The organism is Actinomadura sp. NPDC048021, assembly GCF_040653135.1.
Taxonomy (GTDB): domain Bacteria; phylum Actinomycetota; class Actinomycetes; order Streptosporangiales; family Streptosporangiaceae; genus Spirillospora; species Spirillospora verrucosospora.
Map to the genome: position 1 here is coordinate 496,295 of NZ_JBEZJQ010000002.1, position 51,385 is coordinate 547,679.

The 51,385-nt window shown below is 72.0% G+C and carries 54 protein-coding genes, 1 tRNA gene, 1 other RNA gene and 1 pseudogene (1 of these 57 only partly in view); 28 read left to right on the forward strand and 29 right to left on the reverse strand.

The genetic code is table 11. The features are described 5' to 3' along the window. From AB0C87_RS05675 to AB0C87_RS05690, 4 genes and pseudogenes are all read left to right on the forward strand, one after another. A pseudogene (locus tag AB0C87_RS05675) lies at window positions 1-285 on the forward strand (PH domain-containing protein) (its annotated part extends 225 nt beyond the left edge of the window); the annotation flags it as partial. Between the two features lie 656 nt (window positions 286-941). Beyond that, the gene (locus AB0C87_RS05680) at window positions 942-2,384 is read left to right on the forward strand and encodes a helix-turn-helix transcriptional regulator (protein ID WP_345178807.1); all 1,443 of its coding nucleotides are present in this window, start codon (window positions 942-944) and stop codon (window positions 2,382-2,384) included. A gap of 222 nt (window positions 2,385-2,606) precedes the next feature. Further along, complete coding sequence (locus AB0C87_RS05685; RefSeq protein ID WP_353834655.1) at window positions 2,607-3,305, forward strand: FCD domain-containing protein; 699 nt, start codon at window positions 2,607-2,609, stop codon at window positions 3,303-3,305. Between the two features lie 162 nt (window positions 3,306-3,467). Next, a complete protein-coding gene (locus tag AB0C87_RS05690) occupies window positions 3,468-4,721 on the forward strand; it encodes an MFS transporter (RefSeq protein ID WP_360576650.1) in 1,254 nt (417 codons plus the stop codon). Here AB0C87_RS05690 and AB0C87_RS05695 read toward each other — a convergent pair whose 3' ends face one another. From AB0C87_RS05695 to AB0C87_RS05705, 3 genes are all read right to left on the reverse strand, one after another. Further along, complete coding sequence (locus AB0C87_RS05695) at window positions 4,722-5,030, reverse strand: type II toxin-antitoxin system VapB family antitoxin (protein WP_345178813.1); 309 nt, start codon at window positions 5,028-5,030, stop codon at window positions 4,722-4,724. Window positions 5,031-5,170: 140 nt separating this feature from the next. Next, a complete protein-coding gene (locus AB0C87_RS05700) occupies window positions 5,171-5,560 on the reverse strand; it encodes a hypothetical protein (RefSeq protein WP_345178814.1) in 390 nt (129 codons plus the stop codon). Between the two features lie 221 nt (window positions 5,561-5,781). After that, window positions 5,782-6,726, reverse strand: a complete 945-nt coding sequence (locus AB0C87_RS05705) for a zinc-binding dehydrogenase (RefSeq protein ID WP_353834657.1) — start codon at window positions 6,724-6,726, stop codon at window positions 5,782-5,784. Window positions 6,727-6,843: 117 nt separating this feature from the next. On the opposite strand from AB0C87_RS05705, the gene AB0C87_RS05710 reads away from it, so the two are divergent. Beyond that, on the forward strand, window positions 6,844-7,341 hold the full coding sequence (locus AB0C87_RS05710; RefSeq protein WP_353834658.1) for a MarR family transcriptional regulator: 498 nt from the start codon (window positions 6,844-6,846) through the stop codon (window positions 7,339-7,341). A gap of 20 nt (window positions 7,342-7,361) precedes the next feature. On the opposite strand, the gene AB0C87_RS05715 is transcribed toward AB0C87_RS05710, so the two are convergent. Continuing rightward, window positions 7,362-8,300: an SMP-30/gluconolactonase/LRE family protein gene (locus AB0C87_RS05715; protein ID WP_353834659.1), complete on the reverse strand. Its 939-nt coding sequence runs from the start codon at window positions 8,298-8,300 to the stop codon at window positions 7,362-7,364. 76 nt (window positions 8,301-8,376) lie between these two features. Between AB0C87_RS05715 and AB0C87_RS05720 the strand changes: the two genes are divergently transcribed. Both AB0C87_RS05720 and AB0C87_RS05725 read left to right on the forward strand, forming a co-directional pair. Continuing rightward, a complete protein-coding gene (locus tag AB0C87_RS05720; protein ID WP_345178822.1) occupies window positions 8,377-8,829 on the forward strand; it encodes an Lrp/AsnC family transcriptional regulator in 453 nt (150 codons plus the stop codon). A gap of 60 nt (window positions 8,830-8,889) precedes the next feature. Continuing rightward, the gene (locus tag AB0C87_RS05725; RefSeq protein WP_353834660.1) at window positions 8,890-9,915 is read left to right on the forward strand and encodes a hypothetical protein; all 1,026 of its coding nucleotides are present in this window, start codon (window positions 8,890-8,892) and stop codon (window positions 9,913-9,915) included. A 79-nt stretch (window positions 9,916-9,994) separates the two neighbouring features. Here AB0C87_RS05725 and AB0C87_RS05730 read toward each other — a convergent pair. Together AB0C87_RS05730 and AB0C87_RS05735 are read right to left on the reverse strand one after the other, a co-directional pair. After that, window positions 9,995-10,079, reverse strand: a tRNA-Ser gene (locus AB0C87_RS05730). Between the two features lie 10 nt (window positions 10,080-10,089). After that, entirely contained in the window at window positions 10,090-10,434 is a 345-nt protein-coding gene (locus tag AB0C87_RS05735; protein ID WP_345178828.1) for a DUF952 domain-containing protein, read from the reverse strand. A gap of 59 nt (window positions 10,435-10,493) precedes the next feature. On the opposite strand from AB0C87_RS05735, the gene ffs reads away from it, so the two are divergent. From ffs to AB0C87_RS05760, 5 genes are all read left to right on the forward strand, one after another. Continuing rightward, window positions 10,494-10,589, forward strand: an RNA gene (ffs, locus tag AB0C87_RS05740) — signal recognition particle sRNA small type. A gap of 85 nt (window positions 10,590-10,674) precedes the next feature. Then, window positions 10,675-13,101, forward strand: coding sequence for a DNA polymerase III subunit gamma and tau (locus tag AB0C87_RS05745; protein ID WP_360576651.1), 2,427 nt, complete (start codon window positions 10,675-10,677; stop codon window positions 13,099-13,101). 187 nt (window positions 13,102-13,288) lie between these two features. Beyond that, the gene (locus AB0C87_RS05750) at window positions 13,289-13,657 is read left to right on the forward strand and encodes a YbaB/EbfC family nucleoid-associated protein (protein WP_345178832.1); all 369 of its coding nucleotides are present in this window, start codon (window positions 13,289-13,291) and stop codon (window positions 13,655-13,657) included. 42 nt (window positions 13,658-13,699) lie between these two features. Beyond that, window positions 13,700-14,299 carry a recombination mediator RecR gene (recR, locus tag AB0C87_RS05755; RefSeq protein WP_345178833.1) on the forward strand — a complete coding sequence of 200 codons (600 nt, stop codon included), beginning with the start codon at window positions 13,700-13,702 and terminating at the stop codon, window positions 14,297-14,299. Continuing rightward, complete coding sequence (locus AB0C87_RS05760) at window positions 14,292-14,849, forward strand: DUF5063 domain-containing protein (RefSeq protein ID WP_345178836.1); 558 nt, start codon at window positions 14,292-14,294, stop codon at window positions 14,847-14,849. Before recR ends, AB0C87_RS05760 begins: the two co-directional genes overlap by 8 nt. Before the next feature lie 34 nt (window positions 14,850-14,883). Here the strand turns inward: AB0C87_RS05760 and AB0C87_RS05765 are convergent, their stop codons facing one another. The 3 genes from AB0C87_RS05765 to AB0C87_RS05775 form a co-directional block, all read right to left on the reverse strand. After that, window positions 14,884-15,240: a hypothetical protein gene (locus AB0C87_RS05765; RefSeq protein WP_353833835.1), complete on the reverse strand. Its 357-nt coding sequence runs from the start codon at window positions 15,238-15,240 to the stop codon at window positions 14,884-14,886. Window positions 15,241-15,490: 250 nt separating this feature from the next. Continuing rightward, window positions 15,491-16,924 carry a glycosyltransferase gene (locus AB0C87_RS05770; protein ID WP_353833836.1) on the reverse strand — a complete coding sequence of 478 codons (1,434 nt, stop codon included), beginning with the start codon at window positions 16,922-16,924 and terminating at the stop codon, window positions 15,491-15,493. Next, window positions 16,914-17,090: a hypothetical protein gene (locus tag AB0C87_RS05775; RefSeq protein WP_345178842.1), complete on the reverse strand. Its 177-nt coding sequence runs from the start codon at window positions 17,088-17,090 to the stop codon at window positions 16,914-16,916. Before AB0C87_RS05775 ends, AB0C87_RS05770 begins: the two co-directional genes overlap by 11 nt. 105 nt (window positions 17,091-17,195) lie before the next feature. Here AB0C87_RS05775 and AB0C87_RS05780 point away from each other — a divergent pair, with 105 nt between their 5' ends. Together AB0C87_RS05780 and AB0C87_RS05785 are read left to right on the forward strand one after the other, a co-directional pair. After that, complete coding sequence (locus tag AB0C87_RS05780; protein WP_360576652.1) at window positions 17,196-17,753, forward strand: FAD-dependent monooxygenase; 558 nt, start codon at window positions 17,196-17,198, stop codon at window positions 17,751-17,753. A gap of 41 nt (window positions 17,754-17,794) precedes the next feature. Then, the gene (locus AB0C87_RS05785) at window positions 17,795-18,643 is read left to right on the forward strand and encodes an LLM class flavin-dependent oxidoreductase (RefSeq protein ID WP_360576653.1); all 849 of its coding nucleotides are present in this window, start codon (window positions 17,795-17,797) and stop codon (window positions 18,641-18,643) included. Window positions 18,644-18,707: 64 nt separating this feature from the next. Here AB0C87_RS05785 and AB0C87_RS05790 read toward each other — a convergent pair whose 3' ends face one another. Further along, entirely contained in the window at window positions 18,708-19,202 is a 495-nt protein-coding gene (locus tag AB0C87_RS05790; protein ID WP_345178851.1) for a helix-turn-helix domain-containing protein, read from the reverse strand. Window positions 19,203-19,294: 92 nt separating this feature from the next. Here AB0C87_RS05790 and AB0C87_RS05795 point away from each other — a divergent pair, with 92 nt between their 5' ends. After that, window positions 19,295-20,737 (forward strand): MFS transporter, encoded by a 1,443-nt coding sequence (locus AB0C87_RS05795; RefSeq protein WP_360576654.1) that lies wholly within the window; start codon window positions 19,295-19,297, stop codon window positions 20,735-20,737. Between the two features lie 70 nt (window positions 20,738-20,807). On the opposite strand, the gene AB0C87_RS05800 is transcribed toward AB0C87_RS05795, so the two are convergent. The 3 genes from AB0C87_RS05800 to AB0C87_RS05810 all read right to left on the reverse strand — a co-directional run bounded on the left by AB0C87_RS05800 (window position 20,808) and on the right by AB0C87_RS05810 (window position 23,585). Next, a complete protein-coding gene (locus AB0C87_RS05800) occupies window positions 20,808-21,068 on the reverse strand; it encodes a peptidoglycan-binding domain-containing protein (protein WP_345178855.1) in 261 nt (86 codons plus the stop codon). Window positions 21,069-21,101: 33 nt separating this feature from the next. Then, on the reverse strand, window positions 21,102-22,319 hold the full coding sequence (locus AB0C87_RS05805) for a hypothetical protein (RefSeq protein WP_345178856.1): 1,218 nt from the start codon (window positions 22,317-22,319) through the stop codon (window positions 21,102-21,104). Window positions 22,320-22,565: 246 nt separating this feature from the next. Further along, complete coding sequence (locus tag AB0C87_RS05810; protein ID WP_360576655.1) at window positions 22,566-23,585, reverse strand: hypothetical protein; 1,020 nt, start codon at window positions 23,583-23,585, stop codon at window positions 22,566-22,568. A gap of 301 nt (window positions 23,586-23,886) precedes the next feature. Between AB0C87_RS05810 and AB0C87_RS05815 the strand changes: the two genes are divergently transcribed. Beyond that, entirely contained in the window at window positions 23,887-25,161 is a 1,275-nt protein-coding gene (locus tag AB0C87_RS05815; protein ID WP_345178859.1) for an aspartate kinase, read from the forward strand. A 176-nt stretch (window positions 25,162-25,337) separates the two neighbouring features. Beyond that, window positions 25,338-26,432, forward strand: a complete 1,095-nt coding sequence (locus tag AB0C87_RS05820) for an aspartate-semialdehyde dehydrogenase (protein ID WP_353833840.1) — start codon at window positions 25,338-25,340, stop codon at window positions 26,430-26,432. Here AB0C87_RS05820 and AB0C87_RS05825 read toward each other — a convergent pair. Next, a complete protein-coding gene (locus tag AB0C87_RS05825; RefSeq protein WP_345178863.1) occupies window positions 26,422-26,841 on the reverse strand; it encodes a nuclear transport factor 2 family protein in 420 nt (139 codons plus the stop codon). The genes AB0C87_RS05820 and AB0C87_RS05825 overlap by 11 nt on opposite strands. A 93-nt stretch (window positions 26,842-26,934) precedes the next feature. Here AB0C87_RS05825 and AB0C87_RS05830 point away from each other — a divergent pair, with 93 nt between their 5' ends. After that, a complete protein-coding gene (locus AB0C87_RS05830; RefSeq protein WP_345178866.1) occupies window positions 26,935-27,603 on the forward strand; it encodes a TetR family transcriptional regulator in 669 nt (222 codons plus the stop codon). On the opposite strand, the gene AB0C87_RS05835 is transcribed toward AB0C87_RS05830, so the two are convergent. The 3 genes from AB0C87_RS05835 to AB0C87_RS05845 form a co-directional block, all read right to left on the reverse strand. Continuing rightward, window positions 27,581-28,279: a hypothetical protein gene (locus AB0C87_RS05835; RefSeq protein ID WP_360576656.1), complete on the reverse strand. Its 699-nt coding sequence runs from the start codon at window positions 28,277-28,279 to the stop codon at window positions 27,581-27,583. The two genes, AB0C87_RS05830 and AB0C87_RS05835, sit on opposite strands and share 23 nt — an antisense overlap. A 177-nt stretch (window positions 28,280-28,456) precedes the next feature. After that, window positions 28,457-30,220 (reverse strand): prolyl oligopeptidase family serine peptidase, encoded by a 1,764-nt coding sequence (locus AB0C87_RS05840; protein ID WP_360576657.1) that lies wholly within the window; start codon window positions 30,218-30,220, stop codon window positions 28,457-28,459. A gap of 44 nt (window positions 30,221-30,264) precedes the next feature. Then, window positions 30,265-30,639 (reverse strand): hypothetical protein, encoded by a 375-nt coding sequence (locus AB0C87_RS05845; protein ID WP_360576658.1) that lies wholly within the window; start codon window positions 30,637-30,639, stop codon window positions 30,265-30,267. A gap of 63 nt (window positions 30,640-30,702) precedes the next feature. Between AB0C87_RS05845 and AB0C87_RS05850 the strand changes: the two genes are divergently transcribed. Continuing rightward, window positions 30,703-31,191: a helix-turn-helix domain-containing protein gene (locus AB0C87_RS05850; RefSeq protein ID WP_345178873.1), complete on the forward strand. Its 489-nt coding sequence runs from the start codon at window positions 30,703-30,705 to the stop codon at window positions 31,189-31,191. A 28-nt stretch (window positions 31,192-31,219) separates the two neighbouring features. On the opposite strand, the gene AB0C87_RS05855 is transcribed toward AB0C87_RS05850, so the two are convergent. Next, window positions 31,220-32,083 (reverse strand): serine hydrolase, encoded by an 864-nt coding sequence (locus AB0C87_RS05855; protein WP_360576659.1) that lies wholly within the window; start codon window positions 32,081-32,083, stop codon window positions 31,220-31,222. A gap of 68 nt (window positions 32,084-32,151) precedes the next feature. After that, window positions 32,152-32,925, reverse strand: coding sequence for a MerR family transcriptional regulator (locus AB0C87_RS05860; protein ID WP_345178878.1), 774 nt, complete (start codon window positions 32,923-32,925; stop codon window positions 32,152-32,154). A gap of 128 nt (window positions 32,926-33,053) precedes the next feature. Here AB0C87_RS05860 and AB0C87_RS05865 point away from each other — a divergent pair, with 128 nt between their 5' ends. Further along, window positions 33,054-33,284: a hypothetical protein gene (locus AB0C87_RS05865; protein ID WP_089310719.1), complete on the forward strand. Its 231-nt coding sequence runs from the start codon at window positions 33,054-33,056 to the stop codon at window positions 33,282-33,284. Window positions 33,285-33,354: 70 nt separating this feature from the next. Here AB0C87_RS05865 and AB0C87_RS05870 read toward each other — a convergent pair whose 3' ends face one another. From AB0C87_RS05870 to AB0C87_RS05885, 4 genes are all read right to left on the reverse strand, one after another. Next, a complete protein-coding gene (locus AB0C87_RS05870; protein ID WP_360576660.1) occupies window positions 33,355-33,834 on the reverse strand; it encodes a hypothetical protein in 480 nt (159 codons plus the stop codon). Between the two features lie 238 nt (window positions 33,835-34,072). After that, a complete protein-coding gene (locus tag AB0C87_RS05875; RefSeq protein ID WP_345178886.1) occupies window positions 34,073-34,216 on the reverse strand; it encodes a hypothetical protein in 144 nt (47 codons plus the stop codon). A gap of 13 nt (window positions 34,217-34,229) precedes the next feature. Then, window positions 34,230-34,502, reverse strand: coding sequence for a hypothetical protein (locus tag AB0C87_RS05880; protein ID WP_345178889.1), 273 nt, complete (start codon window positions 34,500-34,502; stop codon window positions 34,230-34,232). A 139-nt stretch (window positions 34,503-34,641) separates the two neighbouring features. After that, window positions 34,642-35,532: a LysR family transcriptional regulator gene (locus AB0C87_RS05885; RefSeq protein ID WP_360576661.1), complete on the reverse strand. Its 891-nt coding sequence runs from the start codon at window positions 35,530-35,532 to the stop codon at window positions 34,642-34,644. 88 nt (window positions 35,533-35,620) lie between these two features. Here AB0C87_RS05885 and AB0C87_RS05890 point away from each other — a divergent pair, with 88 nt between their 5' ends. After that, window positions 35,621-36,739: a pyridoxal-phosphate dependent enzyme gene (locus AB0C87_RS05890; RefSeq protein ID WP_360576662.1), complete on the forward strand. Its 1,119-nt coding sequence runs from the start codon at window positions 35,621-35,623 to the stop codon at window positions 36,737-36,739. 136 nt (window positions 36,740-36,875) lie between these two features. After that, complete coding sequence (locus tag AB0C87_RS05895) at window positions 36,876-37,328, forward strand: hypothetical protein (RefSeq protein ID WP_345178896.1); 453 nt, start codon at window positions 36,876-36,878, stop codon at window positions 37,326-37,328. Here the strand turns inward: AB0C87_RS05895 and AB0C87_RS05900 are convergent. Beyond that, entirely contained in the window at window positions 37,325-38,983 is a 1,659-nt protein-coding gene (locus AB0C87_RS05900; protein ID WP_360576663.1) for a catalase, read from the reverse strand. The two genes, AB0C87_RS05895 and AB0C87_RS05900, sit on opposite strands and share 4 nt — an antisense overlap. 138 nt (window positions 38,984-39,121) lie before the next feature. Beyond that, a complete protein-coding gene (locus tag AB0C87_RS05905) occupies window positions 39,122-41,098 on the reverse strand; it encodes a BTAD domain-containing putative transcriptional regulator (RefSeq protein ID WP_360576664.1) in 1,977 nt (658 codons plus the stop codon). Window positions 41,099-41,132: 34 nt separating this feature from the next. On the opposite strand from AB0C87_RS05905, the gene AB0C87_RS05910 reads away from it, so the two are divergent. Further along, window positions 41,133-41,996, forward strand: coding sequence for an alpha/beta hydrolase (locus tag AB0C87_RS05910; RefSeq protein WP_360576665.1), 864 nt, complete (start codon window positions 41,133-41,135; stop codon window positions 41,994-41,996). A 258-nt stretch (window positions 41,997-42,254) separates the two neighbouring features. On the opposite strand, the gene AB0C87_RS05915 is transcribed toward AB0C87_RS05910, so the two are convergent. From AB0C87_RS05915 to AB0C87_RS05930, 4 genes are all read right to left on the reverse strand, one after another. Then, window positions 42,255-43,040: an N-acetylmuramoyl-L-alanine amidase gene (locus tag AB0C87_RS05915; RefSeq protein WP_360576666.1), complete on the reverse strand. Its 786-nt coding sequence runs from the start codon at window positions 43,038-43,040 to the stop codon at window positions 42,255-42,257. 108 nt (window positions 43,041-43,148) lie between these two features. Continuing rightward, window positions 43,149-43,820, reverse strand: coding sequence for an alpha/beta fold hydrolase (locus tag AB0C87_RS05920; protein WP_360576667.1), 672 nt, complete (start codon window positions 43,818-43,820; stop codon window positions 43,149-43,151). A 294-nt stretch (window positions 43,821-44,114) separates the two neighbouring features. After that, on the reverse strand, window positions 44,115-44,357 hold the full coding sequence (locus AB0C87_RS05925) for a DUF6411 family protein (RefSeq protein ID WP_353831900.1): 243 nt from the start codon (window positions 44,355-44,357) through the stop codon (window positions 44,115-44,117). Between the two features lie 151 nt (window positions 44,358-44,508). Further along, window positions 44,509-45,390 (reverse strand): phosphorothioated DNA-binding restriction endonuclease, encoded by an 882-nt coding sequence (locus tag AB0C87_RS05930; protein WP_360576668.1) that lies wholly within the window; start codon window positions 45,388-45,390, stop codon window positions 44,509-44,511. Between the two features lie 171 nt (window positions 45,391-45,561). Here AB0C87_RS05930 and AB0C87_RS05935 point away from each other — a divergent pair, with 171 nt between their 5' ends. From AB0C87_RS05935 to AB0C87_RS05955, 5 genes are all read left to right on the forward strand, one after another. After that, window positions 45,562-46,467: a LysR family transcriptional regulator gene (locus tag AB0C87_RS05935; RefSeq protein ID WP_345178911.1), complete on the forward strand. Its 906-nt coding sequence runs from the start codon at window positions 45,562-45,564 to the stop codon at window positions 46,465-46,467. 66 nt (window positions 46,468-46,533) lie between these two features. Continuing rightward, the gene (locus AB0C87_RS05940) at window positions 46,534-48,753 is read left to right on the forward strand and encodes a hypothetical protein (RefSeq protein ID WP_360576669.1); all 2,220 of its coding nucleotides are present in this window, start codon (window positions 46,534-46,536) and stop codon (window positions 48,751-48,753) included. Between the two features lie 11 nt (window positions 48,754-48,764). Next, complete coding sequence (locus AB0C87_RS05945) at window positions 48,765-49,118, forward strand: hypothetical protein (protein ID WP_360576670.1); 354 nt, start codon at window positions 48,765-48,767, stop codon at window positions 49,116-49,118. 178 nt (window positions 49,119-49,296) lie between these two features. Beyond that, the gene (locus AB0C87_RS05950) at window positions 49,297-49,875 is read left to right on the forward strand and encodes a dienelactone hydrolase family protein (protein WP_360576671.1); all 579 of its coding nucleotides are present in this window, start codon (window positions 49,297-49,299) and stop codon (window positions 49,873-49,875) included. A gap of 155 nt (window positions 49,876-50,030) precedes the next feature. Next, the coding region (locus AB0C87_RS05955) for a DNA translocase FtsK (protein ID WP_360576672.1) at window positions 50,031-51,385 on the forward strand (1,355 nt) is incomplete at its 3' end.

Genomic DNA, 51,385 nt, shown 5'->3' on the forward strand with positions numbered 1-51,385 from the left:
GCCTGGTTCGTCTGGCGGGTGGCGGAGTGGTCCGTCGACTACTTCGTCATCACCAACCAGCGGATGCTGCTCACCACCGGCCTCATCACCCGCAAGGTCGCGATGATGCCGCTGGCCAAGGTCACCGACATGAGCTTCAAGCGGACGATCGCGGGCCGCATGCTCGGCTACGGGGAGTTCGTGCTGGAGTCCGCCGGCCAGGACCAGGCCCTCACGAACGTGGACTTCCTCCCGTACCCCGAGCAGCTCTACCTCGAGGTCTGCGAGATGATCTTCCCGAACAAGAACCCGGCGCCGGAGGAGGCGCTCCCTCCGCCCCCGCCGCCGCGCCGTCCCCGCGTGCCGGATGACGCGCCCGACCCCGACGCGCAGGACGCGCCCACCGCCACGCTGCCGAAGGGCGACGACCCCGACGGGGAGATCTAGCCCCGCGACGCGGTCGATGCGAGAAGCCGGGCACGGTCGTGCCCGGCTTTTCCGTTGCCGCAGGGGGCCCTGCGAGGTCCTCGCGGCGATCTGAGACGATGCAGGTCGGCCCGGCCCCCCTCACCGGCCGCACCGCCGGACGCAGGACGCGGCGGTCCGCGGAACGCGCGGTCCGGCACCGCCCTTACCGGCCGATCCCGCTGGGAGCGGTCCCAACCGCGCGGAAACGCGGGCAGGTCGTCCGGTACTGGCCGGAATGCGCGAGAGGCTGATCAATATCGGCGGTCTCTGCGATCTTCCCGGGACGGTCGGATACCGTCGGCGAATGACAGACGTCGCGATCGACGGGAGGGCCCGCCGGCGCGAACCGGCGAATCTCGCCGAGGCGCCGTGCGCGCGGGCCTTCCGGCCGGTCTCTTCTCCTGTCGCTTCCTTGCTCTCGATGTGTGATAACCCGCAATGTGCAATCATGTCGGCACCCCAGCCGCCTGTTTACTTCCGCTAAGTGAGTCCACATGCCGGGTCCAGGCAACGTCGGCGAACGTGTCCGCAACCTGCGGCTGACCAGACGCTTGTCGCAGGCACAGCTCGCCGGTCACGACCTTTCCGACAGTTACATCTCTTTGATCGAGTCGGGCAAGCGCACGCCGACGCCGACCGTCCTGCGCATGCTGGCCGAGCGCCTCGGCTGCACCCCCGAGTACCTCGCCGAGGGCGTCGAGCCGGAGCAGCGCGCCCATCTCGAGGTGCGGGAGCGGCACGCTCATCTGGCGCTGCTGCGCGGCGACCCCGCGACGGCCGAGGCCGGGTTCGACGAGGTGATCGCCCGCAGCGACGACCCGGACCTCACGGGCCGCGCCCGGCTGGGCCGCGCCCGCGCCCTGGAGGAGCTGGGCCGCACGGACCGCGCGATCGAGCTGTTCGAGGAGCTGCGCGAGCAGGCCGAACGCGACCCGGGCCGGGCGAGCTGGCTGCCCCCGGTGATCGCGCTGGCCCGGTCGTACCACACCGTCGGCGACCTGGGGCAGGCCGTGGCGCTGGGCGAGCGGGCCCTCGAACGGCTGGAGCGGCTCGGTCTCCACGCCGGCCACGAGTACACCGAGGCCGGACGCATCCTGCTGCTCGCCTATGTGGATCGCTCCGATCCCGTCCGCGCCCACGAGCTCGGGCGGCGCCTCCTGCACCCCGACGGGTCCGGGGACGCCGAGCCGCTGAGCGTCCACTACCAGCGGGCCAGCATGCGCGCGCTGGACGAGGGGGCGGTGGGCGACTCCCTGTACTTCGCCGACCAGGCCCTCGCCGCGCGCACGGACGCGACTCCGACGCAGGCGCACGCGCGCCTCGCCCTCGCCGGGGCCAAGGCGCTGCTCAGAGGGGTCAGGCCGTTCTCCGCCGCGGCCCCGCCCGCCCCGGAGCCCTCCGCTGAGTACGGGTTCGAGCGCCCGCGTCAGGAAGGAACCTGCGAAGCGGCCCGGGAGGCGCTCGCCCTCCTCCAGCACGCGACCGGCCTGGACGACGCCGAAAGCACCGAGAGCACCATCGCCAAGGCCCGTGCGCTCGTCCTCGTCGGCGACCTGGACGAGGCGATCGCCGCGCTCGAACAGTTCCTCGACACCGGCATGGCCCTCTCCGCCCCCACGAGCGGACGCACCATGGCGCCTCAACCCGCCGACGACCTGGGAGTTCGCACCCAGAAGACCGTCCTGGCCCGGCTGGTCCTGGCCCGCGCGCGGGTGGCCCAGGGAAACACGACGGCCGCCCAGGTCGTCCTTCGCGCCGCCTCAGAACAACTGGCGACCCTTCCCGAGGGGCGTCCGGCGGCGCACCTCTACAGGGAACTCGGCGAACTCTACGAACTCATCGAGTCTCCCGAGAACGCCGCCACCGCCTACCGCCAGGCCCTTGAGGCGGCCGGCCTGTCGGTCTTCAACCGCGTCCCCCTGAGCGCTCCCCACTAGAGCGCTCGCCCACAGGAAGGCGAGGCGGCCGCGACAGCGCGTGCCGCCTCGCCTTCCTGCCGGTGTGCGTCATCACATTCGTTCGCACAACTGCGTGTTGACCTGCGGATTCGAGTCTTCCCGCCGGGCAGCGCGACCCGTACGGCGGTGAAGCGGAATAGATCAGGGGGCGCGGGTGTCGTATTCTTCAGACATGGGATGACTGGTTGACTGGAGGTTCGGGTGACTCTGCGGACGGCACGGCGGTCCTCGCTGGTCGACCAGGTGATCGACCAGCTCAGGGGCGAGATCACCGAGGGCGGCTGGCCGGTGGGCGCCAAGATCCCGCCGGAGCCGGTGCTGTCGGAGACGCTCGGGGTCGGGCGCAACACCGTCCGTGAGGCGGTGCGGGCGCTGACCCACGCGGGGCTCCTGGAGAGCCGCCAGGGCGACGGGACGTACGTGCGCGCCACGAGCGAGCTGTCCGGGGCCGTCCGGCGGCGCCTGGAGACCGCGGAACTCGTCGAGATCCTCGAGGTCCGGCGGGGGTTCGAGGTGGAGGCGGCCAGGCTCGCCGCCACCCGGCGCACCGACGCCGACATCGCCGCCATCGCGGTCGCGCTCGCGCGCCGGGACGCGGCCTGGGCGGCGGGCGAGCACTCGGCGTTCGTCGAGGCGGACCTCGAATTCCACACCGCCGTCGTCGAGGCCACCCACAACCGCGTCCTGACGGACCTGTACCGCGACTTCAGCGCGGCGCTCCGGGCCAGCATCGGCGCGGCCGGGAGCCTGCTCGAACACGCCGACGTCCCGCACGGCCCCATCGCGGCCGCCATCGAGGCGGGAGACGCCGACGCCGCCACTCGGGCGACCCACGCGTGTCTCGACCAGATCCTCGCCTCGACCGTCCCGCCGTCCGGGACGGCTCCGCAGGAGACCTAGCGCGGGAGCGCAGGCCCGCACCATGACCGGGAGCGAGACCCGCTCCCCATGGGCGGCCGTCGTGGTGCCCGGCAAGTGGCAGGACACGGGCACCGGAACGCAGCAGAACCGAGCTCGACGCAGCAGACCCTGCGATCGAAGCGACCGAACAACGAAGGTGACATGAACAGCTCCACGACTCCAGGTTCCCGGGTCGCGGCCGTCTGGTCGCTCGTCGGCTTGGTCCTGCTGACGATCAACCTGCGCGCCGCGATCACGGGGATCTCCCCGGTGCTCGGCGACCTCCGGGACGCGTTCGGGCTGTCGGGCGCGGAGACCGGCGTCCTCACCACGCTGCCGGTGCTGTGCCTGGGCGTGTTCGCGGCCGTCGCGCCGGTCGTCGCGCGCCGGTTCGGCACCGAGACCGCGATCGCCGGCTCCCTCGTCATGATCACGGCGGGGATCGTGCTGCGGGTGGTGCAGTCCCCGGTCTCGCTCTACGTTGGAACGGTCCTGGCCGGGGCGGGGATCGCGATGGGCAACGTCCTCATGCCAGCCGTGATCAAGCGCGCGTTCCCGTCCCGCCTGGGCTCGCTGACCGGCCTCGCGATGATGCTGATGGCGGCCAGCGGCGCGGTCGCCGCCGGTCTCGCGGTGCCGCTGGAGGCGGCGGGCGGCTGGCGGCTCGCGCTCGCCGTCTGGGCCGTCCCGTCGCTGGTCGCCGCGCTCGTGTGGGGGCCGCTCGCCCTGCGCGGCCGCCGCGCCCCGACGCCTCCGGTCACCGCCCCGCGCGCCGGAGGATCGTTGCTGCGCTCCCCGACCGCCTGGGCCGTCGCCGCGTTCATGGGCCTGGCGTCGCTGATGTTCTACGTGCTGCTGTCGTGGCTGCCGGAGATCATGCGCGACGCCGGCCACCCGGCCGCCACCGCCGGGATGATGGTCTCCACCATGATGATCGTCGGGATCCCGCTGGGCTTCCTGGTGCCGGTGTTCGCCGCCCGCCTGCGCGACCAGCGCCCCCTCGTCGTCGCCGTCGCGGCCACGATGGTCGTCGGCCTGGTCGGGCTGCTGCTCGCCCCGTCCGCCGGGTGGACGTGGGTCGTGATCCTCGGCATCGGCACCGGCAGCGCGTTCCCGCTGGCCTTCACGCTGCTCAGCCTCCGCTCGCCGAACCCGTCGACCGCCGCGGGCCTGTCGGGGATGGCGCAGACGGGCGGCTACCTGCTCGCCGCGGCCGGACCGCTCGCGGTCGGCGTCCTGCACGACGCCACGGGCGGCTGGAACGTGCCAGTGGCCCTGCTGCTCGTCCTGGTGGTCCCGGAGGTCGTGGTGGGTCTGCTGGCCGCGCGGCCCGGGTTCGTCCACCCGGCACGGCCGGCGGCGCCGCTGGTCGAGCCGAAGGCCCTCCCGGCGCCGGAGCCCGCCCGCAGCCGCTGATCAGGACATGTCGACGGCGTCGAGGTCGAGGACGCGCGCGTGCAGGACGAGCCGCTGGTGCAGCGCCGCCCGGAGCGCGCGGTGCAGGCCGTCCTCCAGGTAGAGCTCGCCGTGCCACTGGACCACGTGGGGGAACAGGTCGCCGTAGAAGGTGGAGTCCTTCGACAGCAGCGACTGGAGATCCATCTCCCGCTTGGTGCTGACGAGCTGGTCGAGGCGGACCTGGCGAGGAGGGATCTTGGCCCAGTCCCGGGACGAGAGACCGTGCTCTGGATAGGGCCTTCCTTCACCCACCGCCTTGAAGATCACCCTTCGAGTCTAAGGGCTCGCCCGTGCGCGGAGAAGGCGCGCAACAACTTGCGTCACTCCGCTTTCCAGATTCGGTAAACCAGTTACCGCCCAGCTCAGCCCGCCCGTGACTTAGCACCGGGCGGGCGGGCCGGAGCCGATCACGCCTGGTGCTCCGACCAGATGTAGGCGCCGGGAAGCAGATCCGCCACGGGAACGGCGCGCAGATCGCCGTCCCTGCCGACGATGACGCGGATGGACGGGAAGTAGTCGAGAAGGACCTGCCGGCACCGCCCGCAGGGAGACATCACCCCGCGGTCGCCGCTCCCCACGGCGACGACCGTGTCCAGGTGGTGGGCGCCCTGGGCGGCGGCCGCACCGATCACGGCCAGCTCCGCGCACGGCCCGCCCGTGAAGTGGTGGACGTTCATCGCCGTGACGATCCGCCCGTCCCCCGCGCGAGCGGCGGCCGCCACCGTGTGCTCGTCCCCCTTGCTGTTGTCGGCGGCAACGCGCCCGGCCACCTCGACGAGTTCGTAGTCGACCGTCATGTCCTTCTCCCAGCGTCCAGAGATCTTCGAGTACCGCGCGCCGCTCAGTCGTCCACGCGGGCGAGCGGTTCGCGGGTCCAGCCGCCGAAGCCCAGGCGTTCGTACAGCCGTACCGGCGAGTCGACGTCGTCCGCGGTCGCCGCCGTGATGCCGATGTCCATGATCACAGTTTATTCACCGCGATCTTCGCGAGCCGGACGCGCGGCCGCCTTCCGGGCGGGTCAGGCGCCGGCCGGCACGACGACGACCTTGCCGGGGAGGGTCCCCGCGGCGGCCCGGGCGTGGACCGACGCCAGGTCCGCCAGCGGGACGCGCTCGGCGACGTCGACGGTCAGCGCGCCGCGGTCCACCCGCGCCACGAGTTCCGCCAGTTGCCCGGCGTCGCTGCGGACGTAGACGTCGACGGCCCGCACGCCGCGCCGCTCGTCGGCCGGGGCGGGCATCCACACGGTGGTGCCGACCACCACGCCGCCGTCGCGGACCAGGCCGGCCAGCGCCGCGAACTCCTCGGGGTCGATCGGCGCGAGGTTGAGCAGGACGTCGACCGGCTCGGTCACCGCGGCGCTCACCCGGGTGGCGGTGTGGTCGACGACCTCGTCGGCGCCCGCCGCCCTGACGTGCTCGGCGCTGCGGGGGCTGGCGGTGGCGATCACGTGGGCGCCGGCCGCCTTGGCCAGCTGCACCGCGTAGCCGCCCACGGCTCCGCCGGCGCCGCTGACCAGGATCCGCTGCCCGGCCTTCAGCCCGGCGTGGTCGAAGAGCGCCTGCCACGCGGTGAGACCGACCAGCGGCAGCGCGGCCGCGTCGGCGAGCGGGATGCTCGCCGGAGCCGGCGCGAGGACCTCGGCGGGCGCGAGGACGTACTCCGCCGAGGCGCCGTCGTCGACGAACGGCAGGAAGCCGACGACCCGGTCGCCGATCTCCAGGCCGTTCACGCCCTCACCGAGCGCGTCGACCGTTCCGGCGACGTCCAGCCCGGGGATGTGCGGCAGGGTCAGGGGCATCGGGCCCTGCATGAACCCCGCGCGGATGTTGCCGTCGACGCCGTTGAACGTCGTCGCGGCGACGCGGACCCGCACCTGCCCGGCGCCCGGCACCGGCTGGTCGACGTCCTCGTAGCGCAGGACGTCGGGCTCTCCGTACTCGTGGAATCGCACTGCCTTCATCGTGGTGCCTCACTTCCGCCAAGAGTGCTTCGAATCCGAAGCACTTGCCCACACGGTAGCAGTGCTTCGAATCTGAAGCAAGTGCTTTGAAATTGAAGCAGATGGTAGGGTTTCGGCATGTCTGAGACACCGCCGTCCCTGGACGCCGTCCAGCTGGGTGCGTACTTCGCCCTCATGGAGGTGGCGGGCCTGCTCCGGCACGCGGTCGAGCAGCAGCTGCGGGAGGCCGGCGACCTCAGCTACGTGCAGTTCCAGCTCCTGGCGCGCCTCGGGCTCGACTCGCCGAGCGGCAGTGAGCGCATGACCGACCTGGCCGACGGCGTCGTCTACAGCCGCAGCGGACTGACCTATCAGGCCGGCCTGCTCGAGAAGGCGGGGCTGGTCAGGCGCACGCGCTCCGCGGACGACGACCGGGGCGTCACGGTCACGATCACCGACGCGGGGCGGGAGCTGCTCGCCAAGGTGCTCCCCGGCCACGTCGAGGTCCTGAGCCGGCAGCTCTTCCAGCCGCTGTCGCGCGAGGACGCCCAGGCTCTGGCCGACCTGCTGTCGCCGGTGCGCGACCACATGCGCGCCGCGCCGCCCCGTTCGGCGGCGCCCCGCCGCCGGCGGTAGCACGCCGGCGGCCGAGCGGATCAGTTCTCGATCACCTGGGGCGTTCTCGGCAGGCCCGTCACCGAGGTCACCACCGAGTACAGGCCGGTCGTCGCGGTGATGAACAGGCGGTTGTTCTTGGGGCCGCCGAAAGTGATGTTGGAGACGGGCTCGGGGACGCGGATGCGCCCGATGAGCGTGGCGTCCGGTGCGTAACAGTGCACGCCGTCCTCCAGGGCCGCCGCCCACAGCCGCCCGTCCCGGTCGAAACGGATGTTGTCGAACCTGGCGGCGCCGTCGCGGGCCTCGGCGAAGACATCGCCATCCGAGAGCGTGCCGTCGTCGCGGACGTCGAAGACGCGGATGTGCGCGGCCCGGGTGTCGGACACGAAAAGGCGGCGCTCGTCCAGGGAGAACACAAGGCCGTTCGGCCCGCCGAAGCCGTCGGCGACCAGGCGGACCTCGCCGGTCGCCGGATCGGCCCGGTAGACGTTGCAGGCCCCGATCTCGCTCTCGGCGCGGTGCCCCTCGTAGTCGCTGGCGATGCCGAAGTCGGGGTCGGAGAACCAGACCGACCCGTCGGAGCGCACGACCGCGTCGTTCGGGCTGTTGAGGCGCCTGCCCTCGTAGCGGTCGGCGATGACGGTGACGGCGCCGTCCGGCTCGGTCCTGGTGACCCTGCGCCCGCCCTGCTCGCAGGTGATCAACCGGCCCTGCCCGTCGAGGGTGTTGCCGTTGCTGTGGCCGGCCGGCGCGCGGAACGTCGAGACCGCGCCGGTGGCCTCGTCCCAGCGGAGCATGCGGTCGTTGGGGATGTCGCTCCAGATGAGCTGCCGCCACGCGGGCAGGTAGAGGGGGCCCTCCGCCCAGCGGCCGTCGGAGTGCAGGCGTTCGAGGTGCTGGTCGCCGTGGCAGCAACGTCCGGTGCGGAAGCGCTCGTCCAGAATCTCATATACCCCGTCGGCCGCTTCCCTGGGCATGGTTTCCCCTCATAGTGTTCTGACTGAATATCGTTCAGAGCAACTTCGGGATGATCGTACGCGATACAGTCATCCTGTGAGGAACGTGGATGACATCGATCGTCAGCTGCTGGAACTCCTCCAGCAGGACGCCACCCGGTCCTACACGGCGCTCGGCACGGCGGTCGGCCTGTCGGCCGGGGCCGTCCACGAGCGGGTCCGGAAGATGCGCGAGCGGGGCGTCATCCGGCGGACCAGCGTGGACGTGGAGCCGGCCGCGCTCGGGCAGGGCGTGCTGGCCTTCGCCCTGATCGACTCCTCGGTCTGGATGGGCGACCGCGCCGCCGAGTTCGCCGCCATCCCGGAGGTGCAGGAGGCCCACGTCGTCGCGGGCAGCGCGTCCGTGCTCGTCAAGGTGCGGACGTCGACGACCGCGCGGCTCCAGGACGTCCTGCGGCGGCTGTACGACATCCAGGGCGTCAGCGGGACGAAGGCGACGGTCGTCCTGGAGACGTTCTTCGAACGCCCGATCTCCCCGATGGGCCAGTGACCCCGCCCCGCCGGGGGCAAGGCCCGGAACCGTCGTGATCGTCTTTTCGTCCGAACCGGCATGACCGAAATCGAACCGTCGGCCGTTCCGGATTCGCCCGACGCCTGGCGTGCCCTCGCCACCGACTGGGCCGAGACCTCAGGCGTCCGCACGCGGCGGTACACGGACCTCATGCAAGGAGCGGCGGCTCATGTGGGTGCCGCCCCTCAGGGGCCGCACACCCTGGCGTGGACGCTGGGCGTCCTCACGCTGGCCGCCCGCCTGGATGGAATGGCTCTGCTCGATGCGTCGCCGGTCGTGGCCGCCATGACCACGGCGGCCGAACGGCTGGACGGCGCGCCCTGCGACCACGCCGACCACCCGTATCTGACGGACTTCGACGCCGAGAATCTCACCTGGAGGTTCCGGCCGGAGGAGACGGCGCTGCGGGTGGTGGGCGCCGGACCGCCCCTGGACGACCCCGGCCGGTGGAACTGCCCGCGCAATGTCGCCGGGTTCGCGCGGGCTGCGGCCGAGGCCGTCTTCCCCGGAGCATTCGACGACGTCCCCGTCCAGGCACCCGCGAGTGTCGGGCGGGGGCTGGAGTACCTCTCCGACGTGATCTATGACCACCCCTACGGCGACCCCTACGAGACTCTCGTCGACGAGGCCCGCGCCCTGCTGGAGGCCGCGCGCGAGGACACGCCCGAACTGCCTGGCCTGGTGGTCGCCAACTGCGCGCTGCTTCCCTACGCCGTCTCCGAGCGGGTCGAGTCCGTCGAGGTCCTGGACGAGATCATCACCGCCCTCGAAGCGGCGGCGCGACGCTGCGACGACGCCCCGGCGTGCGACCACGCCGCCCATCCGGACCTCGACGACTTCGAGGACTACCGCAGAGACGCCGAACTGATGCTCACCCCCGGAGGCCGGCGCGCCTACCGATGGCGGCAGCGATCGCTGGGCGGTCTCCCGCTGGAGGCCTGGACCTGCCGCCACCACTTCGGGATCGAGGCCGAGGTCGCGCTGGACGAGTTGCGCGAAGCCCGTGCGGAGGCGGCCGCCGAAGCCGGGCAGGCCGACGAAGAGGCTGAGGAGCCTCGGCCGTAGCGAGGCGACTGCGGCCTAGAAGCACCGAAGGGCGGCACCTGTAGGTGCCGCCCTTCGTCATGTTCTGCCGCTAAGCGAGCGGAGGATACGAGATTCGAACTCGTGAGGGCGTGAACCCAACACGCTTTCCAAGCGTGCGCCCTAGGCCACTAGGCGAATCCTCCACGCGGAAGCCTACCGGTTCTCGGGCAGTGACCTGACATCAATAACGGCGTCGACCGGGATCGGTCCGTAGACGTGGGGGAACAGCTCGTCCCCGGCGGGCTCGTGGCGGACGGGCGCGTCGAGGCGGGAGACGTCGATGACCAGCAGAACCAGGGCGTCGCGAGGGACGTCGCCGTAGAAGCGGCCCAGCACGCCGTCCACCTGGGCGAGGTCGGACGAGCAGTGGATGAAGCCCTCCTCGTCCAGGGTCCGGCCCAGGGTGGACATGGTGTACGCCACGCCGGTGCTCCGGGCGGATTCCCAGTGGGTTCGTTCGGCGATGTGCAGGAGCGTGTCCTGGGAAGAGGCGGGCATGGGCGGAGACTACGCTGGAATGCGTGGCCATCCGGGGCCGGGGATGCCATAGACTTTGGGCAGACCCCTCGCACGGCGTCACCCTGTGAACCTCCCCAGGGCCGGAAGGCAGCAAGGATAAGCAGGCTCTGGCGGGTGTGCGGGGGGTCCCTTGGTTTGACGGCGACCGGCCCGCGACGGCCGGTCCACGGCGACACGGCGCTTCTGACGCTCTGCTTCTCGAGGGAGGGCGGACCCCCGATGAGTCTGGCTCTGTACCGCAAGTACCGGCCAGCGACGTTCGCCGAGCTGAAGGGGCAGGAACACGTCGCGGATCCCCTCCAGCAGGCGCTGCGCAACGGCCGGATCAACCACGCGTACCTGTTCAGCGGTCCGCGCGGCTGCGGCAAGACGTCCAGCGCCCGGATCCTCGCCCGCTCGCTGAACTGCGAGGAGGGGCCGACCCCCGACCCGTGCGGCAAGTGCGACTCGTGCGTCGCGCTCGGACCGTCCGGGACCGGGCACATCGACGTGATCGAGATCGACGCCGCCTCCCACGGCGGAGTCGACGATGCCCGCGACCTGCGGGAACGGGCCTTCTTCGCCCCGGTCGCGGCGCGCTTCAAGGTGTACATCATCGACGAGGCGCACATGGTCACCCGCGAGGGCTTCAACGCGCTGCTGAAGCTCGTCGAGGAGCCGCCGCCGCACCTGAAGTTCGTGTTCGCGACGACCGAGCCGGAGAAGGTCATCGGGACGATCCGGTCCCGGACCCACCACTACCCGTTCCGGCTGATCCCGCCGGGCGTCCTCCAGGACCTCGTCGAGGAGATCCTCAAGAGCGAGGACGTCCCGTACGAGGCGTCCGCGCTGCCGCTGGCCGTCCGGGCCGGCGCCGGCTCCGCGCGCGACACGCTGTCGATCCTCGACCAGCTCCTCGCCGGATCGGACGAGAAGGGCATCACGTACGCGCGGGCCGTGTCGCTGCTCGGCTACACCGACTCCGCGCTGCTGGACGAGGTCGTCGCGGCCTTCGCCTCCCGGGACGGCGCCGCCGTGTTCGCCGCGATCGACCGCGTGATCGAGAGCGGCCAGGACCCGCGCCGCTTCACCGCCGACCTGCTGGAGCGCCTCCGCGACCTGGTGATCCTGTCGAACGTCCCGGAGGCCGCGGGCTCCGGGCTGCTGAACTTCCCGCCGGACGAGCTGGAGCGCATGCGGCGCCAGGCGTCCTCGATGGGGCCCGGGGAGCTGACGCGTGCCGCCGATCTGCTGCACACCGGGCTCACGGAGATGCGGGGCGCCACGTCCCCGCGGCTGCTGCTGGAACTGATCTGCGCCCGGATCCTGCTGCCGGCCGCGTACGAGGACGAGGCGTCCATGTTCGCGCGCCTCGACCGTCTGGAACGCCAGGCCGGCCAGGGCGGCTTCGGCGGTGGCCAGGGCGGCTTCGGCGGTGGCCAGGGCGGCTTCGGCGGCGGGCAGGGCGGTGACCCTCTGGCGCAGGCCTTCGCGTCCGCGGCGCCGTCGGCGGCCCCCGCCCCGGGCGGCGCGGGGCAGGGTGGTGCCGCGCAGGGTGGTCCCGCGCAGGGTGGTCCCGCGCAGGGTGGTCCCGCGCAGGGTGGTCCCGCGCAGGGTGGTTCCGCGCAGGAAACGCCGGGCCAGCCAGGTCAGTCAGGTCAGTCTGGGCCGCAAGGACACTCGGGGCCGCAAGGACAGCAAGGACAGCCGGGGGGGACGTCTTCTCGCGACGGGGGTTCTCAAACTCCCGGAACCCAGTCCCCTCCCTCCCGGGGGGCCGACCCCACTTCCAGTGTCAACCCCGCCCCCGGTACGGCACACGCAGAATCCGGTTCTGTGGATAACCGTGGAGCCGTCCCGGCCACGACCGCTCCGAACACAGCCGCTCCAGCCACGGCAGCCGCAGCCACCCCGGTCCCAGGCACCCCGCCCGCGGCCGCCTCGGCTACGACTAGCCCGGCTGCGGCGGCTCAGTCCTCGGCCGCGCCGACCGCCGCGCGGCCCGCGTCCAGCGCACCGCCCGCACCCTGCAGCGCACCACCGGCGCCCGCCGCGTCGAGCGCAGGTGGCGGAGGGGCGGACTTCTCCACCATCCAGCGGCTCTGGCCGGACGTCGTCGAGGCCGTCAAGCAGAAGAGCCGCGCCACCTGGATGGTCATCATGTCCGGGGTGCAGCCGATCTCGCTCGAGGGCAGGATCCTCACCCTCGGCTTCGACGCGGAGGGACGCCGCCTCGGCTTCGTCAACGGCGGCCGCGACGCCGTCCTGCGCGAGGTCTTCAAGGAGCGGATGGGCGTCGACTGGCGGATCGAGACGGTCGTGGGCGGATCGCCCGGCGGCGGGTCCCCACCGGGGGGAAGGCCGGGCCCTAGCTCGGGGTTCGGTGGGGCGGCCACACCGAACCCGGCACCGCAGCCGCGGCCGCCCGCCCAGCCGTCCGCGCGCCCGTCCGCGCCGAGCGCCGACCGGCGCCCGGAGCCGCCGCCTCCGCCGCCGGACAAGCCCCCGCCGCCGCCCGAACCCTCTCCCGTGGACGAGAGCGACGAGGTCGACCCGGAGGGCGACGCCGACGCCGACGGCACCGAGGCGGAGATGAGCGGGATGGCCCTCATCCAGCGCGAACTCGGCGGCCAGATCATCCGCGAGATCGACAACTCGGCTTCCTGAGCCCAGCGTGCCGAGCCCGGCGGCAGGGCCGGGAGGCGGCCGAATCCCGGATCTGCTTCCGAAATGGCGCGCTGGGGTCCTCGCGTACCGAAACGGCCTGGGAACCCGTAGTCTCGTGGGACGGACGTCCGGTGGCTGGCGGAGCGCCAGAGAGAAGGCCCTCGGGGGCCGGAAGAGGGAGTGCACCGTGGAACCCGGTGGTCAGCTGAACATGCAGGAACTCCTGCAGCAGGCGCAGGCCATGCAGGAGCAGCTCTTCAACGCCCAGCGCGAACTCGCGGAGACCGAGGTGACGGGGACCGCCGGCGGCGGGCTCGTGACCGCGACGGTCAACGGGCAGGGCGAGGTCACGGGCCTGGCGATCGACCCGAAGGCGATCGACGTCGACGACCCGGCCGACACGGCGGAGACGGTCGCCGACCTGGTGCTGGCCGCGATCCGCGACGCCGCCCGCGAGGCGCAGGAGCTCCAGCAGGAGAAGATGGGCCCGCTCGCCCAGGGGCTCGGCGGCGGCGGGGGCATCCCCGGCGGCTTCCCCGGCCTCGGCGGCGCCTGAACCGGGGCGCGGGCAGAAGACGACCAGTAAAGGAGGGGTCCGTTGTACGAAGGGGTGGTCCAGAACCTCATCGACGAGCTGGGCAGGCTGCCCGGCGTCGGCCCCAAGAGCGCGCAGCGGATCGCCTTCCACCTCCTCGCAGCCGATCCGGCCGACGTCGAGCGCCTCGGCAAGGCGCTCAAGGAGGTCAAGGACAAGGTCCGCTTCTGTAAAACCTGTGGGAACGTCGCGGAGGAAGAGGAATGCCGGATCTGCCGTGACGCGCGCCGCGACCCCCACGTCATCTGCGTGGTGGAGGAGTCCAAGGACGTCGTCGCGATCGAGAAGACCCGCGAGTTCCGGGGCCGCTACCACGTGCTCGGCGGCGCGATCAGCCCGATCGAGGGGGTCGGGCCGGACGACCTGCGCATCCGCGAGCTGATGCAGCGGCTCGCGGACGGGACGGTGACCGAGCTGATCCTCGCGACCGACCCCAACCTGGAGGGCGAGGCGACCGCGACCTACCTCGCCCGGCTGGTCAAGCCCATGGACATCACCGTCACCCGACTGGCCAGCGGCCTTCCGGTGGGTGGCGACCTCGAGTACGCCGACGAGGTCACGCTGGGCCGCGCATTCGAAGGACGGAGGCTGCTCGATGTCTGACACCAACAGCCCGCAGGACTGGAACGCCCTCGCCGAACGCGTCGCGTGCCACGTCGACAACTACCTGGACGGCCTGGAGGCGGTGGCCCGCGGCGACGGCGGGACGCACACCATCCCGCTGCTCCTGCTGGAGGTGTCGCAGGTCATCCTGGCGGGCGCGCAGCTCGGTGCCAGCGCCGACGTGATCCTCCCGGACAACTGGGAGCCCGAGGTGGGCGACGACCCCGACCTCGACTCGATCCGGCAGGGCCTGGCCGAGCGCCTCCAGGCGATGGACGAGTACGTCGAGGTCTTCGACCCCTACAAGGACACCGAGCCGACCTCCTACCGGCTGTCGGACGACCTTGTGGACGTCGCCAGCGACCTCGTCCACGGGCTCCGCCACTACAACCAGGACCGTCCCCTGGAGGCCCTCTGGTGGTGGCAGTACTCGTACTTCAACCACTGGGGCAACCACGCCGGCGCCGCCCTGCGAGCCCTGCACGCCTTCGTCGCCAACGCCCGCCTGAGCGTCGCCACGGAAGCGGCCACGGAAGCCGCCCCCGCCTGATCTGACCGGGTCCCGCCCGACCCGACCGGCTCGCCTAGCCGGACGCGGCGGGGCCGGTTCGCGCGCCGAGCGCCCACGCGATCAGCTCGGCCGCCTTCTCGACGTCCGAGCCGATCTGGCCGCTGCCTCCGGACCGCCAGGCGAACTGTTCGAGGTCGTCGTCCCAGGCGACCCGGGCCTCCTGCCCCCGGTAGGAGACGTGCAGCAGTCCGCCGCCGCCGTCCGGCCGCGCCGCCGCCACCTGCGGGGCCTTCCGGCGCAGCGCGGCGTAGAGGGACGGCAGGGGTCCCCGGCGAACCTTCGGCAACTCGTCCAATCCGCCCATCAGCTCTCCCATCGACTCCTTCACCGCCGCCCCGCACAGCACCGCCCCGAGCCGCTGTACGAGCACGACGGCTCCCTGGTGGACGAGATGGCCCCGGCACCCCGCCAACGTCTGCCTTTACATAGACGCTTGACCCCACGTCCGGGTGGTCCTCAGAAATGATCTGGACGGGGCCGAGGAGGCCTCATAGCGCTTACGGCACGGCAACCCTCGTGTCACCAGCGCCCCAGGAACCCCATCGACCCAGCACTTGGCCCCTTAACGCCCCAGCCCCCAGCCCCAGCCCCAGTCCGCCGGCCTCGGCCGGGTCGACCGGTCAACCCTTCTTGAGAGAGCCGGCGGGAGCAGGCGACGTCGCGGGCAGGCTCGCCGGCTCGGCAAGCGAGACCTCGACGGCCTTGCGCGTCCCCCAGTCGCCGACCCGGCGGCACGTGCACATCGCGTACAGGTAGAGCGGGCGCAGCACCAGCAGCCGCCACAGCGCGATCAACGGCGTGCATGCGAACAGCGCCGCGCGCGACCACGGCGATTCGTCGCTGCGCCGCACCGTGAAGATGCGCAGGCCCGACAGGTAGCACAGGACGATCCCCACCTGCGTCCCGGAAGCCGCGACCGCGCCGAGGTTCGCCCGTGAGGAGGGGTCGAGCAGCAGTACCGACGGCAGCAGCACTGCGAGCACCAGGTGCAGGTACTCGCTCACCGTCATCCAGAACACGGCACCGGTCACCGGCATGTACCGCAGCCACCACAGGTGCCGCACGGTCGTCCCGCGCATCCAGCGCAGCTGCTGCTTCAGGTAGTGGTCCAGCCGTTCTGGAACCAGCGTGAACGCGATCGCGCTCGGCTGATGGACGGTGTCACCCTGGAGCAGCGCGTAGAACGTGAGCATCGAGTCGTCGTTCATCTGCATCGGCCGGCCGGCGAACCGCTCGTGCTCGTACACGCCCGCGGAGCGGCGGACGACGTCGCCGCGGTAGAACGCCAGCGTCCCCGAGTTGATCGTCACCCGCCGCAGCACCGACTGGGCGCTGCGCACGCCGCGCGTGAACGGCAGGTACAGGACGCACGTCATCCGGGTGAGCAGGCTCGCCGTCCGGTTGAGGACCAGGACGTGCCCGGCCACCGACTGCACGCGCGGGTCCGCGAACGGCAGCAGCCCCTCCCGGACGGCGTGCCGGTCGAGGACGGAGTCGCTGTCGAGCGTGACGAAGACGTCGGCGTCGTCGGTGGCGAGGACGTGCATCTGCGCGAACCGCTTGCCCCGGTTCGGGGTGCGCTCCCAGGCGGTCTCGACGCCGAGCGCCGACGCGGCCTCCTCGAACTCGCGGCGCACGTCGTCGAGGGTGGCGGGCCTGCCGCGGGCGTCCACGGATCCGTCGTCGACGACGAGGACGCGGTCGACCCGGCGGCTCTGGGCCAGCACGGAGCGCAGGCATGCCCGCAGCGCCGCCGGATCCTCGTTGTAGACGGGCACCTGGACGGCCACGGTCAAAGCGTCGAGGGCCGCGCGCTGCTCGCCGGACGCCCGGAACGGCCGCTCCATCCAGGACACCGGAACCCACCACAACGTCAGGAACGAGGCCGTCCAGGCGACGCACATCGCCCCGAACGAGGTCGTGAACGTGGTGACGGTCGCGACGAGATGGGTCATGGCCCAGACTGCGAACCCGGCCAGCGGCAGCGCCGCCAGCATGATCCGGGTCCGCGGCGGGACGTAACGGGCGGTCGGTGCCTGGAACTCAGTGCTCAAGCGGCCCGCGCCCGCGCCGGAACCCGAATCTCACGAGCACCGAGCCGAGCAGCACCAGGCCGAGGGCGGCGGCGGCCAACCAGGTGTGGCCCATCGCGAGTCCCGTGTAGGCGAGCGTTCCGCCGGTGGCCGCCGACCCGTAGGACATGGTGAGACCCTTCGCCACAGTTTGATCATCATCCTCGCCGTACCCCGCGGCCCCTCAAGTGATCACCGGCCCGGCGCAAAGGGTCTCCCTCCGGCCGCCGCGGGTTCAGGGCGTGCGCGGGGCGTGGAGGGGGACCCGGTCGTCGCGCCGCTCCCCGGCGGGCGGCACCGCATCGTCGCGACCGTCGACGAGGCGCCCAAGGAGCCGACCGCCGCCGACGTCCAGGCGCTCCTGGACGCGCGCGGCCCCAGGCGCCGTCCCGCGCTGGTCGAGGACGTCGTGTGGAGTTCGCGCTTCCGCGTCCACCACAGGCTGGCGGCGCGCTACCGCGCGGGCCGCGTCTTCCTGGCCGGCGACTCCGCCCACGTCCACAGCCCGGCGGGCGGGCAGGGGATGAACACCGGCATCCAGGACGCCCTCAACCTCGCCGGCAAGCTCGCCGCCGTGCTGGGCGACGGCGCCCCCGACTCCGTACTGGACGAGTACGAGACCGAGCGCCGTCCCGTAGCCGAGCAGGTCGTCGCGTTCACCGACAGGATGACCCACGTCGCGACCGTGGGCAGCCCCGTGCTGCGCGGCGCGCGCAACACCCTGCTGCGCACTCTCGACTGGATCCCCGCCGTCCACCGCACGATGGCGATGAACCTCTCCGAGCTGTCCACCGATCCCGCTCGCCGCTGAGCCTGTTGCCGCGGCCGCGGGGGAGGGCGCAGCATGCGGGGGTGCGATATTCGATCAACATTCCGAACTTCGGGGACTTCGCCGACCCCAGGACCGTCGCGCGCGTCGCCGCGGCGGCGGAGCAGGCCGGGTGGGACGGGTTGTTCGTGTGGGACCACGTCGTCCATGTGAGGAGCGACCGCAAGTCCTTCGGCGATCCGTGGATGCTGCTGACGGCGGCGGCGCTGGCGACCGAGCGGATCAGGCTCGGGACGCTGGTCACGCCGGTCCCGCGGCGGCGTCCGCAGCAGCTGGCCCGCCAGGTCGCCACGCTGGACGTCCTGAGCGGCGGCCGGGTCGTCTTCGGGGCGGGCCTCGGCGGTCCGGTCGCCGACGAGTACGGGGCGTTCGGCGAGCCCACCGACCCCGCTCTTCTGGCCGAGCGCCTGGACGAGGGGCTCGGCCTGCTCGAACGCTACTGGTCCGGCGAACCGGTCACGCATCACGGGCGGCACTACCGGGCCGACGACGTGGCGCTGCTGCCCGCGACGGCGCAGCGGCCGCGGCCGCCGGTGTGGATCGCCGGGCTCTGGCCCAACCGGCGGCCGATGCGGCGGGCCGCCCGCTGGGACGGCGCCGTCCCGCTGTTCGGCCCCGGCTCCCACGGCCGCGCGCCCGCCGTGGAGGACGTCCGCGACCTGGCCGCCTACGTCCGGCGGCACCGGGAGGGCGACGGGCCCTTCGAGATCGTCGTCGGCGGCGCCAGCCCCGCCGACGCCCGCGACCTGGTCGGCCCGCTGGCCGACGCGGGCGCCACCTGGTGGGACGAGCGCCGGATCATCGGCACCGAGGAGAACGAGCGCCTCGAACCCGTCCTGCGCCGCATCGAGCAGGGTCCGCCCGCGCTCTAGCCCCGCGGCACGGCCGAGCGGGGCCTGTCGCGGGACGGGCTGTGATCCTCGCGCGCCGCGGGGCTCAGCGGCGGTAGGCGAGGACGTCGCGCGCCACGGCGTCGCGTTCGGCGGCCTCCCGCTCGGCCTCCCGCCGTTCGGCTTCGACGCGGGCGTCGTAGGCGGTCCGGGCGGCGGCGATCGCGCTCTGGTGCTCCTCCGTCCACACGACGAGCGACCGGATCGTCGCGTGCAGCGTCGCGCCCATCGGCGTGAGCGCGTAGTCGACCCGCGGCGGGACGGTCGGGTGCACGGTGCGGCTGACGAGCCCGTCCCGTTCGAGGTGCCGGAGCGTCCGCGCGAGCATCCGCTGGCTGATGCCGTCGATCCGGCGGCGGAGCTCGGTGAAGCGCAGGGAGCGCTGGTCGAGCAGCGCGATGACGAGCAGCGACCACTTGTCCGCGATGCGGTCGAGGATCTGCCGGACCTCGCAGTCGTTGCGGGTGTCCCACTGCAGAACGGCCTCGTCCGCATCGGTAACCCCGCAGTAACCGGGGGACGCGAATGTTCCGTCTTCCATGCCTCCCGATGGTGTCGGACGATGCTGCCGGTAACAAGAGGGAACCGGCGTCCATCAGGGGAACCGGTGCCTCGACGGAGAGGAGCCGGGTCATGTCCACATCCGCGTCCCGCATGGACCGCCGCGCCTGGGCGTCGCTGCTGGTCCTGTGCGGTGCGGTCTTCCTGGAGGGGATCGACGTGGCGATGCTCAACGTCGCGCTGCCGTCGATCCGGGCGGACCTGGGGTTGTCGACCGGGATGCTGAGCGGCGTCATCAGCGCCTACGTGCTCGGCTACGGCGGGTTCATGCTGCTCGGCGGGCGCACCGCCGACCTGCTGGGCCGGCGCCGGGTCTTCCTGTTCTGGCTGACGGTCTTCCTGGTGTTCTCGGGACTCGGCGGCCTCGCCACCGAGGGCTGGATGCTGCTGGTCGCGCGGTTCGTCACCGGCGTCGCGTCGGCGTTCATGGCCCCGGCGGGGCTCGCGCTGGTGACCGCCGCGTTCCCGGCCGGGCCGGCGCGCACCCGGGCGCTCGGCGTCTACGCCGGGACGGCCGCGGGCGGCTTCTCGCTCGGCCTCGTCGCCGGCGGCCTGCTGACGTCGCTCGGCTGGCGCTGGGTGTTCTTCGCGCCGGTGATCCTGTCGGCGCTGCTGCTGGCGGCGGCCGTCCCGCTGGTCGCCGACCCGGACGCCGCCGGGCCGCGGAGGGGGCTCCGCGACTTCGACCTGCCGGGCGCGTTCGCCGTCACGGGCGCCATGCTCCTCCTCGTCTACGGGGTCGTCCGGCTGGAGCACCCCGGCGAGGGCGCCGCGCTGACCGCCGTCGTCCTCGCCGCGGGCCTGCTCCTCCTCGCCGCCTTCACCGTGATCGAGCGCCGGTCGCCCAGCCCGCTCGTCCGGCTCGGCGTCCTGCGGTCGGCCGCCCTCGTCCGGACGGACGCGAGCGCGCTGCTGTTCATCGGCGCCTTCGCCGGATTCCAGTTCCTGATGACCTTGTACCTGCAGGAACTGCGGGGATGGACGACCTGGCAGACCGGGCTGGCGATGCTCGTCATCGGCGTCGACACCGTGCTCGCGCCGACGCTGACCCCGCGCCTGGTGAACCGCTTCGGCAACCCGCGGGTCCTGCTGGGCGGCCTCGTCCTCGCGGCCGTCTCCTACGGGCTCTTCCTGCCGGTCGGGCTCGACTGGGCCTACGCCGTCATGTTCCCGATCATGGCGCTGCTCGGCCTGGCGTTCTCCCTGGCCTACGGCCCGCTGACGATGGCGGCCACGGACGGCGTCGACGAGAGCGAGCACGGCCTGGCGGGCGGCCTGCTCTACACGGCGATCCAGTTCGGCACGGCCCTCGGCCTTTCCGCCGTGACGGCCGTCCAGGTCGCGGCGCTCGGCGGGGGCGGCTCCCCCGAAGCCCGCCTCGACGCACTGCGAACGGCCCTGGCCGTCCCCTTCGCCGCGGCCGTCGCCGCCGCGCTGATCACGGCGTTCGGCCTCCGAACCCGTCCCGCGAGGGCGACCGAACCGGCACAGGCCCCCATCAAGACCGCCGCCTAGGCCCGAACGAGAGGAATCGACGGGCGGGCGTGCCGTGACCGGCACGCCCGCCCGATGGCGGCGCGGAGCGCTACGTGATCGGCGCCTTCCAGGTCGCCTCCCAGGTCTGCGGCCCGACGATGCCGTCGACGTTCAGCCCCTTCTCCTTCTGGAAGGCCGCGCAGACCTCCTCCGAGTGGGTGCCGTAGATCCCGTCGACCACGAGGCTCGTCCAGCCGCGCTTGAACATCTTGTCCTGCCAGGTGCGGACGTCGTCGCCCTGCATCAGGGCGAGGAACCGGCCCGGCCAGGGCGGAGCCTGCACCGCTTCCTGAACGCTCTGCTGGGTCATGCTGATCGCCTCCTCACGGATTGGCGGGTTGATTCACTTGTTCGCGCTCGCGGGCCGCCGATCGCCGTCGCCGCTCGGCACCGGCACCGCCGTCGGCACGGACGTCGTCGCCGTCGCCTGCGGAACCGTCTCCCGCGGCGTCTTCGGATCGGCGGTCCCGTGAACGCCTTCCAGCACTTCGCGGCCCTGCTTGTCCACGAAGTTGGTGAACAGCTCCTGCGAGTAGCCGAGCAGGACCGCCCAGGCGATGATCTGGCCCGACGAGTCGAGGGCGCTGAGCCCCGGGACGAACTCGCCGCGCAGGAGCAGGAGCCCGAGCACGGCCACGAGCGCCCCGGTGGGAAGTTTCAGGAGTGCCAGGGCCACGGGGATGCCGAAGGAGGTCGTGGATCCCTTGACCTTCCGCAGAGCGGAGGCGGCCGCGATACAGGCCGCCGTGACCCCGGCGATCTCGACGATGGCGTAGTCCCCAGGCGACGCGACCGAGCCTGGGGAAGGCAGGGGCGACGCGCTGGAGGTCCTGCTGGGACAGGCGACCTGGTTCCCCGGCGTGAAGCACAGCGGCACGGCCGACTTCCAGATGGCCCCGGCCACGGCGATGCCGCACGCGAGGCAGAACAGGCCGAGCGCGGTGAGCCAGACGAGGCGCGCGAAGTTCGCCGCGCGCAGCCTCTCCTTGAGAGAGGCCTCCCGCGCGGCGTCGACCGCGTCCAGCACGGCCGACAGCGCCGGGGCCGACGGCGTGGAATCGTCGGTGCCGCGCGTCGCCGTCCACCAGTGTTGCCGGCCTCCCGTGTCCTGGGCGGCGTGGTTCGCCGACCCCGCCTGCTGCAGTTCCCACGCGGCCTTCTCGGCGGCGATGCGGCGGGTGTCGTCCGGGGGGAGATGCTGCTTGATGATGGCGAACAGGTCCGGCAGGTGAGGTGCGAGTTCCTCGGGGGGAAGCGTCCGCAACCACATGGTGCGTGCGGAGTTGACGTACATCTGCGCCGCTGCCACATGCGACGCGCTCCGGCCCCGAGGGTGCTCGTCGATGTCGAGGACCCGGCGGGCATCGTCCAGGGCCAGGAAGGCGTTCGAGACGAGTTGCGCCTGCTCGGTGGAGCGGGGGCGCGCGCTCTTCGAGTTCAGTTGCGCGTCCAGTTCCCGGACGTTCGCGTGCACTCCCTCGCAGAGGACCCAGGACGTCCGCTCACGGTTCCACTCGTGTATCCGCGACGCGATCGGCATCCGCGCCAGCCAACGCCACATCGGCACCCCTCGGTACGGCACTCGCCCGTGCACCGCCCTCGATCCCCACGCTATTCGGGCGTCTCGGCCGCCGGGATCCATGGCGCGTACATTCTGCGCCACGGTCGTCCCTACCGCCCGGCCCGCTGCGCAAGGCCGCGCCACCCGGGGTGACGCCCCGCGAAAGCCACCGAACACCGCCGGCGCCATCCGGTGGATGGGCACCGGCGATCGGCGGTGACGCGTCGGCGGGCCGGACCCGGGCGGTCAGTCCTGGATGGTGATCTCGGTGGTCACCGGGGACGGGCCGAGCACCCAGGTGGCGGTGATCTTCACCTTCGTCCCGATCGGGACGGACCGGTCCACCCCGACGGGGAAGCTTCGCCCGACGTCGGAGGACGACAGCTGCAGCTCGGGCGGCACGGTGACGCCCGGGGTGTCGCTCGTCAGCTTGATCACCGCGCCGAACGGGTGCCAGACGTCGCCGAGTCCCACCACGCCGTAGTTCGGCCAGTAGCCGGGGGTGTTCCGGATCTCCCTGACCTGGCCGACGGAGAACTGCTTGGGCACCCCGATCAGGCTGGAGGTCATCACGTTGTTGCCGAGGTCCGCCGTCATCCCCACGTGGCGCGGGCTCCTGTCGGCGGAGACGCTGATCGGGAACGTGGCGCTGGTGGCGCCCGCGGGCACGACGACGTAGGGCGCGGAGTAGGCAGTCCCGTTCCAGGTCGGGTCGTTGCGGATGTCGACGGCGAGCCCGCCGACGGGCGCCGGTGACTGGATGCGCACGGTGCCGGTGACCGTCGTGCCGGTCACCGCGATCGCCTCCCCGTACTGCTGCTTGACCCAGAAGTTCGTCACCCCTTGCTCGCGCCAGTCCGGCGGCACCACAGTGATGGCCGTTTCCGCCGCGGTGCCGTTGGCGGACGCCTGCAGCCGCGTCGCGGTCGTCTCGCTTCCCGACTCCACCCGGATCGGGAAGGTGACGGTCTGCTTACCCTCCGGCACGGTGACCTTGCGCCCGGTCGACCTGGCGTAGTTCGGATCCCCGAACTCGGTCAGGTCGCGCAGCTCGACGACGGTCCCGCCGGCGGGCGCGGGCTCGGTCAGGGTGACCTTCTGGAGCGCCTCCTGCCCGGCGCTGATGGTGGACGGTGTGACGCTCGTCGACTCGACGGCGACGGCCGCCGCCCGCGCGGTGAGGGGGGTCGCCAGGCCGAGCAGCAGCGGCGCGGCGGCCAGCACGGCGGCGCGGCGGCCCACGGCCGCCTTGGAGAGGTTTGCCATGATCGCTATCCAAAGATCAACGAGGGTCGTTCCGCCAGGCTGGGACGTCGCACGTCAGACACTCGTAATAACCGGTAGGCGATCTGCCCGAGGAGACCCGTGCGTTCGAACGCCCGGTCCGGGCCCCGATCTCCCGGCCTGACGAGCCCCGCTCGCCGGGCCGGGAGGGTGGGCCGAGGAAGGCGACGACGTCCGGGGGCTGCCGGGGACGGGGAGAGTTACCTGGTCGTGATCCATGGGTTCCGCCTCTGTAGACTCGATGACCAGAAACGCCCGACCCCGATCCGAGGAGCGCCCACTCGTGGCTCTTGTCGTGCAGAAGTACGGTGGCTCCTCCGTCGCCGACGCCGAAGGCGTCAAGCGGGTCGCCCAGCGCATCGTCGCAACGAAGAAGGCGGGCAACGACGTGGTCGTCGTGGTCTCCGCCATGGGCGACACGACGGATGACCTCATCGACATGGCCAAGCAGGTCAGCCCCCTGCCGCCCGGCCGTGAGCTGGACATGCTGCTCACCGCCGGCGAGCGGATCTCGATGGCGCTGCTGGCCATGGCCATCGCGAACCTGGGCCACGAGGCCCGCTCGTTCACCGGCTCCCAGGCCGGTGTGATCACCGACGGCTCGCACGGCAAAGCCAAGATCATCGATGTGACGCCGGGACGGATCCGGACCGCGCTGGACGGCGGCTCGATCTGCATCGTGGCCGGATTCCAGGGCGTCTCGCAGGGGACCAAGGACATCACGACGCTCGGCCGCGGCGGGTCCGACACCACGGCCGTCGCGCTCGCGGCGGCGCTCGACGCCGACGTCTGCGAGATCTACTCCGACGTCGACGGCGTCTTCACCGCCGACCCGCGCATCGTGACCGCCGCGCGCAAGATCCCGAAGATCTCCTACGAGGAGATGCTGGAGATGGCGGCCAGCGGGGCGAAGATCCTGCATCTGCGCTGCGTGGAGTACGCGCGCCGCTACAACATCCCGATCCACGTGCGGTCCTCGTTCAGCCAGAAGGTGGGGACGTGGGTCGTCGACAGCAGCGAGATCGAAGGACAGGACATGGAGCAGGCGATCATCTCCGGCGTCGCGCACGACCGGAGCGAGGCCAAGATCACCGTGGTCGGGGTGCCCGACAAGGTCGGTGAGGCCGCCACGATCTTCACGGTGCTGTCCGAGGCCGAGATCAACATCGACATGATCGTGCAGAACGTGTCGGCGGCGTCGACCGGGCGCACCGACATCTCGTTCACGCTGCCGTCCACCGACGGGCAGAGCGCCCTCACCGCGCTGAACAAGCTCAAGGAGAAGATCGGCTTCGAGTCGCTGCGCTACGACGACCGCATCGGCAAGGTGTCGCTGATCGGCGCCGGGATGCGCTCGCACCCGGGCGTCACCGCGTCGCTGTTCGGCGCGATCGCCGAGGCCGGCGTGAACATCGAGATGATCTCCACCTCGGAGATCCGGATCTCGGTCGTCGTCGCCCAGGACGACATCGACACCGCCGTCGCCGCCGCGCACCGCGCCTTCGACCTGGACGCCGAGCAGGTCGAGGCCGTCGTCTACGGGGGCACCGGCCGCTGACCGCACGCCGAAGCGGGCCGCACGGGTCGTCGTGCGGCCCGCTTCGGCATGCCCGGCCTGTGGCGCATGACGCTGATGCCGACCGCCCCCGGTGGCAGGGTCGTATAGGGAACCGCCCGGACGCGGCGGGAGTTGGACGTGCGGACACGACTCGACGGCGAGAGGGTGACGCGACCATGGCCCCGAATGCCCGGACGGCCGGCGCGAGGACCAGCGGGACGGACGGGCCGACGCTCGCCGTCGTCGGAGCCACGGGGGCCGTCGGGGCCGTGATGATCGACCTGCTGACCACCCGCCGCGACGTGTACGGGGAGATCCGGCTGGTCGCCTCGCCCCGGTCGGCGGGACGGGCGCTGCCGCTGCGGGGCGCCCAGGCCCCGGTGGCGGCGCTGGCGCCCGAGGTGTTCGACGGCGTCGACATCGCGGTGTTCGCGGTGCCCGACGCGGTGGCCGCGCGGTGGGCGCCCGTCGCGACGGACCGCGGCGCCGTGGCGGTCGACCACTCTGGGGCGTTCCGGATGGCGCCGGACGTGCCGCTCGTCGTCCCGGAGGTGAACCCGGAGCGGGTGCGCCGGCGTCCCCGCGGGATCGTCGCGAGCCCCGGCTGCACCACGCTCTCGATGATCACGGTGGTCGGCGCGCTGCACCAGCGGTACGGGCTGCGGGAGCTCGTCGTGTCGTCCTACCAGGCCGCGTCGGGGGCGGGGGTGGAGGGCGTCGACACGCTGTACGAGCAGATGGAGAAGGTCGGCGGCGACCGCGCGCTCGGCACCCGCGCGGGCGACCTGCGCCGCGCGGTGGGCGAGCTCGGGCCGTTCCCGGCGCCGCTCGCGATGAACGTCGTGCCGTGGGCGGGCGAGGTGCGCGACGGCGGCTGGAGCTCGGAGGAGCTCGGGATCCGGGAGGAGGCGAGGAAGGTGCTCGGCCTGCGCGACCTGCGGGTGACGGCGACCTGCGTCCGCGTCCCGGTGGTGACGGCGCACTCGCTGTCGGTCCACGCGGTGTTCGAGAACCGGGTTGACCAGCGGGAGGCGCAGGCCGTCCTCGCCGGGTCGCCCGGCGTCGTCCTGTGCGACAACCCGGAGACGCAGGAGTTCCCGACGCCCGCGGACGTCGTCGGCACCGACCCCGCCTGGGTGGGGCGGGTGCGGCGCTCGCTGGACGATCCGAAGGCGCTCGACCTCTTCCTCTGCGGCGACAACCTCCGCAACGGCGCCGCGCTCAACACCGCCCAGATCGCCGAGCTGGTCGCCGCCGAGCTCACCCCCTGAGGGCCGCGAGGACGGCGGCGGTGTCCAGGTAGAAGGGGCGGAACTCGCTGACCAGGCCGTCCCGCACCGTGATCCACTGCAGGACGGACGTGTCGACCTCCCGCCCGGTCGCGCGGGCCCGGAAGACGCAGTCGTTGCGGACCGTCACCGTCTCGCCGTCCACGGCGTAGTGCTGCTCGCGGAACGTCAGCTCCGACCACAGCTCGCTCATCACGGCCATGAACCGCTCCATGCCGTCGTGGCCGCGCCACGTCCCGCCGTAGGGGAGGCTGGGCGCCTGGTGCATGACGACGTCCGGGGTGAGATGGGCGGCCATCACGGAGAAGTCCCCCTTGCCGGGGCCGCCGGCGGCCAGGTAGTCCGCCTCGGCGGCGTAGAAGCGTTCGAGTGCTTTCAGGGCATCGGCCATGCTCGGTGAAACACCGGGCCCGGGCGCCGGGTTGCGCCGCGCGGCGGGCGGCGCCATGAGCGGGAGGCCGTACTCGGGCTTAGGGTGGCATGCGTGACCGAGACGAAGGCCGTGAAGTCCGAGCAGACGCGCGCCCTGATCGTCGAAACGGCGCTGCGCCTGTTCCGGGAGCGGGGATACGAGCAGACGACCATGCGGGCGATCGCCAAGGAGGCGGGTGTCTCGGTCGGCAACGCCTACTACTACTTCGGGTCCAAGGAAGAGCTGATCCAGGCGTACTACGACGAGCTGCAGGACGAGCACGTCGCCGCCTGCAGGGCCGTCCTCGACACCGAGCGCGAGTTCGCGCCCCGGCTGCTGGGCGTCCTCAGGGCCCGGGTCGACACGATGGTCCCGTACCACGAGTTCGCCGGGAAGTTCTTCAAGTTCGCCGCCGAGCCGACCAGCCCGCTCAACCCGTTCAGCGCCGAGTCCGGGCCCGCCCGCGACTCGGCGGTGGCGATCTACCGCGAGGTCGTCGAGGGCTCCGACCTGAAGATCGACAAAGAGTTCCGGGCGGAGCTGCCCGAGCTGCTGTGGATCTACTCGATGGGCATCGTGCTGTACTGGGTGCACGACAGCTCGCCCGGCTGCCGCAAGACCTACCTCCTCGTCGAGCGGACGGTCCCGCTGGTCAACCGCATGGTCGCGATGTCGCGCATCCCCGGCTTCAAGTCGGTGACCCGCGAGCTGGTGGGCATCATCCGCGAGGTCCGCGCCTGATCGTGATGTCCCAGTGGTCCTTCTCGCGGGCGAAGACGACGCCCTCGGGGGACCGGTGGAGCCGCGCGCCGTCCCCGCGCACGCCGGTGAACGGGTAGCGCCGCACCGCCTCGTCGACGCAGGCTCCGGTCGCGATGTCGATCTTGTAGCCGTTGGCGTGGCTGTAGGCGCCGCCCGCGTGCCCGTGCTCGGTGCCGCCGGTGACGACGATCTCGCAGCCGCTCGACTCCGCGAACTCGATCAGGCTCCTGATCGTCCCCCACCGGATGCCCTCGAAGGAGGTGCAGGTCCGCACCGTCCGGTCGGAGCAGCCGCCGGTGGAGCGCCAGCCGATGCCGCTCGCCCGCAGCGCGTACTCGGCGAACTGCTGGTCCAGGCGCTGCGAGCTCGGCAGGTCCGGCGGATCGTCGCGCGGCGGGACGGTCCGTCTCCGCGCGGCCGGCGACCCGGCTCCGGGACGGGGCGCGGGCACCGTGGCGAGCAGGCGCCCGGCCGGGATCGGCGGCCCGGCGTCGGACGCGGGCGGCGGACCCGGTGGAGGGCGGGTCGCGGCGGACGCGCGGGGAGGGGCGAGCGCGAGCATCGTGGCGGCGATGGCGAGCGCGGTCGCGGCGGCCGCCCGGCGGAAGGCCGGATGACCGGCGACGCCGGGCGCGCGGCCGCACCTCGACGGCATGGCGCAGTGGACGCTGCACGGCCGTGGCATGGGCGATCCCCCCGATCGGTGACGTCCGGGGGGCGAGAGCCGGTCCTCGCTGGACCGGTGGTGCGGTCGGCCGATCGGAGGGATGCCCGAAGGGTCGATCTTGTAAACCCGGGCCGGGCGGGGCGGCCCGCCCGGCCCGGGGAAAGATCACGACATGCCGAGATGTTTCCGGGCGAAGTCGATCTCGGCGGCCATCTGGGTGATGCGCTCCTCGACGACGAGGGAGCCGTGGCCCGCGTCGTACCGGTACACCTCGTGCGGGCGCCCCAGCTCCGTGAGCCGCGCCAGGTAGTTGTCGATCTGCCGGATGGGGCAGCGCGGGTCGTTCTCCCCCGCCAGGACCAGCACCGGCGCCTTGACCCGCTCGACGTAGGTGATGGGGGACGACTCGCGGTACCGCTCCGGCACCTCCTCCGGCGAACCGCCGAACAGGGACCGGTCGAACGCCTGCAGGCCCTCCATCTCGTCCTCGTACGCGGCGACGTAGTCGGCCACCGGAACGGCCGCGACCGCGACGCTCCAGTCGTCCGGCTGCGTGCCGATCCCGAGCAGGGTGAGGAACCCTCCCCACGACCCGCCGGTCAGCACCAGCCGCGCCGGGTCGGCGAGGCCCGACTCCACCGCCCAGTCGCGGACGGCCTTGATGTCCTCCAGCTCGGTGATGCCGACGCGCCCCTCGATGGCGTCGCGCCATTCGGAGCCGTAGCCGGTCGAGCCCCGGTAGTTGACGCGGACGACCGCGAAACCGTGGTCGACCCATGCGGCGACGGCGGGGGCGAAGGAGTCGTCGTCCTGCGCGGTCGGCCCGCCGTGGACGTCGAAGACGGTCGGGTGGGGGCGGTCGCCCTCCGGCTTGCTGACCAGCGCGTGGATGCGGCCGCCTGGGCCGTCCACCCACACGTCCTCGACCGGGACGGACGGCGGCGCCGCGGGCCCGGGCGGGGCGAGCACGACCGCGCCGGACGTCGAGCGGATCACCGGCGGCTCGGCGGCCGACGACCAGAAGAACTCGACCGTCCCGTCCGGCCGGACGTCGGCCCCGCCGAGCACCCCGCGCGGCGTGTCGATCCTGGTCAGGTCCCCGCCGGTCAGGTCGTAGCGGTACAGCTCGTCGCGCGCCTCGTGCGAGTGGGAGACCAGCAGCGCGGCCCCGTCGGGGTACCAGGTCGCGCCGATCTCGCCGGGCAGGTCGAGGACGATCTCCTGCTCGGTGCCCGCGACCGGGTCCCAGATGAGCATCTCCTCCCGCCCGCGCCGCTCGTGGTGGACCAGGAGCCGCGGGTCGCCGTCGACCGGGGCGAACCCGGCGCCGTAGACCCCCTTGCCCGGCCCGTCCCACAGGTCGGCGACCGGGGAGCCGTCCTGCCGCACGACCCGCAGCGCCATGTGGCGGCTGTCGCCGTGCTCGCTGTGCCCGATCGCGATCAGGGACTCGTCCCGCGAGACGTCGGCGACGTGGGCGTCCTCCGCGTGGTGGTAGATCACCTCCGGCGCGGCGCCCGCCCGGCACAGGTGGACGCTGTTGCCCTCTCCCGTCGTCCGCCCGATCACGGCGAGGCCGCTGCGGCCCAGCGCCAGCCCCGACGGGTACGACGGCTCCAGCTCGGGAACGGCCGGAACGCTCTCGGTCTCCCCGAACGGGACGCGCTTCCACACGCCGAACTCGTCGCCGTCCGTGTCGGCGAACCACCACACCCACTCGCCGGACGGGTCGACGGTCCCGGCCCAGGTCCCGTTGGGGCGGTCGGTCACCTGGCGCTGCTCGCCCGTCTCGCGGTCCCAGGTGTAGATCTCCCAAGTCCCGCTCACGTTGGAGCGGAAGATGCTGCGGCTCGGGGCGTCTCGCGCCCATCGGGGCAGGCTGATCCGCGCGGCCCGGAAACGCGCCTTCCAGCGCTCGTCGTCGACCATCCCCCCAGTATCGCCGACCCTTCCGCGCTGTCCTTCGTGCCGGGTCAGGGGGCGCCGGCGACGAAGGTGAGTTCCTGGGGGGAGGGCACCAGTTCCACCGTGGTGCCGGGCCGGAGCTCCTCGCCGAGGACGGCGGTGATCGCGTCGGTGAGGGCGGCGGCCAGGTTCGCGCTGATCTCGGCGGCGTCGGGACGGTCGAAGGCGGCGGCGCGCACGCCCATGACCAGCGAGACGTTCGTGTCCACGGCCTTCCCGCCCTGCGCGAAGCGGCCGGCGGGGACGCCGGACAGGCGGATGCCCACCAGCCCGCGGGCCCATTCGCCGTAGACGCCGACGATGGCCTCGGTCAGCGCGGTGACGAGTTCGGATTCGCGGCCCGCCAGCTTGTCCTCTGGCAGGTGGGCGGTCAGGTGCGGCACAGTGGTCCCCGTTCTCTTTGGCTTCAAAGGCTTTGACCTCAAAGATAACTGGGGAGGGTGGCGATGTCCACCGGATCGGGCGGTCCGGCCGTCGACGAGGCCGTCCGCACCCTGCTGCTGCTCATGCCGCGCCTCGTCGGCCGCGCCAAGCGGTTGCCCATTCCACCGGCGCTCCAGGGCCTCGACCTGGCGCCGCGCCATCTCGCGCTGCTGGCCCACCTGGAGTACGACGGCCCGGCCAGCGTCAACGAGCTGGCCGCCCGGCTGGAGGTCGCCCCGACGACCGTCAGCCTCATGGTGAGCGAGCTGTCGCGGCCGGGCGTCCTGGAGCGCACCGCCGACCCCGCCGACCGCCGCCGCCGCATCGTCGCCATCGCCCCCGCCTTCGCCGCGCCGATCGGCGAATGGCTCTCCGGCAGCGCCTCCGCCTGGGAACGCGTCATGCGCGACCTCGCCCCCACCGAGCGCGCCACGGTCATCAGCGCTCTGCGCGCCTATGAGGCCGCCCTGGAACAGGGTCCCGCCGAACGTCAGGACGCCGATCCGGGATAGCGGTCGTCTTCGCCTGGCCCGGCGCTGGTCAGAGGGTTTGCCGCTTACGGCCGAGTGGCGTCAGCTGCTTCGTGCCGGCCAGCGTGCGGTGGACGGTGCGGGCCACCCGTTCGATGGTGGCGATCCCGTAGGCCATGGACGGGGTGTCCTGGGTGAGGACGACGATCATGTAGTCCTCGCCGTGCCCGTCGAAACTCCCGATGCTGTGGACGCGCCAGCGCCGCTCCGGGCGGGGCAGCCAGCCGTTCTTCACATGCCAGGCGACCTCGGGAGGACGCCCCGCGGGGGTCCCCCACCGCTGCGCCGGGACGACCTCGTGCATCAGCCTCAGCGCGTAGGCGCGGGCCCCGGCGGGCAGGAGCGCGTTCGGCGCGGTGAGGCGCCTCAGCAGTTCGATCTCGTCGTGCGCGGTGATCTGGGTGAGTCCCCAGTGGCCGTCCGGCTCCAGTTCGGTCCGCGTCATCCCGGCCCGGTCGATGAAGTCCGCGATGCGGGCACGTCCCAGCGAGCGCCACAGCTCGGACGTCGCGCGGTTGTCCGAGCGGGTGATCATCCTGCGGGCGCGGAGCCTCTCGGCCGCCGTCAGCGGGCGCTCCTCGTCGACGGCCCGGCGCAGCAGCGCGCCCAGGACCGTGACCTTGACGACGCTCGCCGAGTCGTAGCGGCGCCCGGCCGCGACCGCGCAGCGGATGCCGCGCCGGCGGTCGTACACGGCGACGGACTCGGTCCCGGCGCGGCCGCGCAGCGCCTGCCCGATCCGCGCGCCGAGCCGCTCGGCGGCCTTCGGGTGCCGGAGCGACGTGCAGGGGCCGTCCGGGGCCGCGGCCCGGGCGGGCGCGGCGGTCGGCAGCAGCGCGGCCGCGAGCGCGAGCGCGGCGATGGATCGTGCCATCCGGCCACGCTATTGATCATGAAAGCCGGGACGGGGCGTCCGGGGCCCGTGCTTCGGTAAAGGACGGCTCAGGGACTGGCCAGGCGGCCGAGCAGCTCGTCGATCGCGGCGCGGACCTGCCGGTCCATGGCCCGGGCGAAGCCGGCCTCGACCGTGACCTGGGCGCCGGGGCGCAGCCGGGCGATGGTCTCGGTGAGGGCCCCGAGGTGCCGGTCGTCGACGGCCTCGTCCAGCCGCCCGACGACGTGCGTCGTGATCAGCCGGACGAACATCGCGGCGAGGTCGTCCATGCTGCGCTGGAGCTCCTGCCCGGTCGCGAGCACGGCGTCCAGCGGCACCCCCGCCCGCACCAGCGTCACCGTGGCGTCGAGCTGGCGGCGGCTCCAGTGGGTGACGCGGTCGCCGTCCACCTCGATGTGCCCGAGCGCGACGGCCCGCTCGACGGCCTCCGGGCCGACCTCGCCGGGGAACAGCGCGGCCAGCTCGTCCAGCGTCATCGTCACCGGGACCTCGTTCGACCACGGGGTCGTGACCGCCTTCTCGACGCCGAGCACGGTGCCGATGTCGCGGCCCTGCTCCCAGGCGGCCAGCAGCTCGCGGATGCCCTCCAGGGTGTGCCCGCGGTCCAGCAGATTCCCGATCATGCGGAGGCGGGCCAGATGGTCCTCGGAGTACAGGCCGATGCGCCCCTCGCGGCGGGGCGGCGGCAGAAGCTTGCGCTCCTGGTAGTACCGCAGGGTCCGCACCGGGACCCCGGCGGCCGTGGCGAGTTCGCCGATGCGGTACTCGCGGGCCCCGGCGCCGGGACGGCCGCCCTGTTCCTCCGTCGGCTCTTCGCTCACGGCGGCCAGCATAGTTCGCGGCCGGTCCCGGCCACGTCCCGCATCGCGCGGCGACGGAACGCCGGCGGGGTCGCGCACGTCAGATCCCCGTCGTTGCCGACGCCCCCTGCCGGAAAGAAAGGCGAAAGATGCTGAAGACCCGTTCCGCGGCCCTCGCGCTCGTCGGTCTGGTCGCCGCGTTCGGGCTGACCGCCTGCGGTCAGGACCGGTGGTGCGAGCACGATGCGACCGACACGAAGGTGAGCGACCGCTTCTGCAAGAACAACACTCCCGGGTACGAGTGGGAGTCGGACGGCGGAGGCCACAAGAAGAAGTCGTCCAAGCACAAGACGGTCAAGAAGACCAAGTCGCGCCACTGACCTCCCGGGCGGCCCGGAAGCCGGGACGGCCCTGGCCGGACGAACCGAGCCGGGGCCGCATGGTCGTTGCTCAGCCGGGGCAGTGGAGCCGTGCCTCCCCGCTCTTCTCTCGATGCTCGTCCCAGCCCTCGACGACATCGCCGACGACCGCGGTCCGGTAGGTCTCCCTGCCCGAGGTCTGGTCGCACGGAATCGTCGCCTTGGCCTGGAGATACGACCCCCACTTCCTGACGGTGAGGGAGTTCTGACTCGTGTTGCAGGCCCAGCGGCCGCCTGGAATGCGCTGGCAGAGCGACACTTCGAAGGCGATGTATCCGGGCTTGTCGCAGATGATGCTGCCGTAGCCGACGACCTGGGCGGACGTGCCCTTCCCCCTGATGGACGGGCGCCAGGCACGCAGAACGCAATTCTTCTTCGCTTCTTGGAGCTGGGAGGACGGTGCGGTCTTCACCTGCACCTTGGAACCGGCCCTGGCCTCGGTGTCCGAGGCGCGGCTCGCCGTTTCCCCGTGTCCCTGGAGACCCGAGAAGAACATCAGAGCAGCCGTCATGACGCTGCACACTGCACCGCTTGCGGCGATGTCGACAATTCGGCGCCTCATCGAGTCCCGTCCCTCCGCACGTTCTTCCAGGTGAGAACACGCTAGGAAGAATCGGGTCCCGCACTTCAGGGCCCTAGGGCCCCGTCCGGCTCAGGCCGGGCCCCAATACGTGGAGAGGGTCTCGCCGTGCCCGCGGGAACATGCGGCGGGCCGGGCCGATCATCCGGGAGGCGCCGGACGGCGGCGGCTACGTGGCGCGCCGCGCCGTCGTCGTGCGGCGCTGCCGGCGCCGGGGCGCCTCGTCCTCGGCGCGGGACGCCTCGGCGGCGAGCAGGTCGGCGAGCGAGCGGGGGAGGATGTCCTCGCGGCGGTCGGCGAACGGTGAACGCATGATCCCTCCCGGATCAGGCGGCGGTGGTCAGGTCGGGGTAGGCCGCGTACACGCTGGTGAGGGCCCAGCGCATCCGGGCCAGGAAGGCGTCCGGATGGTCGCCGGCCTCCTGGGCGACGGCGGCGGTCCAGCGGGAGACGTCCCCGCCGCAGGCCCCGAAGCGGTCGTTGATCGTGGTGCGGACCTGCTCGGCGGAGGGGCGGTCGGACTCCTGCAGCGGGGAGGTGAACAGGATCTCGGCGAGGTCGGACGCGTTCATCGAGGTGAGGCTCGGCATGGTCGACATCGGAGTGCCTTCTTCCTGCGGGAGACTTCCTTGTCACCCTTCTGCTGATAACGACTCTGCCTTCCCCGCGGATTCATCGCCATAGGGGAAAACCCCGATCCGGGGTGGAGTTCTCCCCCCGGGTCACCCCTGAGCAGGCCTAGGAACGGGACGAAAAGGCGTCCGCGAGGGCCTTGCGGAAGGCGCGTACGGCCGGGTGGGAGCCGCTTCCCCGGCGGGACGCCGTGAACAGGCGGCGGGTACGGTGCTCCTCCGGCAGCTCGACGACGGGCACGGCGGGCGGGCCGTCCTGCCAGACCAGGCCCGGGAGCAGCGCGGCGGCGTGGCCGCGCTCGACCAGCCGCAGATGCAGCAGCAGGTCGGTCGACTCGAAGCGCACGTCCGGCTCGAAGCCCGCCTCCCGGCACAGCCGCGTCGCCCACCGCCGGGACGCCGTGCCCTCCGGCTCCATCGCCCAGGGACTCTCCGCCAGGTCGCGCAGGCCCGCGCCCGGCGACGGCGAGGGGAGCGCGAGGCGGATCTCGTCCGTCCCGAGCTCCTCGTGGTCGACGCCCGCCGGGCGGGGGCTCGGGTCGCCCGGGTACTCCTCGGTGATCACCAGGTCGAAGTCGCGCGCGAGCAGGGCGGGCAGGGCGCTCTCCGGCTCCCGCTGCGTGATCTCGATCCGGAGCCGCGGGTGGGCGTCGCGCAGCGCGCTGAGCGCGTCGGGGACGAGCGCGAGCGCGGCCGTCTGGAACGCGGCGACCCGCAGCACCCCCGTGATCCCGTGCAGGGACGCGGCGAGGTCGGCCTCCGCGCGTTCGAGGCGCTCCAGCACGGCCTCGGTGTGCGCGACGAGGATCTCGGCCTGCGCGGTCAGCCGGACGCGGCGGCCCACCGGCTCCAGCAGCGGCACCCCGGCCTCCCTCTCCAGGACGGACAGCTGCTGCGAGATCGAGGACGGGCTGTAGGAGAGGGCCTCGGCGACGGCGGCGAGCGTCCCCCGGTGCTTCAGCTCGCGCAGGAGCCGGAGCCGGTGCAGGTCCAGCATGGCCGCTCCATTCATCGGCTCGGATGACGATTATCGCTCGGAAACATTCGCTGGACCGATCGGAGTCCGGCGCGGGACGGTGTTCGCCATGGTCACGGCCCCCGCCTCGCTAGCCCGTTCGTCCTGGTTCGCCCGTCCGGCCGCGCGCGACTGGACGTGCCCGCCCGCGCCGCGCGACGTCGCCGCCTTCCACCGGACGCTCCCCGGCCACGCCGCGACGCCGCTCGTCGAGCTGCCGTCTCTGGCGGCCGAACTCGGCGCCCGGCGGGTGTTCGTCAAGGACGAGTCGGCGCGCCTCGGCCTGCCCGCCTTCAAGATCCTCGGCGCCTCGTGGGGCGTCCACCGGGCGCTCTGCGACCGGCTGGGCCTCGCGCCCGGCGGGACGTCCCTCGCCGATCTGCGGTCGGCGCGGCCGGACGTCCGGCTCGTGACGGCGACGGACGGCAACCACGGCCGCGCGGTCGCGGCGATGGCCCGGCTGCTGGGGCTGGCAGCGGAGGTCTGCGTCCCGCACGGCGTCCACCCCGAGGCGGTGGCGGCGATCAAGGCGGAGGGCGCGGCCGTGACCGAGATACCGGCGTCCTACGACGAGGCGGTGCGGGCCGCCGCCGACGCCGCGGCCGTCGACCCGTCGGCGCTGCTCGTCCAGGACACCGCATGGCCGGGCTACGAACGCGTGCCGCAATGGATAGTCGAGGGCTACTCCACCCTCTTCAGCGAGATAGACGAACAACTCGCCGAGGTGGGGGCCGCCCCAGCGGGCCTTGTGGCCATTCCAGTGGGGGTGGGGTCGCTGGCCCAGGCGGCTGTGACTCACTACCGCTCTGGACAGTCCGCTCCCACGTTGCTCTCCGTCGAACCCGATGCGGCGCCCTGCGTCCTGGCGAGCCTCCACCAGGACAGGCCGCTGACCGTCAGGACACGGCCGACCACCATGGCGGGGTTGAACTGCGCAACTCCGTCGACTCTCGCTTGGCCCGTCCTACGCGCCGGCCTGGACGCCGCCGTAGCGGTCACCGACGCGTCCGCGGCCCGCGCCGCGCATGACCTGGCCCGCCTCGGGGTCGCGGCCGGGCCGTGCGGCGCCGCCTCCCTCGCGGGGGCCCGTGCCGCGCTGGCGCCGGACCGCCGCCCGCTCCTCGCGGCCGGGCACGGGGAAACGGCCGTCCTCCTGGCCACGGAGGGGCGGGCCGCCAACCCCGCTTAACGACATTTCGGAAAAGGGGGCAGCGGATCTGACCTACGCGCCGGTAACATAATCTCACCGCATCCGCCTGGATCGGTGTGCTCTCGGCCCACGCTCCCGGTCGTCCCCGGGGACGAGCAACGAGAGGGGACGCGCCATGCAGCCCACTCTGGACCAGTTCCTCGCCGACCGCCTCGACGAGATCACCGCCGAGGTCGCCGGAGAGATCGCCGAGCGCGTCCCCGCCTACACGCACCTGCGGGCGCGCGAGATCCTCGCCCTCGTCCGGGACGCCCTCGCCGCCTACACCGGCGCCCGCGAGACGGCCGCCGTGCTCGACGCGTTCCGCGCCCTCGGCGCCAGCCAGGCCCGCGCGGGGCACGACGTCCGGCACTTCGAGTCCGCGCTGCGCACCGGCGCCCGCGTCCTGATCCGCCGGACGGCCGGCGCCGCCGCCGGCCTCTACCCGCCCACGGCCGAGTACGTCACGGTCATGGAGCAGGCGTTCAGCGCGGAGGGCCGCATCGTCCAGGCCGCCGTCGAGGGCCACCGCAGGGCCGGGCGGCACGCCGGGACGCGCCGCCTCCGCACCCTCGTCTCCGAGAACTAGCGCCGCCGGACGGCCCTCTCGTTCGGCACGCAGTGCGTCATCCTCAGGCCGTCGACGTCCCGCGGACCGTTCTGGCCGAGGTTCTTCAGCCGCTGCTGGTCCTCCTCGGTGAGGTCCTGCCCGGGCAGCGGGCCGAGGTTCTTGACGTCGTCGGCGGAGATGCCGAGCCCCTGGCCGACGCGCAGCCCGAGATCGTCCTCGGCGAGCAGGAAGTGCCACACCATGCGCTCCTGGACGGGACGCGCGCACTCCGAGATCAGCTCGGCGAAGTTGCGCACCAGGTCGTCGCGCTCCCACTCCTCCATGAGCAGGTAGCGCTGGCCCGCCTGCTTGTAGTCGTTCGCCCGGGCGATGCGCTTGCGGGTGAGGCGCCCCGTGATCTCCGGGCCCTGCTCGTCGTGCGTCGGGTACTCGCCCTCGCGCAGGCCCCCGGTGATGGACGGCTCGTAGTTCACGTGGGGGTTCGCCCCTCCGGCGTCCACGTGGTACGCCATCTGCCCATCGCGCTGGTTCGTCCGCACATGGGTGCCCTTGGCCCGGTTGACGGGCAGTTGGAGGTAGTTCGGGCCGACCCGGTGGCGCTGCGTGTCGCTGTAGGAGAACGTCCGCCCGACGAGCATCTTGTCGTCGGAGAAGTCGAGCCCGTCGACCAGGACGCCGGTGCCGAACGAGATCTGCTCGTTCTCGGCGAAGTTGTCCTCGACGTTCCGGTCGAGGACGATCCGCCCGACCGGCTTCGGCGGGAAATCGTTCTCCGGCCACACCTTCGTGTCGTCGAGGGGATCGAAGTCCAGCTCCGGGTGCTCATGGTCGTCCATCATCTGGACGACCAGCTCCCACTCCGGGAACTCCCCGCGGTCGATGGCCTCGTGGAGGTCCTTCGTCGCGTGCCCGAGGTCGTCGGCCTGCACGGCGGCGGCGTCCTCCGCCGTCATGCTGCGCACGCCCTGCTTCGGCATCCAGTGGTACTTCACGAGCTTGGTCTCGCCCGTCTGGTTCACCCACTTGTAGGTGTTCACGCCGAATCCCTGCATGTGCCGGTAGTCGGCCGGGATCCCGCGCGGGCTGAACAGGTTGACGAGCATGTGCATCGACTCAGGCGTCTGCGACATGAAGTCGAAGATGCGCGCCGGCTCCTGCCGGAACGTCACCGGATCGGGTTTGAGGGCGTGGATGACGTCGGGGAACTTGATGGCGTCCCGGATGAAGAAGACCGCCAGGTTGTTGCCGACGAGGTCCCAGTTGCCGTCCTCGGTGTAGAACTTGATGGCGAACCCGCGCGGGTCCCGCGCCGTCTCCGCCGAGTCGCGCCCGCCGATGACCGTGGAGAACCGCAGCGCGATGGGAGTGCGCTTGCCCTCCCCGTGGAACAGCCTGGCGCGGGTGTAGTTCGCGATCGGCTCGTCGCCCCATTTCCCGTACGCCTCGAAGAACCCGTACGCCGTCACGCCGCGCGCGTGCACGACCCGCTCCGGGATGCGCTCCCGGTCGAAATGGCTGATCTTCTCCAGAAACTGGTAGTTCTCCAAGGTGGCCGGGCCCCGAGAGCCCACCGTGCGCTGGTTCTGGTTGTCGTACACCGGGTGGCCCTGCCGGTTGGTCAGCACCGGACGGTCGTCCCCCGGCTGTGGCCCCATGCTCGCAACGTCCGTCACGACGCCTGTCTCCTCTCACCCGCTCTCGCTGGCGCCCTACCCGGCGCGGGACAGAGGAAGGTCTGCACCAGGTAAACCCTCCCGGGCGCGCGCACAGCCGGCCTGCGGACCGCCGGAAGCCCGGCGCCGCGCGGCCGGTCATTCGGTGAGGGCGGCGGCGAGGTCGTCCACGTGCCTGGAGACCGGGCCCAGGGTGAGCAGCCCGCTCTGCGCGCCCGCCAGTTCGCCCGCGGCCGGGACGAGTTCGTCGTGCGCGCGCCGCATCGCCGGCCGGTCGCCCACCGCGATGGCGGCCTGCCCGGTGAGGCACCACAGGGCTTCGAACAGCAGGTCCCGTGGCGGGTCGGGGACGTCCCGCAGCGCCGCGGCGGCCTCGCCGGGACGTCCGCGCGCCAGCAGCACCAGAGGCCGGGCCCAGGGCAGGTACGGCCCCCAGTCGGCGGGCCCGGTCTGGGCGGGCAGCCGGTGCTGGACGCGCAGGCAGAGGAGGGCGAGCGGCAGCAACCCCTCCTCCAGACCGGGCATTCCGCAGCCCTCCATGTGCGCGGCCGCGGCCCGGTACGCGCTCTCGGCCGCCTCGAACGACGCCTCGCCGGACGCGGCGAGCCGCAGAGCCCGGTACCAGGTCGTGAACACGCCGACCAGCGGGCGCTCGTGCCGCTCGGCGAGGCGGTCGGCGGCGTCCGCGTGCCGGTCGGCCCCGCCGAAGTCGCCGAGCGCGGCGCGGGCCTGGACCCGGACGAGATGACCGAGCACCTCGTAGCTCGACAGGTCGTTGCGCGCCGACACGTCCACCAGCTCCGCGCCGATCTCGTCCCGCCGCGGCGCCAGCCCCGCCCGGTCGAACGCCTGCATGAACGCGCCGTTCAGCGCGAACGCGAGGAGCGCTGGATCGTCCAACTCGCGGGCAACCCGCACGGCCGCCCGCGCCGCCTCGCGCCCCCGGTCGTCGCGGGCACCGCGCGACTCCAGCGCGATCGTGGCCAGCAGCCGGGCCCGCGCGGCCTCGTGCCCGTCCTCCGGCAGCCCGGCGAGGGCGCGCTCCGCCGCCGCCACCACTCCGGCCGCCTGGCGCGGATCATCCGACCGGGTCCAGATCGCCGGGACGTCGAACGCGCCGATCACCCGGGCGGTCAGCTCCGCGTCGCCCAGATCCTCGGCCGCCGTGACGACCGCCAGGCGCTGCTCCCGGGCCGCCTCCAGGCCCCCGGCGCCGGTCACCGCGAGGCTCCGCAGCAGGCCGACCGTCGACTCCAGCCGGGCACGCGCACCGGACGCGACCGTCCGGTCGTATGCCTCGGCCGCCTGGGCCCACACGCGCGACGCCGCGTCCCGGGCGGGTTCCAGGTGGTCGGCCTGCTGGAGGATGTCCTCCTCCAGGCGGCGCAAGGTCGGACCGGGGTCCAACCCCAGTTCCTCGACCAGAAGGCCGCGGGCCCTGTGCAGGACGGCCAGTGCGTCGCCTTGACGGCCGGTCCGGTAGAGGGCGAGCGCCAGTAGACGCCAGGCGTCCTCGCGCCAGGGATGGTCGGCGACATGCGCGTCCAGATCCGGTATCGCCTCGGCGGCCAGGCCCTGCGCCAGCCGCGCCTCGGCCTTCCGCTCGACGGCGCGCAGCCGCAGCTCGGCCAGCCGGGAGTGCTCCGCCCGCGCCCACGGCTCCTCGGCGAACTCGGCGTAGGCGGGGCCGCGCCACCAGCCCAGCGCCTCGTCCAGCGCGACGGCCAGTTCGGCGGGGGGACGGTCCGAGGCCACGACCCGCTCGAAACGCCAGGCGTCCACGGCCTCGGGCCCGGCGCGCAGCGCGTAGCCCGGACCCTCGGTGACCAGCAGCCGGGGCGGCGTCCTCGGCGGGCGATCCGGTTCGAGGACGCGCCGCAGCGCCGCCACGAAGGTGCGGACGGCGCCGACCGCGTCCGCCGGCGGATCGACCCACAGATCGTCCACGATCCGGGACACCGGCACCACGCGCCCCCGCGCGACGATCAGGCGGGCCAGGACGGCGCGGTGCCGAGGCCCCTTCAGGGCGATCGCGTCCCCGTGCCCGTCCCAGGCCGTCACCGGCCCCAGCACCCCGAACAGGACCTCCACGCCCTCACGGTATAGCGCGCTCATCGGATGCTCATCCGCGCCCGGCAGCCTGGGACGCATGCCAACGATCAGCGATTTCGACTACCAGCGCGTCCCCGTCGCCGAGGGCGTGTCCCTCAACGCGGCGGTCGGCGGATCGGGCCCCCCGATCGTCCTGCTGCACGGCTTCCCGCAGACCCACCTGATGTGGCGGCACGTCGCCCGCGACCTCGCCGCCGACCACACGGTCATCGTCCCCGACCTGCGCGGGTACGGCGAGAGCGACAAACCGTCCGACGGCTACTCCAAGCGGACCATGGCCGCCGACACCGTCGCGCTCGCCCGCGCCCTCGGCCACGACCGCTTCGCCCTCGCCGGCCACGACCGCGGCGCGCACGTCGCGTTCCGCGCCGGCCTCGACCACCCCGGCACGATCACCCATCTCGCCTGCCTGGACATTCTGCCGACCCTGGACATGTGGGACGTCATGCGCGGCGCGTCGGCCGCCGTCGGCTTCCACCTGTACCTGATGGCGCAGCCGCCCGGCCTCCCCGAGCAGATGATCTCCGGCGCCCCGGACGCCTTCTTCGGCCACTTCCTCGACGCGTGGACGAACGACCCGTCCGCGATCCCGCCCGACGTCCGCGCCGCCTACCTGGACGCCTGCCGCGCCGCCGTCCCCTCGATCGTCGCGGACTACCGCGCGTCCGCCGGGATCGACGTCGACCACGACACGGCCGACCGGGAAGCGGGCAACCGCCTGCGGATGCCCGTCACCGTCCTCCAGCAGGACTGGGGCGCCGCCCTCGGCTACGACGCCGCCGCGCTGTGGGGCGCATGGGCGGCCGACCTCCGCCATGAGACCGTCACGTGCGGCCACTTCATGGCAGAGGAGGCGCCCGCGGAGGTGGCGAAGTCCCTCAGGACGCTCCTGGAGCGATGAGCGAGACGCAGGGGCGGCCCCGCGGCCAGCAGAAGGGCGGGCCGCCGCTACCAGAAGGGCGGGCCGCCCTGCGTCGCCGCCCACACCCACACGTAGATGATGAAGCCGGTGGCGACCAGCCCAAGCAGCATTTCCCAGTTGGGCGGCGACGCGCTCCGTCCGCGCCTGCGGTTCATGGCGATCGTCCGTTCGTCCGGTGTGCCTCGTCGTGACTGACCTAGCCGGAGACGTCCCGAACAATCCCAGCAACGGGCAAACTCAGCGGAGGTAGTCCTCGAAGCCCTCGGCCAGGGACTCGGCCATGATCTGCCTGAACGCGGCACTCGACATCCTGGCCGCGTCCCCTGGGTTCTTCATGTTCCCGCACTCGATGAAGACGGCCGGCACGGTGGACATGTTCAGCCCGCCGAGATCGTCCCGCCGGTCGAGCCCGTCCTTCCCGAGGTAGTCGGCGTAGGGCATGCTCGTCCCCGACCGGTAGGCGTCGCGGATCGCTGTCCCCAGGCGGGCGGACGGGGCGACGATCCCCCTGTTCCCGCCCACGGGCATCGGCAGGATGACGTGGAAGCCGTGCCTGGCTGCCGCCGCACCGTCGCCATGAATCGACAGCGTCGCGTCGGCGCGCGCCCGGTTCCCGATCGTCGCCCGCTCCGTGACGCAGGGCCCCACCCCCGCGTCGCTGCCGCGCGTCAGCGTCACCCTGGCGCCCCTGGCCCGCAGCGCCTTCGCCAGCCGGTTCGAGACGTCCCAGGTGAAGGCGTGCTCGGCGTAACCGTCCGCGGTGGCGGTCCCGGTCGTGTTGCAGGCCTTGCGGCCGTTCCCGACCCACACCGGCCGGCTGATCGCTTCCGGATGGGCCGCGTTCCCGCCGTTGTGCCCGGGATCGAGCACGATCACCTTTCCGCTGAGGGGTCCCGGCGCGGCGGATCCGCCGCCCTTCGAGGCCGGCGGCGGCCCGCTGCCCGTGGCGGGCCGAGCATGGCAGGCGAGCAGTCCCAGGCAGACCAGGCAAGCCGCCACGGGCTTCCCAACGAGCTTCTCCATGAGCCGGCTCCCCCCTCGCCCTCACCGGGATTTCTGCGCCGGGCCTCGCGGCGCCAAACGGAACGGGCGGGAGGTCGTCCCTCCCGCCCGTTATGTCCGCCGCCGGCGTCAGCTCTTCGTGAACTGGGCGATGGCGCCGAGCACCACCGCGTCGGCGAGGTAGCCGAGGTGGGTCTGGCAGGCCACGTAGTGGTTGTTCGCGCCGTCCAGGCGGGTGCTGGTGTAGGGGATGATGATGCCGTCGCACGGCGAGTACCAGGTGGCGTACTGCGTGCTGCCGGGCGTCTCGTCCCCCGCGCTGATCTGCTGGATGAACGTCGACCCGGGGAGCATCTGCCGGCACGTCTCGAAGGCCGTGCAGGCGGTGGCGTACGTCGTCCCGTGGTTGGCGCCCGCGATCGACGCCAGGTGCGCGACGTTCGGGTTCCCGTTCAGCACCTTCAGGTAGTACTGGCTGACCAGACCGCCCATGGAGTGGTTGACGATGTCGACCTGGGAGGCGCCGGTCCGCGACTTCACCTGGTTCACGTAGGAGGCGAGCCCCGCCGCGTTCTGCTTGTTGTCGCCGTAGGAGTTGTACTCGTAGGCGAACAGCTGGTCGCTGCTGTAGCCCGCTGCGCGGAACACCGACATGGCGGTGACCCAGTTGGACGCGTTGCCGGTGTACCCGTGCACGAACACCACGGGCCGCGGCCCGGCCGCCTGCGCCGGCGCGAGGCCGAATCCGAACGCCGCCAGCGCCGCGAGCAAAGCGATGACGGAACCGAGGACCTTTCTCATGGAACCTCCAGGGGTGGGACAGCCAACGCCCCGGAGTCTGAACCCCGCCCTCCCGGAGAGCATCGGCGAAATCACCGGCCTCCTGGACGGAAGCGCGCAAAAGGATCGGGCGGCTGACGGCCGTCAGCCCCCGCCGTCAGCCCCCGCTGCGCTGAACCTCACCGCGCAAGTCCACGAAGCCGGCCCCGCTGAACCGCCGAGCCGGCCCCGACCGCTACCGCACCTCAAAAAGGGCTGCCGCCCGCCTCAGCTGGGAGACGGGCGGCGAAGGATGCCACGGCTACGGGCTGGGAATCAGAACGGGGAGCGGGCGCGAGCGCGCCGCCCGGCGTCCCCGCTGCGGCCGACGGCACGCGAGGAGCTGCGGAACGGCTTGCTCAGCAGCCGCCCGAGCCCGCCCGGAGCGGAAGAACCCGCACGTGACCCCACCCCCAGCGCGCGCTGGGTCCCTCGCTGCGGATGCCGCGACAACCTCGGCAGCAGGAACGCCAGAACCAGCAGAACAGCACAGACACCCACGATGGCGACAATAACCATGAAACCCGCCCTTTCAGCCGTTTACGGTCAAAGCCGCTCTACCCTCACTTGACCGAGCCATGCAGCCCGTCCCTCAGGACCGCGAGGGCACGACCTGGCTGACGCTTCGACGAACCGGGCGGCAGACGGTGTGCGCGGGCCCCGAGTTGCGTCACGCCGCCCGGGCAGGGGAGCGGAAGACCTCGCGGGCGTGCCAGGCGATGTGCTGGTCCTCCACGTCCGGAAAGGCCTTCTGCGGCGTGCTGATCGGGCGTCCGGCCAGAGCGTGAACCTGATGGCGGGCGGCCGGACCGCGCCCGACGTAGTGCACCGACACGGTGACCCGCCGATCCTCGGCTATGCCGAGCGCGCCCTTGTCGAAGAGCTTGTGGTGCAGCGCGCACAGGCAGATGCCGTTGGTGATGTCGTCGGGCCCGTCAAAGGCCCACCATCGGACGTGCGCGGCGTCCAGCCCGACCGCGGTCCCGTTCAGCCAGCCGTCATAGCCGCAGAACGCGCACTGGTACTCGTAGGCGACCATGATCTGCTCGCGGAAGGCCCGGTCGCGCCGCCGCGGGATCACCGCGCCCGCGGCCTCGATCGACTCCAGGTCGATCCCGGCGGCCGCGCAGATGTCGTCATGCAGCGAGGGTTCGAAGTTGACGTCCAGAATGGCGCGGCAAAGCTGGGGCAACAACCGCGGATCATCCCGCAGCGCGGCCGCCAGTTCCCCGGTCAGCCGCCCCCGCGCGGCCTGAGCCCGCAGGCCGCCGACACCGGGTCCCGGACTGCCGCCCCCGTCGGCGGTCCGCACCTCCCACAAACCGTCGCTGGTCAGATAGTGGAAGGGATATGCGGGACTGGTCTTCCGGGGCGGCCCGAACTCCCGCAACAGCCCGGCGAGGTGCTCCTCGACCTCGCTGTAGAAGATCGGCGCATCACCGCACCGCTGAAAGTGCCCGAGCGCGTACAACAACAGCAAAGGCTTATGCGGCGCCCGCTCCCCACCCCGCGACCACCTGCGGACCCCCGTAACCCGCTCAACCCAGTCCACACCCGGCACCCTACGGGAACCGCAATGGCGAGATCACGCCCGTTGATGATCAAAGGTCTCCCGCGGACGGAGACGGCCACTGCCGGACAAACCTCCATTGCTCTCCGGAGCCGGAGGAGCCGAATCGTAGAATCACTCTGCCGGCATCGGGCGGCGCCTTCTGGAGACGAGATGGAACTCCGGCATTTCCGGTACTTTTTAGCGGTTGTCGAGCAAGGCTCGTTCACCCGGGCGGCCCAGGCACTCCACATATCCCAACCGACCCTCAGCCAGCAGATCCGCGTCCTCGAACGCGAGGTGGGCGCGACGCTGCTCGTCCGGGAGCCGGGCGGGATCGCACCCACAGCGTCCGGAGCGGTCTTCTACGAACACGTCGTCGCCATCCTCGCCGCCACCGCGGACGCCGTCTCGGCGGCCCGCCACCGGGCCGCCGGCCCGCGCACTCTCCGCATCGGAATCGCCGGTCCCCTGCCGGGAGACGTCCAGGTGCCTGTGATCAGCGCGTTCAAAGCGGCGTTTCCGGAAGTGCGGACGGCCTGGCGGGCCCTGGAACTCAACGAACTGGACCGGCCGCTCCTCGACGGAGACGTGGACGTCGCCTTGATCCGCCTCCCCGTCGACCCTGAGCGGCTCGACTGGGAAGTCCTCGTCGACGACGAACCCCGTGCCGTCCTGGTGCCGACCGGACACCCGCTGGCAGAAGCCGGCACGCTCACGCTCGAAGACGTCATCGACGCCGCCTTCGTCGCGATCGCCGACAGCGTCCCCCTGACCGCGCAGCGCTGGTGGACCTTCTACGAGGAGCGGAACCACGAGGACGCGCGGTTCCTCGGCGAGCCGGTGGACACCGTCGCCGCCGCCGCGCTCTCCATCCGGCTGAACGGCGTCCCCTGCCCCGGGCCGTTCGCGCTGCGCGACACCCTGGCGCCCTCAGGGATCGAGACCCTGCCGATGACCGGACTCTCCCCGACGGTCACGGTCGCAGCCCGACGGCGCTCCGACGAGGGCCTTCCGGAGGTCTTCTGCGAACTCGCCGCACGAACCGTCCGGGAACTGCGTGCCGCGGGCGCCATATAGACACGCTCTATAGCCGCATAGACAACAAGTCTTGGCCCTCGGAAGCCGCTGCTCAGTACATTTCGCGTGAGCACGGACGGGGGAATCATGGGAGAAATAAGAATTTCAGAGATAGGCGGGGACCTCAGCGGGACGGTGGTGAACGGCGACCACGCCCTCGTCGTCAGCGGCCCCGGCTCCACGGTCAACTACGTCGGCACACCACCCGACCCCGCCCCGCGCAAACAGCCTCACGGTCGCCCTCTGCCTCGTGCTGAGAAACCCCTGGGGCGTGACCGAGAACTGCATGCACTGGAAGAAGGGCTCGCCGCCCGCGGCCGCGTCCAGGTCTACGGTGAGCGCGGTTCCGGGAAAACGACGCTGCTGTGCGAACTCGCCGCCAGGCAGGCCAAGGCGGGCCGCTCCGTCGTCTACCTGCCGGTCGCCGACGTGCCGGCGGAAGACGTCATCCAGGAAGTCTTCAAGGCGTGCTACGCCATCTCCGGATACCGGCCCGCCCAGGACGTCATGGCGCGGCTGATGTCGTCGATCGAAGCCCTGCTCGTCCTGGACGACTATGCGGGAACGAGCACCGACCTGGCCGAACTTCTGGCCGCCGTCCCGTCCTGTGACATCGCAGTAGCCGGCCCGACGCGCATGCTGTTCGGCGAGGGAACCGCACTCGAACTGCGCGGCCTGGACGCAGACGCCGCACGAGACCTTCTCGTCCGGAAACTCGGCCGTGACCTCCGAGACGACGAGCTCGCCGCCGCGGACGAACTGCGGCGCGCCACCGGGGGCCGTCCACTCGCCCTGGTACGCGCGGCCGCGACCATGCGGGCGGACGGCCTCCACTCCTCCCTCGACCCGGGCGCCCTCACCGAAGCACTCGCCGCCGCACTCAACGCACCCGCCCGCGCCGTCCTGGGCCTACTGTGCGCGGTCGACGGCGTCCCGGTCCCGCTCCCCCTGCTCACCGCCCTTGTACTGGACGCCCACCAGGACCACGGTGAGATCTCGTCCTCAGCCGGTAGCGCCGCGACCTCGGAAAACCCCACTGCAAAGGCCGGGGGGTCTGGCGACGTAGCCGAAGCGTTGTCAATGCTGGAACATGCCCGGCTGGTAAGCGAAGGACCACTCGGCTACACGACGACCGACAAAGCGGCGACCGAGGTGGCCGCGCTGGCAGGTAGCGAATTCGACGCCGCCGGGTGTGCGGCGCGGCTGGCCGACTGGGCCAAGCGAGCGTCGATCGCAGAGACCAGCGACGTAGCCCCCCTGATCGTCCGGGTTCTGCGGGCCGCCCTGGAAGCCGAGGCACACGCACCAGCCCGCGACCTCGCCCGAGCCGCCGCACCGAGGCTGGCACTCTCCCTCCACTGGGGGTCCTGGACCGAAGTGCTCTCCCTGGGCCTGCGCGCCGCACGGGCCCTCGGCTCGACCGAAGACGAGTCGTACTTCAAGAACGAGCAGGCAGCGCGGTTGAAGGCGGCGGGCAAAGGGGCGGCGATCGGTGGGGCAGCGGCGACAGCGGTCGTGGCGCACAAAGCCCTGGCAGGGCACGCGGCCCAAACCGTCACGAAACCGAAGGGCACGACGCAGCGCCTGCTGGCCAAACCCGCGGTCAGCGGCATCGCCGCCGCCACGGGCGTCGCCGCAGTGGTCGGCGGAATCGGCTACATGGGCCTGCGGTCCCCGGCCCCCCTCTCCGGAGAGAAAGCGGCACAGCCCCAGATCGTCGAGTCCTCGCCTTCCTCACCACAAGGCCGTCACACGAGGTTCCGACCTCCAGGACAGGACGAAGGAAAGACCCCGCCCCGCAATGGCGACGATCCGACCAGGAGAGGCGACCCCCCACCCGCCGGACCCGACCCGGGGCCCGACCCGAAACCCCCTCCCACCCCGTCGTGCGACACGAAGTCGCACACGTTCGAGCTCGGTGGCATTCTCACCTTCCAGGTGCCGGAATCATCCGAATGGAAGCCCTTCAAACGCAGCATCACCTGGAAGTCGTACCCAGGATGGGAAAGGTGCTGGGGCAACGGCGATATAGCAAATTACAAGGTGGACGGACCAGACCGGCAGTACTTCATCGTCAAGCCGATAGATTGCCCGCGGCAGCTCCGTCCAGACCAGAGCTGCCACTTCTCCATCGACATCCGGTTGCCCGACTACATGTCGCGCTCCGCCTATATCCGCGTACCCGTCCCCGGTCGGCCGTGGGGCATTCAATGGGATCTTGATGCGGAAGCGCTGCCGCCAGAGAGCCCCACCGTCCAGCCGAGCCCAGACCCGTCCACGACATGAGGGGAGACACCATGGGGGAAGGCAACAACCTGCACATCGGCAGCATCGGCGGCGACCTCAGCGGCAACGTCCTGAACGGTCGGAACATCGAACTGCACCAGGAGACACCGCGCCCCCTCCCAGAGGACCTGGCCGCCTTGGCCACCTACGCCCAAGCAATAATCCAGGCGCTCCCGGTGCTGGCCTTGGCCGCCGATCAGCAGCAGAACCTCCAGGTCCACGCCACCGAAATCCTGAACGAGATACAAGCCCCTCACCCCGAACGCGACCGCCTGACACGCCTCTGCTCCTCCCTTCAATCAATCCTGGAAAACGCAGCAGGCGGTGCCCTAGCCACGGTCCTGCTGGCCACGGTCATCCAATAGTCCACTGGTAAAGAAATGGTGGCAGACCGGCTCTTCGTCCAGCCGGTAAAAGGAGCCTTGACGCGGGCTCCACCCACCGAGGGGAGCTGCGCCCGCGATGCCCGTCCGGACCCTCCGTCGGCGCGGGCCATACTCGTACTGCGGTGCCGCCCGGGCACCACAGCACGAGGGGAGCGAGATGGCTGAGGTGCTGGTCTTCCACCACGGGCACGGGCTGACCGCCGGCGTCCGTGAGTTCGCCGAGCAGCTGCGACGGGCCGGACACACCGTTCACGTCCCAGACCTGTTCGAGGGGCAGACATTCGACAGCCTCGAGAACGGCATGAGCTACACCGAGGACGTCGGATTCGGCACGATCATCGCGCGCGGAACCGCAGCCACCGAGCGACTGCCTGCTGAACTCGTCTATCTCGGGTTCTCGCTCGGAGTCCTGCCGGCGCAGAAGCTGGCCCAGACCCGCCCCGGCGCAAAGGGTGCGCTGCTGCTGGAGGCGTGCCTCCCGGTCACGGAGTTCGGCGGTGCCTGGCCCGACGACGTCCCGGTCCAGATCCACGGCATGGACGCGGATCCGTTCTTCGCAGGGGAGGGCGACATCGACGCAGCCCGGGCGCTCGTCGAAACGGCGGCAGATGCCGAACTGTTCCTCTACCCCGGCGACAGGCACCTGTTCACCGACAGCAGCCTGCCATCGCACGACGAACACGCCGCAACCCAGGCCACCGATCGAGTCCTGAAGTTCCTCGACCGCATCAAATGACCCGGCTCTGCCGACGTGGATCAGTCGCCGTGAATGCCTATGGCCAAGACTCGGTCGTTGCTCAGCTCCCGTAGCCGCTGCCCAGGGAGACGGGTGAGATCTAGGCTGGGTGGGAGCCTCACGGCTACGGCGACGAACGGTGTGAGGGCGGGATTGTGCAGCCGGGACTGGAATTGGCGGGCCGGTACCGCCTGGAGACGTTGCTGGGTCGCGGCGGCATGGGCGAGGTGTGGCGCGGGCTCGACCTGTCGTTGGAGCGTCCTGTCGCGTTGAAGGTTCTGCTGCCCAACTGGCGCGATGAGAGCGAAATGGCCCAGGCGATGGGCAGGTTCCGCCGCGAGGGCCGGGCCGCCGCCCGCCTGTCCCACCCGGCCATCGCTGCGGTCTTCGACGTCGGTGAGGAACGCGGGCACCCGTTCCTTGTCCTTGAGCTGCTGACTGGGCAGGACCTGCGCAAGATTCTGGAACGGCAACCCGGCGGCCTGCCCATTGAGCTGGTACTGGACTACGGGGCCCAGGTGGCCGAAGGGCTGGCAGCCGCGCACGCGGCCGGGGTAGTGCATCGCGATATCAAGCCAGCCAATCTGATGCTGCTGCCAAGCGGGCAGGTGAAAATCTGCGACTTCGGCATCGCCAGACTGCAGGGCGCCACTGCGGGACTGTCAGCGACAGGCGTCCGAATGGGAACTTTCGCTTACATGCCTCCCGAACAGGCCGCCGGCAAGCCCCTGGACGGACGGGCCGACCTGTACGCCCTCGGCTGCACTCTCTTCCACATGCTCACCGGCCGGTACGTCTTCCCTGGCGACGATCTGCAAGCCATCGTCGCCCAGCACTTGGCCCGTCCTGCCCCTTCTCCCCGCGCGCTGCGGCCCGACACCCCCGCTGCTCTGGACGCGCTCATCCTGGCCCTGCTCGCCAAAACTCCCGATGACCGCCCCGCGGATGCCGCCGCCGTAGCACGCGAACTAAGGCGTATCGGGCGACCGACCTCACCGGTGAAAGCCCGGTACGTGCTGCCCGATCCGGCGGCGTTGCGGCCCGGGAGTGTGTCCAAGCCGCGGACGAAGGCCAATGACACGGTGGTGAACGCGCTGACGGGGGTGTTGGAGCAGTTCGATATCGATGCGCAGGTGACGGGGTTCACGCGGGGGCCGACGATCACGCGGTATGAGATCGAGCTGGGTCCGGCGGTGAAGGTGGAGAAGGTCACCGCGCTGACCAAGAACATCGCCTACGCGGTGAAGAGCGCTGATGTGCGGATCATCTCGCCGATTCCCGGTAAGTCGGCGATCGGGGTGGAGATCCCCAACACCGACAAGGACATCGTCAGTCTGGGTGACGTGCTGCGCTCGCCGGCCGCGACGAACGAGCATCATCCGATGATCGTGGGGCTGGGCAAGGACGTCGAGGGCCGCACGGTGGTGGCGAACCTGGCGAAGATGCCGCACATCCTGATCGCGGGCGCGACCGGGGCCGGCAAGTCGACGTGCATCAACGGGTTGATCAC

Bases quoted from the DNA above. Each gene is read 5' to 3' on its own strand.
- AB0C87_RS05865 (WP_089310719.1), top strand. From the start codon at position 33,054: ATGCTGAAGACCCGTTCCGCGGCCCTCGCGCTCGTCGGTCTGGTCGCC.
- AB0C87_RS05705 (WP_353834657.1), bottom strand. From the start codon at position 6,726: ATGAAGGCAGTGCGATTCCACGAGTACGGAGAGCCCGACGTCCTGCGC.
- AB0C87_RS05715 (WP_353834659.1), bottom strand. From the start codon at position 8,300: ATGCCCAGGGAAGCGGCCGACGGGGTATATGAGATTCTGGACGAGCGC.
- AB0C87_RS05870 (WP_360576660.1), bottom strand. From the start codon at position 33,834: ATGACGGCTGCTCTGATGTTCTTCTCGGGTCTCCAGGGACACGGGGAA.
- AB0C87_RS05905 (WP_360576664.1), bottom strand. From the start codon at position 41,098: ATGAGCGCGCTATACCGTGAGGGCGTGGAGGTCCTGTTCGGGGTGCTG.
- AB0C87_RS05850 (WP_345178873.1), top strand. From the start codon at position 30,703: ATGTCCACCGGATCGGGCGGTCCGGCCGTCGACGAGGCCGTCCGCACC.
- AB0C87_RS05710 (WP_353834658.1), top strand. From the start codon at position 6,844: ATGTCTGAGACACCGCCGTCCCTGGACGCCGTCCAGCTGGGTGCGTAC.
- AB0C87_RS05935 (WP_345178911.1), top strand. From the start codon at position 45,562: ATGGAACTCCGGCATTTCCGGTACTTTTTAGCGGTTGTCGAGCAAGGC.
- AB0C87_RS05725 (WP_353834660.1), top strand. From the start codon at position 8,890: ATGACCGAAATCGAACCGTCGGCCGTTCCGGATTCGCCCGACGCCTGG.
- AB0C87_RS05745 (WP_360576651.1), top strand. From the start codon at position 10,675: ATGAGTCTGGCTCTGTACCGCAAGTACCGGCCAGCGACGTTCGCCGAG.
- AB0C87_RS05810 (WP_360576655.1), bottom strand. From the start codon at position 23,585: ATGGCAAACCTCTCCAAGGCGGCCGTGGGCCGCCGCGCCGCCGTGCTG.
- AB0C87_RS05920 (WP_360576667.1), bottom strand. From the start codon at position 43,820: ATGAGAAAGGTCCTCGGTTCCGTCATCGCTTTGCTCGCGGCGCTGGCG.
- AB0C87_RS05895 (WP_345178896.1), top strand. From the start codon at position 36,876: ATGCAGCCCACTCTGGACCAGTTCCTCGCCGACCGCCTCGACGAGATC.
- AB0C87_RS05835 (WP_360576656.1), bottom strand. From the start codon at position 28,279: ATGCCGTCGAGGTGCGGCCGCGCGCCCGGCGTCGCCGGTCATCCGGCC.
- AB0C87_RS05915 (WP_360576666.1), bottom strand. From the start codon at position 43,040: ATGGAGAAGCTCGTTGGGAAGCCCGTGGCGGCTTGCCTGGTCTGCCTG.
- AB0C87_RS05925 (WP_353831900.1), bottom strand. From the start codon at position 44,357: ATGGTTATTGTCGCCATCGTGGGTGTCTGTGCTGTTCTGCTGGTTCTG.
- AB0C87_RS05855 (WP_360576659.1), bottom strand. From the start codon at position 32,083: ATGGCACGATCCATCGCCGCGCTCGCGCTCGCGGCCGCGCTGCTGCCG.
- AB0C87_RS05680 (WP_345178807.1), top strand. From the start codon at position 942: ATGCCGGGTCCAGGCAACGTCGGCGAACGTGTCCGCAACCTGCGGCTG.
- AB0C87_RS05690 (WP_360576650.1), top strand. From the start codon at position 3,468: ATGAACAGCTCCACGACTCCAGGTTCCCGGGTCGCGGCCGTCTGGTCG.
- AB0C87_RS05885 (WP_360576661.1), bottom strand. From the start codon at position 35,532: ATGCTGGACCTGCACCGGCTCCGGCTCCTGCGCGAGCTGAAGCACCGG.
- AB0C87_RS05825 (WP_345178863.1), bottom strand. From the start codon at position 26,841: ATGGCCGATGCCCTGAAAGCACTCGAACGCTTCTACGCCGCCGAGGCG.
- AB0C87_RS05820 (WP_353833840.1), top strand. From the start codon at position 25,338: ATGGCCCCGAATGCCCGGACGGCCGGCGCGAGGACCAGCGGGACGGAC.
- AB0C87_RS05910 (WP_360576665.1), top strand. From the start codon at position 41,133: ATGCCAACGATCAGCGATTTCGACTACCAGCGCGTCCCCGTCGCCGAG.
- AB0C87_RS05945 (WP_360576670.1), top strand. From the start codon at position 48,765: ATGGGGGAAGGCAACAACCTGCACATCGGCAGCATCGGCGGCGACCTC.
- AB0C87_RS05760 (WP_345178836.1), top strand. From the start codon at position 14,292: ATGTCTGACACCAACAGCCCGCAGGACTGGAACGCCCTCGCCGAACGC.
- AB0C87_RS05790 (WP_345178851.1), bottom strand. From the start codon at position 19,202: ATGGAAGACGGAACATTCGCGTCCCCCGGTTACTGCGGGGTTACCGAT.
- AB0C87_RS05880 (WP_345178889.1), bottom strand. From the start codon at position 34,502: ATGTCGACCATGCCGAGCCTCACCTCGATGAACGCGTCCGACCTCGCC.
- AB0C87_RS05795 (WP_360576654.1), top strand. From the start codon at position 19,295: ATGTCCACATCCGCGTCCCGCATGGACCGCCGCGCCTGGGCGTCGCTG.
- AB0C87_RS05805 (WP_345178856.1), bottom strand. From the start codon at position 22,319: ATGTGGCGTTGGCTGGCGCGGATGCCGATCGCGTCGCGGATACACGAG.
- AB0C87_RS05950 (WP_360576671.1), top strand. From the start codon at position 49,297: ATGGCTGAGGTGCTGGTCTTCCACCACGGGCACGGGCTGACCGCCGGC.
- AB0C87_RS05875 (WP_345178886.1), bottom strand. From the start codon at position 34,216: ATGCGTTCACCGTTCGCCGACCGCCGCGAGGACATCCTCCCCCGCTCG.
- AB0C87_RS05800 (WP_345178855.1), bottom strand. From the start codon at position 21,068: ATGACCCAGCAGAGCGTTCAGGAAGCGGTGCAGGCTCCGCCCTGGCCG.
- AB0C87_RS05735 (WP_345178828.1), bottom strand. From the start codon at position 10,434: ATGCCCGCCTCTTCCCAGGACACGCTCCTGCACATCGCCGAACGAACC.
- AB0C87_RS05890 (WP_360576662.1), top strand. From the start codon at position 35,621: ATGGTCACGGCCCCCGCCTCGCTAGCCCGTTCGTCCTGGTTCGCCCGT.
- AB0C87_RS05700 (WP_345178814.1), bottom strand. From the start codon at position 5,560: ATGACGGTCGACTACGAACTCGTCGAGGTGGCCGGGCGCGTTGCCGCC.
- AB0C87_RS05840 (WP_360576657.1), bottom strand. From the start codon at position 30,220: ATGGTCGACGACGAGCGCTGGAAGGCGCGTTTCCGGGCCGCGCGGATC.